We start from the raw sequence: 52,741 nt of genomic DNA, 5'->3' as shown, positions 1-52,741 counted from the left end.
GGGCGAATTCGGCCCCCCCGTAAGGGGCGCAGCCCCGAGTGCCTCGACTGCGGGCGCGTCGTGGCTGGTCGCGCAGTTCCCCGCGCCCCTTACGGGGCGCCGACGGCCTCCTCGTACGTCCTCACCAGCCCCGCCACCCGCTCCTTCGCCGCCCCCCGCAGCGGTGCCCGTACCGGGCCCGCCGGCAGGCCCAGCGTGTTCAGCAGGGCCTTCGCCGTCACCGTGCCCGGCAGGCCCGCCGCCATCATCGCCTCCACCAGCGGCAGTACCCGCTGGTGGCAGCGCAGTGCCTCCTCGTGCGCGCCGCGGTCGTACGCGTCGAGTGCCGCCGCCAGCAGCGGGCCCGCCACGTTCGCGACCGTGCTCACGTAGCCGGCGCCGCCCACCGAGCGCAGCGGGAGGTTCAGTTCCTCGCAGCCCGAGTAGTACGCGAGGCCGGTCTGCGCGATCACCTTCGAGCTGCCCAGCAGGTCGTACGCGCAGTCCTTCACGCCCGCGATCCGCGGGTGCTCCGCCAGCCGCAGCATCGTCGCGGGCTCGATCCGGGTGCCCGTGCGCCCCGGGATGTCGTACAGCATCACCGGCACACCGACCGCGTCGGCCACCGTCAGGAAGTGCTCCGCGATGTCCTCCTGCGGCGGGCGGCTGTAGTACGGGGTCACCACCAGCACCCCGTGCGCCCCTGCCGCTTCGGCCGCCCGCGCGAGCTCCACGGTGTGCCGGGTGTCGGGCGAGCCGACCCCGGCCGTGATGCGCGCCCGGTCGCCGACGGCCTCGGCGACGGCGCGGATCAGTGCGTTCTTCTCCGCGTCGCCGGTGGTCGGCGACTCACCGGTGGTGCCGCTGAGGACGAGCCCGTCGCAGCCGCCCTCTCCGACGAGGTGGTCGGCGAGGCGCTGTGCGCCGTCGAGGTCGAGGGCCCCGTCCGCGGTGAAGGGGGTGACCATGGCGCAGACGGTGCGGCCGAAGGGAAGGGCGGTCGGTGCGGTCATCGCAGCACACTCCTGACACGGGAGGAAACGAGGGCGGTGCGCTCGATTCTGGGTACCCCGGCCGTGCAGGTCCATTGAAATGTTCTCCACTGATTGCTTAGCGACGCTACAGCGGGCGGAGCAGGGCGAAACCCGTCTAGGCTGGGGCACCGTGCGTCCGGTCCACGACGGCCCGTGACGCTGTTCCGCACGAGCGAGGAGACAGTTCCCTGATGTCCGGAGACCGCCCGACCATGCCGCCGGTGCGGCTCCCCTCCGACGCGGAGCTCGCGCGGGACGCGCTGTCCGCGCCGCTGTTCTCCCGCGCCGTGCAGCTCGCACGCTGGGCCGGGGAGGGCACGCCGGTCGGTGCGGGCGGGGAGCTGCTGTCCGGTCAACTCGCCGAAGCCGCCGGGCTGCTGGGGATGGCGGACGAGGAGGACGGGCCCGCGTACGCCGCCGAGGCCTGGCAGCTGGCGCTGGACACGGGGCTGGTGGAGTTCACCGAGGGCGAGGAGACGGAGGAGCTCGGCTCCGACGAGCCCTCCGGCACCGCCGTCGCGGGCGAGGAGCTCGCCACGGTCACCTCCGGCAGCCCGCAGGACGTCCTCGACCTGTGGCTCGGCGGTCTGGAGACCGTCCTGGCCGACGCCGCCGCACCCGACCTGGCCGACCTCGTCGACCAGCTCTCCGAGGCCGGCGAGATCGACCTGGACGCGCTCGACTGGAACCCGGAGGAGGAGGCCGACTTCCTCGACGGCGTCCTCGGCAACCTCTACCTGCTGACCGCGCTCGGCGAGGGCGCGGCCGACCGGCCCGTGCCGCTGCCGGCGCTCGCCGCCTCCATGATCGTCCCGGACGACATGGACGAGCCCACGGACGACATCCTCGAAGAGGTCTCCGACGCGATGATGCGGCTCGACGACCAGTTCCGGATGCTCGCGCCGACCGGGCTCGTCGAGTACCAGCCCGTCGACGAGGCACTCATCGAGGAGGTCGACGGCGAGGGCCGCATCCGTGAGTCCGTCGACGGCCTCGCCTCCGAGCTGCCCGAGGAGGAGGACGTCACGCGCTACGGCATGGTCGCCCTCACCCCGCTCGGCCTCTTCGGCGTGCGGGCCCGGATGCTGGACGCGGGGGTCGACGCCCCGGCCGTCGGCGACCTCGCCGAGGAGGACGCGGCCACCCTGCTCGCCGCCCTTCCCGGTCACCCCGCGCACACCACCCGCACGGAGGCCGAACTCTGGCTCGCCCGCCGGGAACCGCTCGACGCGGCCCGCGAACTGCTCGCCGCCGCCCACGGGAACGACGAGGACGCACCGTCCCGCCGGCTGGCCTGCCAGCAGACCCTCGCCCTGCTGGGCACCGAGGCGGAGCCCGCGCTGCGCGAGGTCCTCGACGACCCGCAGCTGGGCGGCCTGGCCCGCGTCTGGCTCGCCGAGCACGGCGCGACGGACGTTCCCGAGCCGGGCGAGGAGATGGTCTTCTGGCTGACGATCGACACGATCGCGGCACAGCTGGCCGCCGACGGCGACTCCGAGGAGCTGCGCGCGCTCGTGGAGGGCCTGGTCGGCGGGCACAGCGGCTTCTTCGACGCGGCGTGGCGGGTGGAGCACCCGGCGACGGCGGAGGTCCTGGAGGCGATGGGCCGGCTGCACCCGGACAAGAAGGCGGCGAAGGAGGCCCGCAAGGCGGCCTTCAAGGCGCGCTCGCACCACTGAGGTTGCGTTCCCCGCGCCCCAAAGGGGCGCGGGGAACTGCGCGATCGGCCACAGCCGACCTGCAGCCGAAGAACCGGCTGATGCGCTACAGCGCAGCCGCCGCCGGCTTCACCATGTCCCGCACCGTCTTGGCCTTCACGTACTCGCCGATGGCCGTCATCTCCCACTCGCCCGAGTACTGCCGGACGAACTTGCACATCAGGACACCGGTCTTCGGCTCCGAGCCGGTCAGGTCGAAGCGGACCAGCTCCTCGCCGGTCTGCGCGTCGAGCAGCCGGCAGTACGCCTTCGCGACGTCGGTGAACTTCTGGCCGTTGTACGAACTCACCGTGAAGACAAGGCCGGTGACCTCCGGCGGCAGCCCGCCCAGGTGCACCGTGATGCTCTCGTCGTCGCCGGAGCCCTCGCCGGTGAGGTTGTCGCCGGAGTGCTGGACGGCGCCGTTCAGGATCATCAGGCGGCCGAAGTAGCAGGCGTCGACCATGCTGCGGTCGGGGCCGTAGGCGATGACCGAGGCGTCCAGGTCGATCGCCCGGCGGTGGAAGGCGGGCTCCCAGCCGAGGCCCATGACCACCGAATGCTGCAGCGGCTGCCCGCCCTTGACGAGGGACACCGACTGATTCTTCTGCAGGCTCACCCGGCCCTTGTCCAGGCTGACCTTGCCGGGCGCGGACACGGGCGCGGGCGGGGAGGGCGGCATCGCCGGTACGGGCGGTACGGGCGCCGGGGGCACCGGCTGCGGGGCCACGACGGGCACGGGCGGGGCCACGGGGGCCACGGGCGCCGGCGCCGCCGGCTGCGCGGGCTCCTCCACGCTCACCCCGAAGTCCGTGGCGATACCCGCCAGTCCGTCCGCGTACCCCTGGCCCACCGCCCGGACCTTCCAGGCGCCGTTGCGCCGGTAGACCTCCACGACGATCAGCGCCGTCTCCGCGCCCAGCTGCGGCGGCGTGAACACCGCCAGCACGGAGCCGTCGTCCGCGCCGCGCACCGTCGCGGTCGGCTCGGTGCCGGCGAAGGCGGCGCCCTGCGCGTCGAGGCTCGCGGTGACGACGACCTTGTCGATGTCCGCCGGGACGGCAGCGGTGTCGACCGTGATGGCATCGGGCGTGCCGGCGGCCGCGGCGCGGTGGGTGACGCCCGGTCCCGCGGGCTGGTTGTAGAAGACGAAGTCGGCGTCCGAGCGCACCTTGCCGTCGGCGGTGAGCAGCAGGCCCGAAACATCGAGCCGCACCGGTGCGGTGACGTCCACCGTCACGCGCGGGACGGAGAGCGGGATGTTCGAGCCGGGTGTCATAGCGGTCATGCACCATGAACGATCAGCCGGGCTTTACGGTTCCATGACCTGAATTCCGAAGGTGGCCGGGAATATTCGAACCGAGGGCTGTCAGTGTCAGCGCGGGCTGACGAAACCGCATTCGTAGGCGGCGATGACGGCCTGGGTGCGGTCCCGCACCCCCAGCTTGGCCAGAACCGCCGCCACGTGCGACTTGACCGTCGCCGCGCCCACGGTCAGCCGTTCCGCGATCTCGGCGTTCGACAGGCCGGCCGCCATCAGCCGCAGCACCTCGGCCTCCCGCTCGGACAGCCGCTCGCGCAGCCGGTCCGCGATGCCGCGCCCGGCCCGGCCGTCCGCGTGGGCCGCGGCCAGGGCGCGGACGGCGGCGGGGAAGAGCAGCGAGTCGCTGCGCGCCACCATCCGCACGGCCTGGACGAGTTCGTCGGCGCCGGAGCGCTTGAGGAGGAAGCCGGAGGCTCCGACACGGAGCGCGTCGTAGACGTAGCTGTCGTTCTCGAAGGTGGTGAGGACGACGATGCGGGGCGGCTCGTCCATGCCGGCCAGGATCTGCTCGGTGGCGCGGAGTCCGTCGATCTCGGGCATGCGGACGTCCATGAGGACGATGTCGGGACGCAACGCGCGCACCAGGGACACGGCCTCGGCCCCCGTGGCGGCCTCCCCGACGACCTCCATGCCGGGTTCCGCGCCGAGGACGGCACGGAGGGCGGTACGGACCAGGCGTTCGTCGTCGGCGAGGACGATGCGTATGGATGACATGGGGGTCAGGGTAGGGCGCCGCCCCCGGGGCCCTCACACCCCGCCCAGCGGCAGACGGACCGACAGCCGCCACACCCCGTCCTGTTCGCCCCACTCGGCATGCCCCCGCAGCAGCCGGGCCCGTTCGGCGATGCCCGGCAGGCCGCGGCCGCCGCCGGTGCGCCGTGCCGTGCCCCCCGGCACCGGGTTCTCCACCGTGATGCACAACGCCCCATCGCCCAGGGCGAGATGCAGCCGCACCGGTACACGCCCCGCGTGCCGCACCGCATTCGTCAGCCCCTCCTGCACCATGCGGTACGCCTCACGGGAGACCGTCGCAGGCACCGCCTCCAGCGCCGGCTCATCCGGTGCGGTGAGCGTGACCGTGCCGCCCGTCGCGCGGGTGCGTGCCACGAGTGCACCGAGGCCGGCGAGCGTGGGCGCCGGTGCCGTCGGTGTGGGGCCGTCCTCGCGCAGCAGGCCCAGGACGGCGTCCAGTTCGCCGACCGCGTCCCGTGCCGTCTCCTCGATCGCGACGAGCGCCTCCCGGGCGAACCCGGGGTCGGAGTCGAAGACCCTGCGGGCGGCGCCCGCCTGGAGGGTCACCGCGCTCAGCGCGTGGCCGACCGAGTCGTGCAGCTCGCGCGCGAGCCGGTTGCGCAGAGCGAGGCGCATCGCCCGCTCCTCGGCCGCCGCGATCCGCTCGGCCGCCGACGGGCCCAGCAACGCGGGCGCGCAGCGCGTCAGCAGGGCCCCCGCGCCCCACGAGGTGACGAGGATCAGCAGGAACAGCGCCGCTCCGGCCAGTGGCGCGAGCCACGTCCACGGCGTGCGGTGGAACGCGCCGAGCCAGGTCCACGGCGCGTGCACGCCGGTGAACGGCATGGACATCAGGAACAGGGCGAACGGCGGCGTGGCCAGCGACATGCCGCTGACGACGCCCCCGGCCGCGAGGTGCAGGCCGTAGTAGGCGGCCGTGCGCCCGCGCGAGCCCCAGGACCCGGCCGTACCGGTGGCCAGTTCGGCCTCCGGCACCCCGAGCAGCGTGCGCGCCGCTGCGCACTCCAGCGGGCGGAGCTGGGCGAACACCGCCGTCGAGACGGCGGCCAGGGGCAGTGCCACGGCGAAGGCCAGAAACGTGGCGCCGGTCGAGGCGAAGAACCCGTGCCCGGTGACGAAGAACGACACCAGGACGTTGGCCAGCAGGTAGTACGGCATCAGCAGGGCGCCGCCGAGCAGCAGGTGGGCCCAGCGCAGCCGCGCCCTCCTGCCGGTCAGTGGATTCATGATCACAGAGTAGAACCGCCGTGCTCGGTACGTCATTTGGTGCCGTGGTCGTCCTGAATCGAGTTCATACGTACAGAATTGCTCTGGCCCGAGCTTTGCGCGTCGGCCTGGACGGCGGAGCCTCTCGGCCGCAGGGCGGAGACGCCCGTGCCGTGCCCCGTCCTCAGGGCGGAGCGCCGAATCCGCCCTCCGGCGTGCAACCTTTCGGCGTCGGCGCTCCCACCTGCCGCGTCGGCGCGGGGCGGGGCGGGTAGGACTGAACGGTCCAGCGCTCAACGAACTTTCGCGTCCCGAGGACTGTCATGGCACCGCACCCCGAAGCCGGCCTCGCCCCGGCGCTCGACCGCATCGTCGAGATCAGCCTGGGCTTCCAGGCCTCGCAGGTCCTGTTCACCGCAGTCCGCTCCGGGCTCTTCACCACCCTCGCCGAACGCCCTCTGCCCGGCGAGGAACTGCGCACCCGGCTGGGGCTGCACCCGCGCTCCGCCCGGGACTTCTTCGACGCCCTCGTGGCCCTCGGCCTGCTGGAGCGCCACGACGGAAGCTACGCCAACACCCCGGCCACCGCCCGCCACCTGGTCCGGGGCGAGGACGGCTACCTCGGCGGATTCATCGAGATGCTAGACGCCAGGCTCTACGGCTACTGGGGCGCCCTCGGCGAAGGGCTGCGCACCGGAGAGCCGCAGAACGAGATCAAGGACGGCGGCGACTTCTTCGCCACCCTCTACGAGGACCCCGAACGCGTGGCCGTCTTCCAGCAGGCGATGACCGGCCTGTCCCTGCGCTCCGCCCACGCCCTCGCCGAGACCGTCGACTGGTCCGGCCACCGCACCGTGGCCGACATCGGCTGCGCGGAGGGCGGGCTGCTCCGGCACCTCCTGCAGCGCCACCCGCACCTGCGGGGCACCGGCTTCGACCTGCCCGCCTGCCGGGCCGCCTTCGAGGAACAGGCGAGGACGTCCGGCCTCGCCGGCCGACTCGCCTTCGCGGACGGCGACTTCTTCACCGACCCGCTGCCCCGGGCCGACGTGCTGGTCTTCGGGCACATCCTGCACGACTGGGACCTGCCCACGAAGCGGATGCTGCTGCGCAAGGCGCACGAGGCGCTGCCGGAGGGCGGCCGGGTGATCGTCTACGAGATGCTGATCGACGACGACCGCCGGGAGAACCTCGCCGGACTGCTGATGAGCCTCAACATGCTGATCGAGACCCGCGGCGGCTTCGACTACACCGGGGCGGACTGCCGCGGCTGGCTGGCGGAGGCGGGCTTCCGCGACAGCCGCGTCGAGCACCTGGCCGGGGCCGAGTCGATGGTGATCGCCGGCAAGTGACGCACGCCTCGTACAGTGCATGCATGGACGCGAGTGCGGTGCTGCACATCAAGGGACGGATACTGGTCGGCCCGGACCCCCTGAGCGGGGTGCGCGACGAGATGTGGGTGGTCGGCGGACGGATCACCTTCGACCGGCCGACGGGAACGGCGGACGTCACGACGATCACCGGGTGGGTGTTGCCCGGACTGGTGGACGCACACTGCCACGTGGGGCTCGACGCACACGGTGCGGTCGACGAATCGACCACCGAGAAGCAGGCGTTGACCGAACGGCACGCCGGGGCACTGCTGCTGCGCGACGCCGGCTCGCCCTCCGACACCCGCTGGATCGACGACCGCGAAGACCTCCCGCGCATCATCCGCGCCGGCCGCCACATCGCCCGCACCCGCCGCTACATCCGCAACTACGCCCACGAGATCGAGCCGGAGGACCTCGTGGCCTACGTGGCGCACGAGGCGCGGCGCGGGGACGGCTGGGTCAAGCTCGTCGGCGACTGGATCGACCGCGAGACCGGCGACCTGGGCGCCTGCTGGCCGCGCGGGGCGGTCGAGGCCGCGATCGCGGAGGCGCACCGGCTGGGTGCGCGCGTCACCGCGCACTGCTTCGCGGAGGAGACGCTCGCGCCGCTGGTCGAGGCCGGGATCGACTGCATCGAGCACGCCACCGGGCTGACCGAGGAGACGATCCCGCTCTTCGCGGAGAAGGGGGTGGCGATCGTCCCCACGCTGGTCAACATCGCGACGTTCCCGCGGCTGGCGGAGGGCGGCGAGAAGAAGTTCCCGCGCTGGGCGGAGCACATGCGGGCCCTGCACGCGCGCCGCTACGCGACGGTGGGTGCGGCGTACGACGCGGGGATCCCGGTGTACGTGGGCACGGACGCCGGCGGTTCGCTGCCGCACGGGCTGGTGGCGCAGGAGGTCGAGGAGCTGGTGAGGGCCGGGCTCCCGGCGTCGGCCGCGCTGGCGGCGGCGTCGTGGGGGGCGCGGGAGTGGCTGGGGCGGGCGGGGCTGGAGGAAGGGGCGCCCGCCGACTTCGTCGTGTACGAGGAGGATCCCCGTGCGGACGTAAGGGTGTTGGGCGCTCCGCGCCGGGTGGTGCTGCGGGGGCGGGTGGTGGGGTAGAGGGTGCGGGTTGTTCGTGGCTGGTCGCGCCCACGCGGCGGAGCCGCATGGGGGTACCTCCCAGCGGTAGCTGGGGGAGTAGCTGCCCCGCGCCCCTTACGGGGCTACTGCCGACGCGAGCGCCTCCGCGAAGCGGTCCGACGTCTCCCTGTCCCGGACCGCAACCCGCACATACTCCGGGCCCAGGCCCGGGAACGTGTCCCCGCGCCGCACCGCAAACCCCAGCCCGCGCAAGCGGATTCGTACGGCCGCAGCATCAGGCAGGCGCAGCAGCAGGAACGGACCCGCCGCCGGCCCGCACACCGTCACCGATGGGAACTCGGTCAACCGGGCCTCCAGATAGGCCCGGTCCGCGGCGACCCCGCATGCCGCCCGCCCCGATTCCGCCACAGCCGCCGGCAGGCAACACGCCTCCGCCGCCACCAACGCCGGCGACGACACCGGCCACAACGGCTGCGCCCGCTCCAGCGCGGCCACCGTGTCCGGCGCGGCCAGCACGTAGCCGATGCGCAGGCCCGCCAGCCCCCACGTCTTCGTGAGGCTGCGCAGCACGACCAGCCCGGGCAGATCCGTCCGCGCCGCCAGCGACTCGCGCTCGCCCGGCACCGCGTCCATGAACGCCTCGTCCACGACCAGGGTCCGGCCCGGCCGGGCCAGCCGGGCCAGGAGCGCGGCCGGGTGGAGCACGGAGGTGGGGTTGGTGGGGTTGCCCACGACCACCAGGTCCGCGTCCCCCGGCACCGCCCGCGGGTCCAGGCGGAAGCCGTCCGCCGCGTCGAGCACCACCCGCTCCACCGTGTGCCCGGCGTCCCGCAGCGCCGCCTCCGGCTCGGTGAACTGCGGGTGCACGACGACGGCCCGGCGCACGCCGAGCGCCCGGGCCAGCAGCACGAACGCCTCGGCGGCGCCCGCCGTGAGCAGCACCCGCTCCTCCGGCAGCCCGTGCCGCGCGGCCACGGCGCGCCGCGCGGCACGCCCGTCGGGGTAGGCGGCCAGGCCCGTGAGCGAGTCGGCTATGCGCTCGCGCAGCCACTGCGGGGGCGTGCCGGAGCGCACGTTGACCGCGAGATCGGTCAACTCGGCGCCCGCGCCGCGTACTTCCGCGTCGCCGTGGTGCCGCAGGTCGGGTTCGTGCATGGGGGCCTTCGGAGAGACGGTACGGGGGGCGGCGACGGCCACGGCGCAGGTCGCCCGCGCCGACTTCCGCTTGCCGACCAGCAGGACGCCGCCGGGCCCTGCGCCCAGCAGCGCGGCGGCCTCGGCCACGGACGGTGTCCCGGCCGCGGAGAGGACGGTCTGCGAGGGGTGCGGGGTCGCCTGCGCGGCGAGTTCGTCGGGGGAGTAGACGCGGAGCGGCACGCCGAGCCGCTCGGCGGCGACGAGCACGGCGGGCTCGTCCGCCCTGGCCTCGACGGTGGCCAGGGCCGCGACGGTGCCGGCACCGTCGCCGGCCTCGGCCAGGGTGCGCCCGGCGAGCGCGAGGATCTCGTCGGCCGTCGTGCCGCGGCGGGCGCCGACGCCGAGGTAGAGGGCGGCGGTCATGCGCGGGCCGCCGCCTGTGCGACGAGGCGGTGGGTCATGGCGGGGGCGCCTGCCCAGTGGGTGTGCAGGTAGGAGGCGTGGACGCCGGCGAAGGCGAAGCCTTCTGTGCGGCGGGCGGGGTGCGTGAAGCCCCATGCCGGGCTGTCGCCCGCGGCCGGTTCGACCACCGTGCGGTGGAACTCGTGTCCGCGGACGCGAGTGCCCGCGACGGCCAGGCAGTTGTCCGCGAGGGCCACGGCTTCCCGGTAGCCGAGGGTGAGGCGCTCGGACATCCGGGCGTCGGCGGGCAGGACGCCGCACATCTCCTTGCCGTCGAGGGTGCGGCAGAGGTAGAGGAGGCCTGCGCATTCGGCGACGACGGGTGCGCCGGTCGCCGCGAGGGCGGCAACCTCCTTGCGGAGGAGTGCGTTTGAGGACAGGTCCGCCACGTGCATTTCGGGGAAGCCGCCGCCGATCACCAGGCCTTGGGTGCCCGGGGGCAGGGACTCGTCCCGCAGCGGGTCGAAGGTGACGACTTCGGCACCGGCCGCGGTGAGCAGTTCTGCGTGCTCCGTGTACGAGAACGTGAACGCCGCACCGCCTGCGATCGCGATCACGGGGCGGGGGCCGTGCCCCGAAGGGGCGCGGGGAACTGCGCGATCAGCCACGGACGGCCCGCAGTCGGCGGACCACGCCTCCCCCGGCACCGCCGGCGCGCTCCGCGCCAAGGCCAGCAACCCCTCCAGGTCGCACCCCTCCCGTACCTGGGCCGCCTGGGCCGCCACCGCGGCCACCGCCTCCGCGCGCCGCTCCGCCACCGGGATCAGTCCCAGATGCCGGCTCGGGGTGTTCAACCCCGGGACGCGCCGCAGCGCACCCAGCACCGGCACCCCCGACTCCGCCAGCGCCTCGCGCAAAATGGCCTCGTGGCGGTCCGAGCCGACCTTGTTGAGGATCACCCCGGCCACCCGGACCTCCGGGTCCCAGGACGCGAAGCCGTGCACCAGCGCCGCCACCGACCGCGACTGCGACGACGCGTCCACCACCAGCACCACCGGTGCCTTCAGCAGCTTCGCCACATGCGCCGTCGACGCCAGCTCGCCCTGCCCGCTCGCCCCGTCGTACAGGCCCATCACGCCCTCGACGAGGGCGAGATCGCAGCCCGCGGCCCCGTGCAGGAACAGCGGAGCGATCCGCTCCGGGCCGCACATGTACGCGTCCAGGTTGCGGCCCGGCCGGCCCGTGGCCAGGGCGTGGTAGCCGGGGTCGATGTAGTCCGGCCCCACCTTGTGCGGGGACACCGCGAGCCCGGCGTCCGCGAAGGCCCGCATCAGGCCGGTGGCCACGGTCGTCTTGCCGCTGCCGGACGCCGGGGCGGCGATGACGAGCCGGGGGACGTTCACACTTACCACTCGATGCCCCTCTGGCCCTTCTGGCCCGTGTCCATCGGGTGCTTGACCTTGGACATGTCGGTGACCAGATCGGCGAAGTCCATCAGCTTCTCCGGGGCGTTGCGGCCCGTGATCACCACGTGCTGGGTGCCGGGGCGGTCGCGCAGCACCGAGACCACCTCGTCGGTGTCGACCCAGCCCCAGTGCATCGGGTAGGCGAACTCGTCGAGCACGTACAGCTTGTACGTCTCCGCCGCCAGGTCCCGCTTGACCTGCTCCCAGCCCTCGCGCGCCGCCTCCTCGCCGGCGGCGAGGTCGCGCTGCACCCAGGACCAGCCCTCGCCCATCTTGTGCCAGGCCACGGTGCCGCCCTCGCCCGTGTCGCCGAGCACGCGCAGCGCCCGCTCCTCGCCGACGCGCCACTTCGCGGACTTCACGAACTGGAACACCCCGATGGGCCACCCCTGGTTCCACGCGCGCAGCGCGAGCCCGAAGGCGGCGGTGGACTTGCCCTTGCCGACGCCGGTGTGGACGAACACCAGCGGCCGGTTGCGGCGCTGGCGCGTGGTGAGCCCGTCGTCGGGCACGACGGTCGGCTGTCCCTGGGGCATTACGCCGCCCTCCTGCTGTTGTCGGTACGTACGGTCTTCACGAGTGCGGAGACATTGTCCGCCCGGAGCTCGTCGAGGGTGACCACCGGGCCGCCCAGGGCCCGGCCCAACTCGCCCGCCAGGCCGAGCCGTACGGGCCCGGACTCGCAGTCCACGACCACCGAGGCCGTGCCCCCGGCCGCCAGCAGCCCGGCCGCGCGCCGCGCCCGCGGCAGCGGTTCCGGGCCGCCCGTCGCGCGGCCGTCGGTCACCACGACCAGCAGCGGGCGCCGCGACGGGTCGCGCATCCGCTCCACGCGCAGCACCTCGTGGGCCTGCAGCAGGCCCGCGGCCAGCGGGGTGCGGCCACCGGTGGGCAGCTTCTCCAGCCGGGCGGCGCCCGCCTCCACCGACGACGTCGGGGGCAGCGCCAGCGTCGCCTCCGTGCCGCGGAAGGTGATCATGCCGATCTTGTCGCGGCGCTGGTAGGCGTCCATCAGCAGCGACAGCACCGCGCCCTTGACCGCGCTCATCCGCTTCCGGGCCGCCATCGACCCGGAGGCGTCCACCACGAACAGCACCAGGTTGCCCTCGCGTCCCTCGCGCACCGCCTCCCGCAGGTCGTCGCGGCGGATCACCAGGCCCGGGCCGCTGCGCCCGCGCGCCCGCTGGTGCGGGGCGGCGGCCTGCACGGTGGCGGCCAGGTGCAGCCGGGACAGCGCACCGCGCGGGCGGCGCGCCCCCGTCGTCCGGCCGTGCGCGGTGAGCGCGCGCGAACGGCGCCCGTCGGCGCCCTCGCCGAGGCCGGGCACGTCGAACCGGCGGGTGCGGAACGGCTCCGCCGCGGCGACGGCGGGGGCCTCGGGGGCGTCGCCGCTGTCGCCGGATGCCGGCTCCGGTGCCGAACCCTCCTGCGAGGCGGGGGAGTTGTCCGGCTGCGGGGCGTCCGCCGCCGGGTCCTGCCGCTGGGGCGGCACGTCCTGCGGGGGCTGCCCGCCGTCGTCGGGGCCGTTGCCGGGGCCGTTGTCCGGACCGCTGCCGTCCGGATCGTCCTCCGGGCCCGACGGGTCCGGCTCCGGCTCGGGGTCGTCGTCCTCGTCGTTCTCGAACTGCCGCAGGATCTCGTCGAGTTTGTCCTCGTCCAGGCCCGGGGCGTCGAACGGGTTGCGCCGCCTGCGGTGCGGCAGCGACAGCAGCGCCGCCTGCCGCACGTCCTCGGTCGTCACGTCCGTGCGCCCCGCCCAGGCGGCCAGGGCCGTCGCGGTCCGCGCGGTGACGATGTCCGCGCGCATGCCGTCCACCTCGAACCCGGCGCACACGGCCGCGATCCGGCGCAGGGCGCCGTCCCCGAGCCGCACGTCCGGCAGCAGCGCCCGCGCGGCGGCGATGCGCTCGCGCAGGGCGTCCTCCTCCGCGGCCCACTTGGCGGCGAAGGCCGCCGGGTCCTCGTCGTAGGCGAGGCGGCGGCGCACGACCTCGACGCGCTCGTCCGTCTCCCGGGAGGCCGCGACCTCGACCGTCAGCCCGAAGCGGTCGAGCAACTGCGGGCGCAGTTCGCCCTCTTCGGGGTTCATGGTGCCGACGAGGAGGAAGCGGGATGCGTGGCGTACGGAGACGCCCTCGCGCTCGACGTAGGAGGCGCCCATGGCGGCGGCGTCGAGGAGGAGATCGACCAGGTGGTCGTGGAGGAGGTTGACCTCGTCCACGTACAGCACGCCGCGGTGCGCGTCGGCCAGCAGGCCGGGCTCGAAGGTCTTCACACCGTCGGACAGCGCGCGTTCGATGTCGAGCGCGCCGACGAGACGGTCCTCGGAGGCGCCGACGGGCAGCTCGACCACCCGGGCGGGGCGGGTGCCTGCGGGCCCGGTCCCGTGCGGGCCGTCCGGGCACTCGGTGTCGGGCGCCGCCGGGTCGCACGAGAAGCGGCAGCCGGTGACGACGTCGATCGCCGGCATCAGGGCCGCGACGCCGCGCACGGCCGTGGACTTGGCGGAGCCCTTCTCACCGCGGACGAGCACGCCGCCGATGGACGGCGAGATCGCGTTGAGCAGGAGGCCGAGTCGCATGTCGTCCATGCCGACGATGGCGGTGAACGGGTAGGTGGGCGAGGCCATCAGGTACCCCCTTCAAGGGCATGGACGTGGTGATTCGGCTGCGGGCCGTCCGGGGCCGGTCGCGCCCACGCGGTGCTCACGGCGCCCCCGGCGGTATGAACGGGGCACCCGCCGGCGCCCCGTCCTCGATGAGGCGCAGCAGCGCATCCGTGTCGGCGTGCTGTTCGATCAAGTCGCCCAGGCGGTCCAGCTGTTCCTCGCGCAGCGCAGCGAAACTCGTGTCCGGTGCCGGGACGAAGTCCCGCCCGGCCGCGCGGGCGACCTCGCGGAGGAACGCCCGGCGGAAGCCGTCGCTCTCCAGCGAGCCGTGCCAGTGCGTGCCCCATACGGAACCCACGCGGCAGCCGTCCAAGAAGGCTTCCCCGCCCAGCACTTCGGCGACGCCGTGGTGGATCTCGTAGCCCTCCACCCGTTCGCCCAGCGCCTCGCCCACCGGGCGGGCCAGCGTCTTCTCGACGGCGAACCGCACCCGCACCGGCAGCAGGCCCAGGCCCTCGACCGCACCGGCCTTCGACTCGACCTCGTCCTCGATGCGTTCGCCCAGCGCCTGGAAGCCGCCGCAGACGCCCAGCACCGGGCGGCCCTCCGCCGCCCGCCGCGCGAGGGCGTCGGCCAGGCCGCGCTCGCGCAGCCAGGCCAGCGCGCGCACCGTGCCGCGCGTGCCGGGCACCACGGCCAGGTCGGCGTCGGCGAGTTCCTCCGGGCGGTCGACGAAGCGCACGATCACGCCCGGCTCGGCCGCCAGCGCGTCCACGTCCGTGAAGTTGGACATCAGCGGGACCGCACACACGGCGACCCGCAGCACGTCGCGCCCGTGCGGCGGAGCCACCACCGACTCCCGCACGGTCCCCCGCAGGGAGACCCGCAGGCCGTCCTCCTCGTCGATGCCCAGGCCGTGCGCGAACGGCAGCACGCCCACCGTGGCCCGGCCCGTCAGGCCGCGCAGCATCTCCAGCCCGGGCTCCAGCAGCGACACGTCGCCGCGGAACTTGTTGACCAGGTAGCCCGCCACGAGCTCCTGGTCCTCCGGGGACAGCAGGGCCGTCGTGCCGAAGAACGAGGCGAACACCCCGCCCCGGTCGATGTCTCCGACGATCACCACGGGCAGCCGGGCGGCCCGCGCGATGCCCATGTTGACGATGTCCGTGCGGCGCAGGTTGATCTCGGCGGGGCTGCCGGCGCCCTCGCAGATCACCGCGTCGTGCGTGCGGCGCAGCTGCTCCAGGCAGTCCGTCACGGTGCCGAACAGCTGCTCCTGGCGGCCCTGGTGGTAGCCGCGGGCGCTCAGCTCGCCCACCGGCTTCCCCATCAGCACCACTTGGCTGCTGCGGTCGCCACCGGGCTTGAGCAGCACCGGATTCATCAGCGCGCTCGGCTCGACGCGCGCCGCGGCCGCCTGCATGGCCTGCGCCCGGCCTATCTCGGCGCCCTCGCGCGTCACATACGAATTGAGCGACATGTTCTGCGCCTTGAACGGCGCGACCTTGACGCCCTTGCGGACCAGCCAGCGGCAGATCCCGGCCGTCACCACGCTCTTGCCCGCGTCGGAGGTCGTCCCCGCGACCAGCAGGCCCCCACCCCGCTTACCCACCCGTGCTGCTCCTCTTGACGGTCCTGTTCACGAACACACTGCCCACTCGGCGCCCGGCGACAGCCACCGCGAGGGCCAGCAGCGACACCCGGCGCGAGAGCCGGACGGCCCGTTCGATGTCGGCGGTCTCCACCGGGCGGTTCTCCGCGCCCAGCACCGGCCGGTGCTCGACGCGCCCCGCATAGGCGAGGGTGCCGCCGAGGCGCACCCCGAGGGCCCCGGCGAACGAGGCCTCCACCGGGCCCGCGTTGGGGCTCGGGTGCCGGGACGCGTCGCGCCGGGCCACCCGCCAGGCGCCGCGCGGGTCGGGCCCGGCGAGGACGGCGAGCGCGGCGGTCAGCCGGGCGCCCGGCCAGCCGGCGACGTCGTCGAGCCGGGCCGAGGCCCAGCCGAAGCGGCGGTAACGCGGGGACTTGTGGCCGACCATGGCGTCCAGGGTGTTCACGGCACGGAAGCCCACCAGCCCGGGCACCCCGGCGAGGGCACCCCACACCAGGGCGCCGACGACCGCGTCGGAGGTGTTCTCGGCGACGGACTCCACGACCGCCCGCGCGATCTGCTGCTCGTCCAGGGCCTGCGGGTCGCGCCCGCACAGGTGCGGCAACCGCTCCCGGGCGGCGGCCAGATCGCCCGCCCCGAGCGCGGCGCCGACGGCCCGCGCCTCGCGGCCGAGCGACGTGCCGCCCAGAACGGCCCAGGTGGCGGCCGCGGTCAGGGCGACGCCGGCGGCGCGGTGGTGGCGGGAGCGGCGGGCGGTACGGGCGAGCAGCCCGGCACCGGCTGCGGCGCCGCCCGCGCAGAGCAGGGTGTGCAGGGCTCCGCGGCCGCGGTGGTCGCGCCACAGGCGCTGTTCGACGGCGTGCGCGGCACGGCCGAACGCGGCCACGGGATGGCCGCGTTGCGGGTCGCCGAGCAGGAGGTCACCGAGGCAGCCGAGCGCGAGTCCGAGGCTTTCGACGGGCACCGGTCAGACCGCCGTGGCGAGGTACCTGAGTCCGGGACGACGAGGTGGGCGGCAGCCGGGCATGGCGATGTGTCCTCACTCAGGGTCCGCGCCCTGGCTCGACGTGACCGGCGACCAGAGTTCCTGGCTCCCGGGCGCGCGCTGCGCGGCGCGCTCTCCGGTGACAGTGGCGGGACCGCGCCGGATTCGCACCGGCTTCCTCTGTGGCTGTCGCCGTTTGGCGTTGGGCAGTCCACCACGCCCGGGGAAGGGGCGTCAATTCGAACAAAAGGCGGGTGGACTGGTGTTACCGGTCCACCCGCCGTCTGCGGAGTCGGGGTGCTACTTCCCCACGATGAGGAAGATGCCGTATCCCACGGCCGCCGCGCACAGCGCGTAGCAGGCGTACGCGCCGGTGCGCGCGGCCGCCGTCGCGCGGGACGTCGTGCCGACGATGCCCAGGGTGAAGAAGCCCACCAGAGCCACCGTCACCACGAGGCTGACGCCGAAGACCTGGCCGAGAGCTGCCCAGTCGATGTGCATGGTGTGTCGTCCTTCAGCTCGCGGCAGCGGCCGGGGCGGCGGCGGGCCGCCCGGCGTCGGTGGTCGGGGAGATCGGCCCGGCCGGCGGCGGGGCGACGGCCTGGAGGGCGGCGGTGACCACACCGGCCGGCTCGGAGGCGGCGGGTGCCGCGGGGCCGACGTGCGGCACGGCGGCGGTCCCGTTCACGGTGTCGTGGGTGACCGGCTTGCGGCGCGAGGCCAGCCAGATGGCACCGCAGGCGGCCAGCGCCAGGACCGCGACCGCGGTGATGCCCCAGTCGCCCTGGTCCGCGAGGAACGCGGCACCGCCGGCGACGATGCCCGCCGCGGGCAGCGTCAGGCACCAGGCGGCGACCATGCGCCCGGCGGTCGACCAGCGCACCACACCGCCCTTGCGGCCGAGGCCCGCGCCCATGATCGAGCCGGAGCAGACCTGGGTGGTGGAGAGGGCGAAGCCGATGTGCGAGGAGGCGAGGATCACCGTCGCGGCGCCGGTCTGGGCGGCGAAGCCCTGGGCCGGCTTGATGTCGGTGAGGCCCTTGCCGAGCGTCTGGATGATGCGCCAGCCGCCCAGGTACGTACCGAGCGCGATGGCCACGCCCGCCGAGACGATGACCCACAGCGGCGGGTCGGAGTGCGGGGCGATGACGCCGCCGGTGACCAGCGCGAGGGTGATGACACCCATCGTCTTCTGGGCGTCGTTGGTGCCGTGGGCGAGGGAGACCAGCGCGGCCGAGGCGATCTGCCCGGCGCGGTAGCCCTTGGCGGTCTCCTGCTCGTCGCGGCCGCGCGCCAGGCGGTAGGTGAGCCGGGTCGCGGCCGTCGCCGCGACGCCCGCCACGATCGGTGCGGCGACCGCGGGGATGACGACCTTCATGACGACGGCGTCCGCGTGGACGCCGTGGGAGCCGACCGAGACCAGCGTGGCGCCGATCAGGCCGCCGAAGAGGGCGTGCGAGGAGCTGGAGGGCAGACCTGCCAGCCAGGTCAGGAGGTTCCAGACGATCGCGCCGACGAGGCCGGCGAATATGATCTCGGGCCTGACTCCGGCCTTCTCGTCGATGATGCCGCCGGAGATGGTCTTGGCGACCTCCACGGACAGGAATGCGCCGACGAGGTTCAGCACTGCCGACATCGCCACCGCCACCTTGGGCTTGAGCGCCCCGGTGGAGATGGTGGTGGCCATGGCGTTGGCCGTGTCGTGGAAACCGTTCGTAAAGTCGAACACCAAGGCCGTGACGATCACGATCCCGATGAGAAGCGTGATGTGTTCCATTCACCCAGGCAATCAGCTCGATGGTCAGTACGCGGCGACCGTAGGGATCCTGGGTGAACGGAAGGTGAACTGGACAGGGACGCGTGTCGGCCACAACCGGAGGGTGATGTCGATGACGAATCGCGAGAAGCACGCCCGCTCCACCCGGATACCCGCAGGAATCCCCGAGGCCTGGGCCGCCGTGGTGGCCGCGGCCCGCCGCACCGTTGCTGACGGACTGGTTGTGGGCACGTCCGGAAACGTCTCTGCACGGGCGGGAAATGTGGTGCTCGTCACGCCGACAGGCGTCCCTTACGACCGGCTTCGCCCCGAAGATGCCGTGGGCGTGGACCTCGACGGGCGACAGATCCTCGGCGAGCTGAGACCCACCAGCGAACTCCCCATGCACCTCGCCGTCTACCGCGCCACCGACGCCGCAGCGATAGTGCACACCCACGCCGTCCACGCCACGGCCGTCTCCACGCTCGTCGACGAACTGCCCCCGGTCCACTACATGGCGGGGGTCCTCGGCGGACCGCCGCGGGTTGCGCCCTACGCCCTCTACGGCAGCGAGGAACTCGCCCGCGGCGTACTGCAGGCGCTCGACGGCCGCACCGGCTGCCTGCTGCGCAACCACGGCACGCTCACCCACGGCGCCACGCTCGACCAGGCCTACGACCGCACCGCCCAGCTGGAGTGGATGTGCAGGGTCTGGCTCGCCGCCGCCTCCGTCCCCGGCCGCACCCCCGCGCTGCTGGACCCGGAACAGCTCGCCACCGCCGGTGTCCGGCTCGCCGGGTACGGACAGCCCGGCTGAGCGCGGCGCCCCGTAAGGGGCGCGGATCCGGCCCACTGGCCGCTTCGGTCGCCCCGGCCGACACTGGAAGGGATGCTCCTGCGCAGAGCGACGGCCGCGGCCGTCACGACCCTGATCGGTGCCGGAGCGGCCGCGGTGGCGGCCGGGCGGTACGCGGGTGACGCTGCCCTCAAGGTCTCCGCGGGCCCCCTGCCCGGCGAGCAGCACGTGGCCGTCCACACCGCCGACGCGGTGACGGTCACCCTCACCCGCACCCCCGCCACGCTCCGCCCCGGCACCTACGGGCTCGCCGGGCCGGGGCTGCACGCCGTCGTCGGCCCCGTCGTCGCCGACGTCTCGCACCCGCACGACTGCGTCGTACGGCACCTGGAGAGCGTCGCGGACGGCGCCCTGGAGCCCGGCGCCCGGGTCTGGCTCACCCCGCAGCTCTACACGGGCGGCCCGCAGGAGGCGCTCGGCATGCACCACACCGACCTGGACGTGGCGGGCGAGCTCGGGCCGCTGCCCGCCTGGTTCGTCCCCGGCGTCCGCGACACCTGGGTGATCGCCGCGCACGGCCTGGGCACGACCCGCGCGCACCCCCTGAACGTGCTGCCGTTCCTGCAGCGCCTGCGGTTCCCCGTGCTCTCCGTCTCCTACCGCGGCGACCCCGGAGCCCCGCGGCCACCGCACGGAATCGGCCACTTCGGCGCCGTCGAATGGCGGGATCTCGATGCCGCCGTCCGGCACGCCGTGCGCAGCGGCGCCCGGCGCACGGTGCTCTACGGCTGGTCGACCGGCGCCACCATGGCCCTGCTCACCGCCCTCGACTCCGCCGTGGGCGACCGCGTCAGCGGCCTCGTCCTCGACTCCCCGGTCCTGGACTGGCAGGCCGCCCTGCGCTCCCTGGCCCGGCACCGCGCCCGCGGCGCCCTGCTCGGCCTCGCCGTGCGCGCCGCCGAGGGCAGGACGGGCCTGACCGCCGACGGGCTCTTCGCCGCCGCCGACACCACCCGGCTCGCCGTTCCGGCGCTCGTCCTGCACGGCACCGACGACACCGTCGCACCCCTGCAGCACTCCCGCGAACTCGTCGCGCGCCGACCCGATCTGATGCACTTGCACACCGCCCGCGGGGCCGGGCACGCCGGGGCGTGGAACGCCGACCCGCAGGGCTGCGAGGAGGCCCTGCGGCGCTTCCTGACGCCCCTGATGTAGCTTCCGCGCGTGCGCCCGGAGCCTCCCGTCAGCAGGCGTGCGCGGCCGGATAGTTGATTCCGATTGGGTTTTCGGAGCGTGAACGGCAAGACTGCTCCTGTGACGTCCCGTACTCCGCGCGACTCCCGGCTCAGACTCGTTCCGCGACAGCCGATCGCCGCCGCCCGCCGGGCAGTGGCGAACCGAGGCTCCCGACCGGCGCCCCGCCCGCCCGCGGGCACACCGGCCCGGGCGGAACTCGCCCAGCAGGCCAGAGCCGGACTCACCGGCGCGGTCCGGCTGGCCCGCTGGGCCGCCGACGCGTGCCTGCGCGGCGCCTCGGTGGCGGGCCCCGGCGGACTCGCCGACGCCGCCGGACGGGCCGCGGACGCCCTGGGACTGACGGCCGGGCAGGTGCGCTCCGACTGGGACCGGGCCCGGCTCGCCGGGCTCCTGGAGCTGCACGGCGGCACCGCCCGCCCCGGCTGGCGGCTGACCGCCTGGGACCGCGACGACAGCGCCGTGCTGCGCGGCTGGGTCGCGCTCTTCGACGCCTGGTCCCTGGCCCACCCCGAGCCCGCCGGCACCGACCTCGCCGTGGCCGCCGAGGTCGTCGAGGCGGTGCCGCAGCTGCTGTCCGTCATGCACCTGTCGGCCGGCCCGGTCGCCGAGGCGATGCTGCTCGACCTGCTCCAGCAGCGCGTCGCCGAGATCCGCGCCGAGCGCTGCGAGATCCCCTACGACGGCGGCCGGCCCGTCCCCGCGGCCCCCGCCCCCGGCGGGCCCGACCCGCTGCCCGGCCTGCTCGGCTGGGCCCTGGAGGCCCTCGCCTCGGTCGGCGCGCTCGTCGTGCGCGACGGCGCCGCCGTGCTCACCCCGCTCGGCAACTGGGCGGTGTGGGTCAAGCTCGAACAGATCTGCGTGGCCGCCCAGAGCCCCGCGGGCAACATCGAGCTGGGCGCCGAGGCCATGCTGCGCGGCTGCGCCGACCTCACCCCCGGCCCGGCCCGCGCCGAGTACCGGGCCTGGCTCGCCGCCCGGCCGGTGCGCAGCGCGGTCGCCGAGCTCCTCGACGCGGCCCGCGGCGACGACGCCATGGTCCGGGGCCTGGCCTTCGAGGCCCTGCGCGCCGTCGGCGCCCCCGCGGAGAGCGCGGTGCGCACGGTGGCGGAGGAGCCGTGCCTGCGCCCGTACGCGCTGCTGTGGATCGCCGAGCACGAGGGCAGCGACCCCGAGGAGGCGGCCGGGGTGCTCACCCGCGAGGAGGCCACCTGGCTGTGGGTGGACACGGCGGCGGCCGTCGCCGACCACGGCGAGAGCCGCCTGCTGGTCCGGCACCTGGACTCGGCGGTGCAGGGGACCGTGCCGGGGCTTCTGGAGGAGGTCCGCGCCGTCGGGCATCCCCGCACCGTCCAGGTGCTGGTGGCCTTGGCTGCTGCGCACCCGGATCCTGCCTTGGCGAAGGCGGTGCGCCGGGCGGCGTTCCAGGTGCACCGGGGAGGGGCCTGAGGTTTTGCGCCCCCTCAGGGGCGCGGGGCTGCGCCCCTGACCTCCGGGGTGGTGCGTCGGCTGCGGGCCGGTGGGGGCTGATCGCGCAGTTCCCCGCGCCCCTTACGGGGCGCCTGGTCGCGTCCACGCGGCGAAGCCGCATATGTGAACAGCCCCGCGCCCCTTACGGGGCGCCCCGTCACCGGAACGTGTCGCACCGTCCCATGTCGCCCGTCGAGTACCCCGTCGTGAACCACTGCTGCCGCTGCGCAGCAGACCCGTGCGTCCAGCTCTCCGGAGTGACCCGCCCTTGGAACTTCTCCTGGATGCGGTCGTCCCCGACCGCCGCGGCCGCCGAAAGTCCGTCCTTGATGTCACTCTGCGTCAGCTGAGTGACAAGCGGCTTGCCGGTGGACTTCTCCGGTGTCGTCGTCGCGTGCTTCGCCCACACCCCGGCGTAGCAGTCGGCCTGCAGCTCGACCTTCACGGACGCGCTGTTGGCGCCCTTCTCGCCGCCCTGGGTGCGGGCCAGGGTGCCCTGCAGGTTCTGGATGTGGTGCCCGTACTCGTGCGCCACGACATAGGCCTGGGCGAAGGGGCCGCCGCTCGCCCCGAACTTGGTCTTGAGCTCGTCGAAGAAGCCCAGGTCCAGGTAGACCTTCCGGTCGCCGGGGCAGTAGAACGGGCCGACCGCCGAGGTCGCGGCCCCGCAGGCGGTCTGCACCTGGCCGGTGAAGAAGACCGTCGACGCCGGGGTGTAGGTCTTCCCCCGCCGCGCCAGCTCCTGGCTCCAGAAGGACTGGGCGCTGTTGACGACCGCGACGATCCGGCAGTCCTGCCGGGTGTTGGCGTCCTTGCCCGTGCGGCAGTGCTGCGCGACCTGCGCGTCCGTACTGGACGTCGCCGTCGGGGACTGGCCCCCCGAGGACAGCCCCAGCTCCTGCGGGCCGATGCCGAAGAACAGCCCCAGCACCAGGGCCAGCAGGCCCACGATCCCGCCGCCGATGGTGACCCCGCCGCCGGGGATACCGCCGCCCCGCCGGTCCTGCACCTGGGAGGTGTCCAGCTCCGCGTCGTCGTCGAACTGCATGCCCCGCCGCCTTCCGTACCCGGTCCGTCACCCCGAGTATCCGCGAAGCGGCGGTCGGCGGCCCGGAAATCGACTTGCCCGTCCCCGCTAGACTTCTCCCTATGGCATATCTCCCTGTGCATTAGACGGCGTCGCTCGACCGCAGTCCGTCCCGTCCGCCGTCCGACCTGCCCAGGAGCAGTCCTTCCGTGATCACCGCCTCCGGTATCGAGCTGCGCGCCGGCGCGCGCATCCTCATCGAGTCCGCCTCGTTCCGCATCGCCAAGGGCGACCGCATCGGCCTCGTCGGCCGCAACGGCGCCGGCAAGACCACCCTCACCAAGTGCCTCGCGGGTGAGGGCATCCCGGCGTCCGGCACCATCACCCGCTCCGGAGAGGTCGGCTACCTCCCGCAGGACCCCCGCACCGGCGACCTCGAGGTGCTGGCCCGCGACCGCATCCTCTCCGCCCGCGGCCTCGACGCCGTGCTGCGCAAGATGCGGGAGAACGAGGACCGGATGGCGAACGGCAAGGGCGCCACCCGCGAGAAGGCGATGAAGAAGTACGAGCGCCTGGAGACGGAGTTCCTCACCAAGGGCGGGTACGCCGCCGAGTCCGAGGCCTCCACCATCGCCGCCGCGCTCAGCCTGCCCGACCGGGTGCTCGGCCAGCCGCTGCACACCCTCTCCGGCGGTCAGCGCCGCCGCGTCGAGCTGGCCCGGATCCTGTTCTCCGACGCCGACACCCTGCTGCTCGACGAGCCCACGAACCACCTCGACGCCGACTCGATCGCCTGGCTGCGGGACTACCTCAAGACCTACCGCGGCGGCTTCGTCGTCATCTCCCACGACGTCGACCTCGTCGAGACCGTCGTCAACAAGGTCTTCTACCTCGACGCCAACCGCTCGGTCATCGACGTCTACAACATGGGCTGGAAGCTCTACCAGCAGCAGCGCGAGGCCGACGAGAAGCGCCGCAAGCGCGAGCGGCAGAACGCGGAGAAGAAGGCTGCCGCCCTCAACTCCCAGGCCGACAAGATGCGGGCCAAGGCCACCAAGACCGTCGCCGCGCAGAACATGGCCCGCCGTGCCGAGAAGCTGCTCTCGGGTCTGGAGGCGGTGCGCGTCTCCGACAAGGTCGCCAAGCTGCGCTTCCCCGACCCCGCGCCCTGCGGCAAGACGCCGCTGACGGCGGAGGGCCTGTCGAAGTCGTACGGCTCGCTGGAGATCTTCACCGACGTCGACCTGGCCATCGACAAGGGCTCCCGCGTCGTCATCCTCGGCCTCAACGGCGCCGGCAAGACGACCCTGCTGCGCCTGCTCGGGGGCGTCGAGAAGGCCGACACCGGCGCGGTCGTCGAGGGCCACGGCCTCAAGCTGGGCTACTACGCCCAGGAGCACGAGACGCTCGACCCGGACCGCACGGTCCTGGAGAACATGCGGTCCTCCGCGCCCGATCTCGACCTGGTCGAGGTGCGCAAGGTGCTGGGCTCGTTCCTGTTCTCCGGCGACGACGTGGACAAGCCCGCGGGCGTCCTCTCCGGCGGCGAGAAGACCCGTCTCGCCCTGGCCACCCTGGTGGTCTCCTCGGCGAACGTGCTGCTGCTCGACGAGCCCACCAACAACCTCGACCCCGCCAGCCGCGAGGAGATCCTCGGCGCCCTGCGTACCTACAAGGGCGCGGTCGTGCTGGTCACCCACGACGAGGGCGCCGTCGACGCCCTCCAGCCGGAGCGCATCATTCTCCTGCCGGACGGCGTCGAGGACCTCTGGGGCCCCGACTACGCCGACCTGGTCGCCCTGGCCTGACGCGGGGCCCCGCCGGCCGTGATCGGGGCCGTCCCGATCATTCGGCCGATGCGTGATCCATCATCTGAGTGATGACGACTCGTACAGGGGTGTCGCGGTGCGCTCCGGCGCACGCGCCGCCCCGGCTGCCGGACCCCCGCCCCGGGAGTGCTTCCAGTGCCCCCTCTGACCTGCCTCTTCACTCCGCCACCCGGACGGCCGTACGAGCGGATCCGGACGGAATCGCCTGCTCCGGGCCCTGGTGCGGCCGGAAAACACGGGATCCGTTTCCCACGGAGTTCCCATGGACCTTGCCGAATGGGTGGCCAGGACGCCGCCTAGGGGTGATCATGAGAGACAAGAGGCGCATCTCCCCCTGAGGAGGCACGGGTGGCCGAGACTTTGAAGAAGGGCAGCCGGGTGACCGGCGCCGCGCGCGAAAAGCTCGCGGCAGACCTGAAGAAGAAGTACGACGCTGGTGCGAGCATCAGGGCGCTGGCCGAAGAGACCGGTCGCTCCTACGGCTTCGTGCACCGGATGCTCAGCGAGTCCGGCGTGGTCCTGCGCGGCCGCGGCGGAGCGACGCGCGGCAAGAAGGCCGCCTCGGTCTGACGTCGCGCGACAAGTCAGTTGTGGGCAGCCCACCCGGTCGGCCGACCCGTCGACCGGGTGGTTACTGTGCAGTACGTCTTCCATGCGACTGCGGCCACTCGGAGGCCCCCATGACTGCCCGCAAGACTCTGCTCGACCAGGACGGCGTCCGGCTCACCGTCGACGACACCGGTGCCGTTGCCACGGTCACGCTCGACCGTCCCGCCAAGCGCAATGCCCAGTCGCCCGCCCTGTGGCGGGCCCTGACCGCGGCGGGCCGGCAGCTGCCCGGCAGCGTGCGCGTCGTGCTGCTCCGCGGCGAGGGCAAGTCCTTCTCCGCGGGGCTCGACCGGCAGGCGTTCACGCCCGAGGGCTTCGACGGCGAGCCGTCCTTCCTGGACCTCGCGCGCGGCACCGACGAGGCGCTCGACACCGAAATCGCCTCCTACCAGGAGGCGTTCACCTGGTGGCGGCGCACCGACCTCGTCTCCATAGCCGCCGTGCAGGGCCATGCGATCGGTGCGGGCTTCCAGCTCGCCCTCGCCTGCGACCTGCGAGTCTGCGCGGACGACGTGCAGTTCGCCATGCGCGAGACCAGCCTGGGGCTGGTCCCCGACCTGGGCGGCACGCAGCCGCTCGTCGAACTGGTCGGCTACGCCCGGGCGCTGGAGATCTGCGCCACGGGCCGCTTCGTCCACGCGGAGGAGGCGGAGCGGACCGGCCTGGCCAATCTCGTCGTGCCGGGCACGGAACTCGACGCCGCCGCGGCCGACTTGGCGGCCGCGCTGCTGGCCGCGCCGCGGGATGCGGTCATCGAGACCAAGGCCCTGCTGCGCGGGGCGGCTGGTCGTACGTACGACCAGCAGCGTGCAGCCGAACGAGCCGCTCAGGCGCGGCGCCTGAGGGATCTGGCGGGGTTGGGGGAGTAGCCGCGCGCCATGGCGCCCCGTAAGGGGCGCGGGGAACTGCGCGAGCAACCACGGCGCGCCCGCAGATGACACCCGTCCCCGGGGCAGTGCGTCGGCCGCAGGCCATCGGTGGCTGGTCGCGCAGTTCCCTGCGCCCCCTACGGGGCGCAGATCCGCCGGACACGTCCTAGGGTGGCAGCTGGACGTCCCCCGGACGAGAGGCGGTCGACGATGGCCGACACCCCGAACAAGCCGCAGCCGCCGCCCGCCGAACGCGGCCGGACCACCATTGCGGACGGCGTCGTCGAGAAGATCGCCGGGCTCGCCGCCCGGGACGTGCTCGGGGTGCACGCCATGGGCAGCGGGCTGTCCCGCACCTTCGGTGCGGTGCGGGACCGGGTGCCCGGGAGCAGCCGGTCCCTCACCCGGGGGGTGAAGGCGGAGGTCGGCGAGGTCCAGACCGCGCTGGATCTGGAGATCGTCGTCGATTACGGGGTCGCCATCGCGGATGTGGCCCGCGCCGTGCGGGAAAACGTCATTGCGGCGGTGGAGCGGATGACGGGCCTGGAGGTCGTCGAGGTCAACATCGCCGTGACGGACGTCAAGCTGCCGGACGAGGGCCCGGACGAGGAAGAGCCGGAGCCCAGGATCCAGTAGGGAGCGCACGATGAGCATGGCCGTGGCAGGCCTGATCGCCGGCATGGCGCTCGGATTCGCCGGATACTTCGGCGGTTTCGGGGCCTTTCTGCTGGTGGCGGCCCTGGGCGCCGTCGGCTTCGTGGCGGGCCGGCTCCTGGACGGCGACCTGGAGCCGGGCGACCTCTTCCGTACCCGGAACCGCGGCGGGCGGCGGCGGTAGGGATGCGGGACGGGCAGCCGGTGGCACCCGGCGAGCGCGGTGCGACGCGCATCGCCGACGGTGTCGTCGCGAAGATCGCCGCACAGGCGGCCCGCGAGGCCGTCGACGGCACGCTCCCGCACGCCACGGTGACGGTGCACGGGCGGACGGCCCGCGTCCGGGTGGCCGTCGAGCTGGAGTACCCGACGGACATCGGCGCCCGCTGCCGTGCCGTCCGGTCCCGGATCGCCGAGCGGGTCGCGGAGCTGGCCGGTCTGGAGGTCCCGGAGGTGGCGGTCACCGTGGAGCGGCTGCGCTCGCCGCACCTGGACGAGGGCCGGGAGCGGGTGCGATGACTCCCCCAGCTACCTCCCCCAGCTACCGCTGGGGGTGCCCCCAGAGGTACCCCCACCGCGCCCGGCGCTTCCGGTCCGTCCGCCGGGTGCCCGCCGCCCTCGTCGCGGCCGTCGTGCTGGGCGCCTCGGGAATCCTGCTCCACGACGTCGTCGCCGTCCGCACGTCCCGCCCCGCGATGCCCTGGCGCCGCCGGCTCGCGCACGAGCTGGCCACTCGCCCCCTCGACGGCGCCTGGGCGACCTGGTGCGCGGCCGCCGCCGTTCTGGCGGGCTGCTGGCTGATCGCCCTGGCCGTCACGCCCGGGCTGCGCGGGCTGCTGCCCCTGCGCCGCGACACCCCGGACGTGCGGGCCGGGCTGGACCGCACGGCCGCCGAACTGGTGCTGCGTGACCGGGTGATGGCGGTCTCCGGGGTGCAGTGGGCACGGGTCGACGTCGGCCGCCGCAGGGTCCGGGCCCGTGCCCGCGCGCACTTCCGGGACCTGGACGAGGTCCGCGTGGACGTGGACGCCGTACTGGCCGACGGCGTGCGGGAGTTGGGCCTGGCCCGGCAGCCCGCACTGACGGTGCGGGTGGTGAGGGCCCGGTGCTGAGCGCCGTCAACCGGGCGCTGGTCGGGCTGGCCGGCCTCGTGCTGCTGGCACTCGGCACCGCAGTCCTGGCCGGCCGCCCCCACGGTGTGCTGCTGAGCACCGCCGACCGCCACAAGTGGCGTGCCCACGGCTGGTGGTGGCCGACGGTCATCGCCGTGCTGTCCGTGCTCGTCCTGCTCGCGCTGTGGTGGCTGCTCGCACAGCTGCACCGGCGCCGGCTGCGCGAGGTGGTCGTGGACTGCGGCGACGGCGGGACGGCAGTGGTGCGGGGACGGGCGCTGGAGGCGGTGCTGGAGGCCGAGGCGGGGGCCCTGGACGGAGTGGACCGGGCCCGGGTGACCCTCACCGGCCACCGCACCGCCCCCGAGGCCAGGATCACCCTGATCCTCGCCCCGCACGCCACACCCGTCACGGCCCTGCAGCGGCTGCACCAGGAGGTGCTGGCCCCGGCCCGCACATCCACCGGCCTGCCCCGCTTCCCGGCGGAGATCAGACTCCGCGCGGTACGCCACCGCGCGGAGCGGGTGGAGTAGCGCACCCCTGTCTCAAATGCCGTGCCGCGCCCCGCCATCAACAGGCAGCATCACACCGGTGATGTACGACGCCGCAGGCGACAGCAGAAAAGCCGCCGTCCTGCCGAACTCCTCCGGCGTGCCGTACCGCCCCAGCGGAATCCGCGCCGTGTGCCGGGCCCGGGCGGCCTCCGAGTCCCCGGACAGCGCGTCGAGTTCGCGCACCCGGTCCGTCTCGATCCGCGCCGGCAGCAGCCCGACCACGCGGATGCCGCGCGGCCCCAGCTCCGCGGAGAGGGACTTGGCGAAGCCGGCGAGGCCGGGCCGCAGCCCGTTGGAGATCGTCAGCCCGGGGATCGGCTCGTACACCGACGAGGACAGCACGAAGCCGATCACCCCGCCCTCGGTCAGCGCCTCCGCCGCCGTCCGCGCCAGCCGCACCGCGCCGAGGAAGACCGATTCGAAGGCCGCCCGCCACTGGTCGTCGTCGTTGCCGTCCGCCGAACCGGGCGGTGGGCCGCCCACGCTGATGAGGACGCCGTCGAGGCGGCCGAAGCGTTCGCGGGCGGTGGCGACGAGCCGCTCCGCCGCCGCGGGGTCGGCGTTGTCGGCGGCGACGCCGACCGCGTCCGTGCCCAGCGAGGCGGCCGCCCGCGCCGCGGCGTCGCCGTCCCGGCCGGAGACGACCAGCCGGGCACCGTCGGCGGCGAGCTCACGGGCGGCGGCGAACCCCAGCCCGCGGCTTGCGCCGCTCAGCACGTACACCTTGTCCTTGAGTCCGAGATCCATGGACGTCAGTCTGCCGTGCGCTGCCGGGTCGGCAGCAGAGCCGTGCCTACGAGGCGCTCGCCGCGGCAGCCGTCTCCGGGACGGCTGCCGCCGCCAGGCGGTCGCGGCGTTCCCTGCGGACCAGGATGAACCAGCCGACGGGGACGCCTCCGGCGAACAGCCACCACTGGATGGCGTACGCCAGGTGCGGGCCGATGTCGCTGTGGTCGGGGGCGGCCACGGGCTTGGGCCCGTCCTTGGGGGCCGGGTCGACGAGCTCGATATAGCCGGCCAGCACCGGGCGGTTCATGGCCTTGGACCGCTGCTCGCTGTTGATCAGCATCACCTGGCGGGGCGGCAGGCCCGCGGTGTCCTTGATGCCGCTGGCGGCCGTCGTCTCGTCCTGCTTGAGCCGGCCGGTGACGGTGATCTTGCCGGAGGCGGCGGCGGGGACGTCCGGGAAGCGCATCGGATCGTCGCCGGCCGGGACCCAGCCGCGGTTGACGAGGACGGCCCGGCCGTCCTCCAGCAGCAGCGGGGTGAGGACGAAGTAGCCCTGGTGGCCGTTGTCGTCGGTCCGGCGCCGGACCACGACCTCGTCCTTGGCGTCGTACGTACCGCTCGCGGTGACCTGGCGCCACACGTCGGAGCCGGCCACCTCACGGCCGGGGGCCGTGAGCCCGGTCACGGGCACGGGGTCGGCGGCCAGGCTGCGGGCGATCTGGTTGTTCTGCGCGACCTTGTGCTCGTGACGGTGGAGCTGCCAGAAACCCAGCCGCACCATCACCGGGACGAGGACGATCCCCACGAGGGTGAGGATCACCCACTGCCGGGACAACAGGAAGCGGTACACGCCTTCGACGGTACCCGGTGGCTAGGCCCTGCTCTGCGCCGGGGTCACGTGCAGCAGCAGCTGCATGAAGGCGGCCTCGTCGACGACCGGGGTGCCGAAGGAGCTGGCCTTGGCCGTCTTGGAGGTGGGGGAGCCGGGATCGTTGGTGACCAGCAGGCTGGTGAGCCGGGAGACGCTGGTGGCCACGTGCAGCCCGGCCTCCACGGCCCGGTCCTCCAGCAGCTCGCGGTCGACGGAGGTGTCGCCGGAGAACGCCACCCGCATGCCCTGAATGAGCTGTTCACCCGGTTTGTAACGCCCCGGGTTCGGATACGGGCAGGCCGGGCGCTTACGGCTGGGCCGCCAGGTCTGCGGCCGGTACCCGTAGGAGGAGGACGGCTGATATCCGATGGTCGCCGACCGCGTGCCCGCCGCCGGGCCGTCCGACCACTCCGTCAGCGGCTGGCAGGCCAGCAGCGGCAGCCGCACCCCCGCCTCGGCCGCCAGGTGCAGGCTGGGCCGGAACGCCTCGGCGAGCACCCGGGCGTCGTCGAGCGCATGGTGGGCGCGCTGCTGCACGACGCCGTAGTGCGCGGCGAGCGACTCCAGCTTGTGGTTGGGCAGCGGCAGTCGCAGCTCCTTGGAGAGCGCGATCGTGCACAACCGCTGCCGCACGGGGACCTCCGCCTGGGCACGGGCGTACTCGCGGGAGATCATCGACCAGTCGAAGGCGGCGTTGTGCGCGACGAGGACCCGCCCGGCCAGCCGCTCGGCGAAGGGCTCCGCGATGTCCTTGAACAGCGGTGCGTCCGCGAGGACTTCGGAAGTGAGCCCGTGGATCCACACCGGGCCGGGATCGCGCTGCGGGTTGACCAGCGTGTACCACTGGTCCTCGACCTCGCCCCGGGCGTCCAGCTGGTAGACGGCAGCCGACACTATCCGGTCGTCGCGGGCGAGCCCCGTGGTCTCCACGTCGACGACCGCGTATCCCTGCGGATAGGCGGCCGGCCACGGGCTGGGCGGTGCGGCGGCGGATCGGTCTTCGAGCATGGTCACAGAGGATACGGGCCCGCACTGACAACGAGGGATCCGGTCGTCAGGGGAGACATGATCCGGCCACCCGTAAGTGGGACGTGCCCCGACAGGGGCGCGGGGAACTGCGCGACCAGCCACACATGACCCGCAGTCGAAGAGCTCACCCCTTACGGGGCCCGCAACAGCCCGTCCACCAGCGCCCGCACCGCCACCTCGAACACCCGCTCCGCATCCGGCTGCCGGGCCAGGGCCCGCTCAAGGGCCCGGTCGAGGGGCTGCTCCAGGACCCGTTCCTCGCCCGAGCCGGGAACGGGCTCCGGCGCCCGGGCCCGGCTCCGCTCCACCAGTACGTGCCCCACCACCTGGAACTGCACGGCCTGCACCGCCTCCGCCGCCCGCGCCCCGCGCAACCCGGCTGCGTGCACCTCGTGCACCAGCGCCCGCCGGGCGGGCAGGAACATCCGCTCCGACAGTCCGCGTTCGTGCACCATCGCGATCAGGTGCGGCCGGGCGAGCAGCTCCCGGCGCAGCGCCCGTGCGATGGAGACGATGCGTGTCCGCGGGGTCCGCCCGGCCGGCCGGATCGCGGCGAACTCGTGCAGTGTCCGCTCGACGAGGGCGTCCACGAGCGCCTCGCGCCCGCCGACGTGCCAGTAGATCGACGTGACGGCCGTGCCCAGCTCGGCGGCCAGGGCGCGCATCGTCAGCGCCCGCGGGCCGCGCTCCCGCACCAGCCGCGCCGCGGTCCCCAGCACCTGCTCGCGGGTGAGCCTCTCCGCCATGCGCCCCCCCAACTCCCCTGTGTGCACGGGTCTTTACCCGGCGCCGCCCGCGCTGTAACCCTGTTACAGAGCTGCTTACAGAGCTGCTTGCAGAACCGCTTGCAGACCTGCTGCTCCGACCGAGAGGTGGTACGGCATGGCACGCATCCGCTACGGCCCCCGCGGCGCCGCGGAGATCACGGCGGCCCGCGAGGCGGCGGCCCGGCTGCCCGACATCTGGTCCACGGGGGTCACCGCCCTGTGGGAGACCGACCCGGACGCCGTCGCGGCCGTCCTGCCGCCCCCGCTCGAACCGCCGGCCCGCCCGCTCGTCCGGGCCTCCGTCAGCACCGTCGCCCTGCGCGGCTACCCCCTGGGCGCCGGCTCGGTGGCGATCGCCGCACGGCACGACGGGCGCGACGGCTGGTACCCGCTGGTGATGCCGATGACGCACGAGCGCGCCCTGACCGGCGGACGCGAGGTGTTCGGCGAGCCGAAGAAGCTGGGCGAGGTCGTGATCGAGCGCGAGGGCGCGGCGCTCCGCGCCCGTCTCTCCCGGCACGGCATCGACTTCCTCGACGTGCGCGGCACGGTCTCCGGCGCCCTGCCGCTCCCGCCGGAGAGCGAGCGGCTGGACTTCTACTTCAAGTTCCTGCCGGGCGTGGACGGCACCGGCTTCGACGCCGCCCCCGTCCTGGTGCACTGCACCCGCACGGAGCGGGTGCGCAGGCTGGAGGCGGTCACCGGCGAGGTGGTGCTGCGCGAGTCGGCGTACGACCCGGTCGCCGACCTGCCCGTGCTGCGCCCGGCGGAGATCACGTTCGGGGAGCGGGCCACCACCCAGCACGGCCGCGTCGTCGCCCGGGTCCCCGCGGAGGCCCTGCTGCCGTACATCCACCAGCGTTACGACGACGCGCACCAGATCCTCGACGGCCCCCCGGAAGGCAGCGTGTGATGGACCGCGACGGCGACCGCGACCCGTACCTGATCGTCTCCTCCGACTGCCACGCCGGACTCCCCACCGAGGAGTACCGCCCGTACCTGGAACGGCGCTTCCACCGCGCCTTCGACGACTTCCTCGCCCAGCGCACCGCGCGCCGGGAGGAGATGACGCGCCTGGGCGTGCGCAACGAGACCTTCGCCGCCCGGTGGTTCGAGGAGCACGAGGAGGGGCTGCGCGGCGGCTGGGACGCGGCGCAGCGGATCAAGGAGCTCGACGGCGACGGGGTCGCGGCCGAGGTCGTCTTCCCCGACGCGGACGCCGTGGACAGCCGCACCGCCGCGCCCTTCGGCGTCGGCCTCGGCCTGTCCGGCGACCACGACCCCGAGCTGGGCACGGCGGGCGCCCGCGCCCACAACCGCTGGCTCGCCGAGTTCTGCTCCGCGCACCCCGAACGGCACTGCGGCGTCGCCCTGCTGCCGGTCACCGCCCCCGTGGAACGCGTCGTCGAGGAGATCGGCCGGGCCAAGGAGTCCGGGCTGGGCGCGCTGATGATCCCGGCGATGTGGGGGGAGGGGAGGCCGTACCACGACCGCGGCTACGACCCCGTCTGGGCGGCGGCCGCCGCGGCCGGGATGCCCGTGCTCACCCACTCCGGGGCCACCCCCCGCCACGAGTACGGCGACCACCTCGGCATCTACGTCACCGAGGTGACCTGGTGGCCCGCGCGCCCGCTGTGGTTCCTGCTGTGGTCCGGCGTCTTCGAGCGCCACCCGCACCTGCGCTTCGGCATCGCCGAGTCCGGCTGCTGGTGGCTGCCCAACCTGCTGTGGTTCATGGACCGCCTCTACCTCGGCGCCCACGGCGGCAAGAAGCTCTCGCCCTTCGCCGGGCTGACCCGCCCGCCCCACGAGTACCTCGACCGCAACGTCTTCGTCTGCGCCACCAACACCAAGCGCCGCGAACTCGCCCAGCGCTACGAGATCGGCGTCGGTAACATCCTGTGGGGCTCCGACTTCCCCCACCCCGAGGGCACCTGGCCCGACACCCGCGCCTGGCTGCGCACCACCTTCCACGACATCCCCGTCGCCGAGACCCGCAGGATGCTCGGCCTGTCCGCCGCCGGGGCGTTCGGCTTCGACGTCCGCGCCCTCGCCCCGCTCGCCGCCCGCATCGGCCCCACCCCGGACGACCTGGGCCAGCCCGCCGACCAGCGGGCCGTCGAGGCCTCCTGGGCCCGGTCCCGGGAGACCGGCCGGCACTGGCTGACCGGCGAGGACTTCCCGCGCACCGGGGTGAACGATGCCTGACCGCCACACCGTCGTATCCGCCGACTGCCACGCCGGCGCCGATCTCCTCGACTACCGGCCCTACTTGGAGCGCCGGTACCACGAGGCCTTCGACGCCTGGGCGGCCACATACGTCAACCCGCACGAGGACCTGCTCGCCGAGGCCGCCGAACGCAACTGGAACTCCGACCTCCGGCTCGCCGAGCTGGAGGCCGACGGCATCGTCGCCGAAGTCGTCTTCCCCAACACCATCCCGCCCTTCTTCCCCAGCGCCTCCCTCGTCGCCCCCGCTCCCACCCGCGAGGACTACGAGCTCCGCTGGGCCGGCCTGCGCGCCCACAACCGCTGGCTCGCCGACTTCTGCGCCGCGGCCCCCGGCCGCCGCGCGGGCGTCGCACAGATCCTCCTGAACGACGTGGACGAGGCCGTGCGCGAAGTGCGCCGCACCAAGGAGGCCGGACTCACCGGCGGCGTCCTGCTGCCCGGCACCCCGCCCGGCTCGGGCCTGCCCGAACTCCACTCCGCCTGCTACGACCCGCTCTGGGCCGTCTGCGCCGGACTCGGCGTCCCCGTCAACCACCACGCCGGCTCCGCCTCGCCGCCGCTCGGCGACGACCCGGCGGCCCGCGCGGTGTTCATGGTGGAGACCACCTGGTTCTCCCACCGCGCCCTGTGGCACCTGATCCTCGGCGGCGCCTTCGACCGCCACCCCGACCTGCGGCTCGTCCTCACCGAACAGGGCACGGCCTGGATCCCCGGCGTCCTGGACACCCTCGACTACTACTACGCCCGCCTGGTCCCCGGAGGCCGTCGCACGAACACCGCCGAGTCCAAGTTCGGCGCCGGGCTGGCCACTTCGGTGCGCCGCCGCCCGAGCGCGTACTGGCACGCCAACTGCGCGGCGGGCGCCAGCTTCATGCGCCCGCACGAGGTGCCGCTGCGCCACCGCATCGGCATCGACAAGATCATGTGGGGCAGCGACTACCCGCACGACGAGGGCACCCACCCCTACTCCCGCGAGGCCCTGCGCCTGGCCTACGCGGGCCTGCCCGCCGAGGAGACCGCCGCCATGCTCGGCGGCAACGCCGCCCGTGTGTACGGCTTCGACCTCGCCTTCCTCGCCACGATCGCCGCCCGCGTGGGCCCCGAGGCGGCGGAGACCGCCGAGCCCCTGGAGGCCGTACCGCCGGGCGCCACCAGCCCCGTCTTCGTCCGCGACGCACCGGTGCGGGCGTGGTGACTCTCCGGTGACCTTGGAACCCCAGGTAACCTCGTTCGGTACCCGACGGTAACAACCCCTAGCCGCGGCCCGGTTGCCGCGTTTATGGTGCCGCCATGCCGCACCTTCCGGATGTCGTGTTGTGGTCCGTACCGGCCTTCGCCGTGCTCACCGTGCTGGAGCTGGTGAGCCACCGGCTGCACCCCGACGAGGAATCCGAGGGGTACGAGACCCGGGACGCGGCGACCAGCATCGGCATGGGGCTGGGCAGCCTGGTCTTCGACGCACTGTGGAAGATTCCGATCGTGGCGATCTACGCCGCGCTCTACGAACTCACGCCCCTGCGCGTGCCCGTGCTGTGGTGGACGCTGCCGCTGATGCTGCTCGCCCAGGACTTCTTCTACTACTGGTCCCACCGCGGCCACCACGTCGTCAGGATCCTGTGGGCCTGCCACGTGGTGCACCACTCCAGCCGCAAGTTCAACTTCACCACCGCGCTGCGCCAGCCGTGGACCACATGGACCGTCTGGCCGTTCTACGTCCCGATGATCCTGGCCGGCGTACACCCGGCGGCGGTGGCCTTCTGCTCGGGGACGAACCTCGTCTACCAGTTCTGGGTGCACACCGAACGCGTCCACCGGCTGCCCCGGCCGCTGGAGTACGTCCTCAACACCCCCTCCCACCACCGGGTGCACCACGCCTCGCAAGGCGGTTACCTGGACCGCAACTTCGGCGGCATCCTGATCGTCTGGGACCGGATGTTCGGCTCGTTCGTCCCGGAGGGCGAACGCCCGGTCTACGGGCTGACGAAGAACATCGACACCTTCAACCCGCTGCGCGTGGCCACCCACGAGTACGCGGCCATCGCCCGCGACATCCGTGCCGCGCACAACTGGCGGGAACGGGCCGGGCGGGTCTTCCGCGGGCCGGGGTGGCAGCCGGGCCCCGCGGCCGCGAAACCGGCACGCCGGCGCAGGGCCCCGGAGCGGGTCGCATGAGAGCCCTCCACAGCCTGCGGCCGGCGTTCGCCGCAGCCGCCGGCGTCCACCTCGGTGCACTGCTGACCGGCCGGACACGCATCGAACGGGCCACCAAACCGGTGCTGATGCCGCTGCTCGCCGAGTACGTGCTGCTGCGCGGCGGCCCCCGTCCGCTCGCGCTGGCGCTGCTCTTCGGGTGCGCGGGGGACACGCTGCTGCAGACCGGCGGGGACGTGCCGTTCCTGCTGGGCATGGGCTCGTTCGCGGCCGGACACCTGTGCTACCTGGCCCTGTTCGCGAAGCACGGCAGGCCGGGCCGCCGCCTGACCGCCGCCTACGGCACGGCCTGGGCGGGCACGCTGGCCCTGCTGTGGCCGGGCCTGGATGCCGAACTGCGCGTCCCGGTGGCGCTGTACAGCCTGCTGCTGACGACGATGGCACTGGGCGCGACACGCGCCGGGACGCGGCCGGCAGTGGGCGGCGCGCTGTTCCTCCTGTCGGACACGTTCATTGCGAGCCGCCCGCAACAGCAGTTCTGGATCATGCTCACATATCTGGCGGCCCAATACCTGCTGACGGAGGGCTTGTTGCAGGCTGCGGAAACCCGCGCCCCGTAACCCGCGCCCCGTAAGGGGCGCGGGGAACTGCGCGACAAGCCACAACGAACCCGCAGCCGAAGAAACCGCTCAGTCGTCGTCGGAGTCCTGCACAGCAGCCAACGCATCGACGATGCCGTACCCGTAGAAGCTGTTGACGTGCTGCGTACCAGTACAAGCGGCGTCCGCCGGTGCAACCGGGCACCCCGGATTGCTCGCCTGCGCCCGCAAGAGCCACCGCAGCTCCTGCGGACTGGCGTCGGGGTGCGCACTCTTCAACAGCGCCGCCACACCGGCCACATGCGGACTCGCCATCGACGTGCCCTGCAGATAGCCGTAGTCGCCGCCGGGCAGCGTGGAGAGGATGCGGCCGTCCTTGGCGGGCAGGTCGGGGACCTGACGGTTGTCGCCGCCGGGGGCGGCCACGTCGATGCGGCCGAGGCCGTAGTTGGAGTAGAACGACTTCAGCGACTTCACGCCGGTCGCGGAGACGGACACCACACCGGGCAGTTCCGCAGGGATGTCCAGGCACTTGGCCGGGTCGATCGTGCGGTTCTTCGGCGTGGTGTCGTTGGGGCTGGAGGTGTCGGAAAGCTGCTTGGCCGCCAGGTCCGTGCTCGCGTTGCCGGCCGCGGCGATGTTGAGCGTGCCCCTGCGCTGGGCGTACGAGGCCGCCCGGCCGACCGCGTCGGCTATCGCCTTCTGGTCGGGGTCGTCGGAGCAGTTGAACAGCCAGGGGTCGACGTAGTAGCTGTTGTTCGTCACGGCTATGTGGTGGTCGGCGGCGAAGACGAACGCGCAGACGACGCTCTCGGCGTAGAAGAAGGCGCCCTTCGCGGTCGAGACCTTGATGGCCGAGACCTTCGCCTCGGGGGCCACCCCGGCGATGCCGGTGCCGTTGCGGGCGGCCGCGATCGTGCCGGCCACGTGCGTGCCGTGGTAGTCCTGCGCGGGGTCGAAGGGGCGCCAGGCGCCGGGGCTGGTGTCGGCCTTGCCGGTGACGCAGCTCGCGGACTGGCTGCGGGAGAAGTTCGGGGCGAGGTCCGGGTGGGTGTCGTCCACACCGGTGTCGATGACACCGACCGTGACGTCCCTGCTGCCCGGGTTCACCTTCGCGGCCTGGTCGGCCTTGATGGCGCGGAGGTCCCACTGCAGGCCCTCCAGCGGCTCCTGGCCGGGCTCGGCCGAGCGGGCGGCGGCCAGTGCGGCGGGACCGGACAGCTTGAGCTTCTCGGGCTTGCCGACGTCCGTGGTGGCCGCGGGCGTGATCGGGGCGGTGCGGGTGGCGCCCGCCGACTGCACCCCGGGCACCGCGCGCAGGGCTGCACCGAAGCCCGGGTTCGCGGAGTGGGCGACCACGACGCCTATCTGCTCGTAGGCGACCACGACGGTGCCGCGCTCCTGGGTGATCGCCTTCTTCACCCGGGCGAGCGTGCCCCGCTCGCGGTCGGTGTTGACCACGTACGACAGCAGCGGGCCGTCCTCCGCGGCTGCTGCCTTCGCCGCGCCGGGGCCCTGCGGTGCGGCCGAGGCGGCGGCGGGCAGCAGGCCGAGGGAGGCGGTGAGCGCAAGTCCGACGGGCACGGCCAGCAGGGCGTGCCGACGTCTGGAACGCAGACGATCCATGGGGTCTCCACATCATCCGGAAAACGCACGGGCGAGTGAAACTAGCGCCGTTCACCGGAATCGGGCAATGAATTCCCCAAGAAAGCTCCTCAGGAGGGCACTTCGGGCCGCCGCAGGGTGTCGATGCTCAGCGGCTGCAGCGGGATCCTGGGCCCGTACCAGCGGCCCGCCGCGAGCAGGGCCGCCGGGCGTCCCGGATGCTCGGCGATGACGGGCGCCGTCAACCTGACGACCCCGAACGGCCGTCGGGCGGGGGACGGCGGTGAAAGCGGTGGCTCGGTGCTCACACCAGGTCAACGAGGCCGCGGGCGGCCGGTATTGCATCTCGGGCCCGAGCTGCGTCATTCGGAGAACCGCTTTCTGTCGCATACTGCGGTGTCCCTCTACGCGCGTGACCTGCGTCACAGACGCGGTTCGCGCCACCGCACGCACCCGCCAGGAGAGGCAGTGGACTCAGAAGAGGCCGTCGACGCGGCATCGACCACCCCCAAGGGGCCGACCGAGGCCGAGCCCGAGAACAAGGCCGAGCCCGAGAAGGCCGAGCCCAAGGACAGGCCCAAGGCCAAGGGCAAGGTACAGGGCGAGGCCGCCCGCCCCGCCATCCCCGCCCAGGCCGAACGCTTCACCCAGGTGCAGGAGAGCCCCGAGTTCGGCGAACTGCGCCGGGCCCACCGCTCCTTCGCCTTCCCGCTCACCCTGGCCTTCGTCGCCTGGTACCTGCTGTACGTCCTGCTGTCCAACTATGCGGGCGGCTTCATGGGCACCCGTGTCGCGGGCAACGTCAACGTCGCCCTCGTCCTCGGCCTGGCCCAGTTCCTGACCACGTTCCTCATCGCCTGGTGGTACTCGCGGCACGCCGCCGCGCAGCTCGACCCCCGGGCGGAGGCCCTCAAGGCCCAGCTGGAGGCCGGGGAATGAACATCGCAGCACACACCTTCCTGGCCGCCGGCGGCGCGGGTGAACACCGCACCCTGATCATCACCTTGTTCTCGGTCTTCGTCGCCATCACCCTCGGCATCACCGTCTGGGCCGGGCGGCAGACCAAGGACGCGACCGACTTCTACGCCGGGGGCCGCTCCTTCTCCGGCTTCCAGAACGGCCTGGCCATCTCCGGCGACTACATGTCCGCCGCGTCCTTCCTGGGCATCGCGGGCGCCATCGCGCTCTTCGGCTACGACGGCTTCCTCTACTCCATCGGCTTCCTCGTCGCCTGGCTGGTCGCCCTGCTGCTCGTCGCCGAACCCCTGCGCAACTCCGGCCGCTTCACCATGGCGGACGTCCTCGCCCACCGCCTGCAGCAGCGGCCGGTGCGGACCGCGGCCGGCACGTCCACCATCGTCGTCTCGATCTTCTACCTGCTGGCGCAGATGGTCGGCGCGGGCGCGCTCGTCGCCCTGCTGCTCGGCGCGAGCGGCGAGGGCTCCCGGCGCTGGATCATCGTCCTGGTCGGCCTGGTGATGGTGCTGTACGTGACCATCGGCGGGATGAAGGGCACCACCTGGGTGCAGATCGTCAAGGCCGTGCTGCTCATCGCCGGCACCCTGCTGATCACCGTCCTGGTGCTGAACAAGTTCGGATGGAGCCTCTCCAGCCTGCTCGGCCACGCCGCCGACAAGAGCGGCAAGGGCAGAGCCTTCCTGGAACCCGGGCTGCAGTACGGCAAGGACAGCACCTCCAAGCTCAACTTCGTCTCGCTCGGCCTGGCGCTCGTCCTCGGCACGGCCGGCCTGCCGCACATCCTCATCCGCTTCTACACCGTGCCGACCGCCAAGGCCGCCCGGACGTCCGTGAACTGGGCCATCGGCATCATCGGCGCCTTCTACCTGATGACCATCGCGCTGGGCTTCGGCGCCGCGGCCCTGGTCGGCCCCAAGGCGATCATCGCGTCCAACGAGTCCGGCAACACCGCGGCCCCGCTGCTCGCCCAGGAGGTCGGCGGCGGAGCGGGCTCCACGGGCGGGGCCGTGCTCCTCGCGGTGATCTCGGCCGTGGCCTTCGCGACGATCCTCGCCGTGGTCGCGGGCCTCACCCTCGCCTCCTCCGCGTCCTTCGCCCACGACCTGTGGGCCAACGTGATCAAGAAGGGCAGCACGACCGAGAAGGAGGAGGTCCTCACCGCCAAGATCGCGGCAGTCGTCATCGGCGCGGTCTCCATCGCGCTGGGCATCTTCGCCCACCGCCTCAACGCGGCCGCCCTGGTGGCCCTCGCCTTCGCCGTGGCAGCCTCGGCCAACCTCCCGACGATCCTCTACAGCCTCTTCTGGAAGCGCTTCACCACCCGTGGCGCGCTGTGGTCGATCTACGGCGGCCTGGTCTCGTCCGTCACCCTGGTGATCCTCTCGCCGGTGGTCTCCGGCAACCCCAAGGCGCTCTTCCCCGGGATGAGCTTCGACTGGTTCCCGCTGGGCAACCCCGGCCTGGTGTCCATCCCGCTGGGCTTCGTCCTCGGCTGGCTCGGCTCGGTGCTGTCCGCCGAGGAGCCGGTGGCCAGGAAGTACGCGGAGCTCGAGGTCCGCGCCCTCACCGGATACGGGGCCCACTGAGGCCCTCCCCGCAGCCCGGGGGCTTCTTCCACGCATTCCACGAAGTGTTGAAGCCTCCGGGCATCGCGTACGCTGCGGAACCAGTGAACGAACGAGCGTTCCAGTTCCGCGAGGGGGCCCCACCGTGCTCATCGACACCTACGGCCGGGCCGCCACGGACCTCCGCGTCTCCCTCACCGACCGCTGCAACCTCCGCTGCACCTACTGCATGCCCGAAGAGGGCCTGCAGTGGCTCGCCAAGCCGGAGTTGCTGACGGACGACGAGATCGTCCGCCTCGTCCGGGTCGCGGTCACCCTCCTCGGCGTCACCGAGGTCCGCTTCACGGGCGGCGAGCCGCTGCTGCGCCCCGGCCTCGTCTCCGTCGTCGAGCGCTGCGCGGCCCTGGAGCCGCGCCCGCGCCTCTCGCTGACCACCAACGGCATCGGCCTGGCCCGCACGGCACAGGCGCTGCAGGACGCCGGCCTGGACCGCGTCAACGTCTCCCTGGACACCCTGCGCCCCGAGGTCTTCGCGGCCCTCACCCGGCGCCGCCGCCACCAGGACGTCCTCGACGGCCTGGCCGCGGCCCGGGCCGCCGGACTCGCGCCCGTCAAGGTCAACTCCGTGCTGATGCCCGGGCACAACGCGGACGAGGCGCCCGACCTGCTGGCCTGGGCCGTGGCGAACGACTACGAGCTGCGCTTCATCGAACAGATGCCGCTCGACGCGCAGCACGGCTGGCGCCGGGACGGAATGATCACCGCCGAGCAGATCCTGGAAAGCCTGCGCACGCGCTTCACGCTCACCCCGGAGGGGGCGGCGGAGCGGGGCTCGGCCCCCGCCGAACGCTGGCTCGTCGACGGCGGCCCGGCCCGGGTGGGCGTCATCGCCTCCGTCACCCGCCCCTTCTGCAGGGCCTGCGACCGCACCCGCCTGACGGCGGACGGCCAGGTGCGCACGTGCCTGTTCGCGACGGAGGAGACGGACCTGCGGGGCGCGCTGCGGGACGGGGCGTCCGACGAGGAACTGGCGGAGCTGTGGCGCCGCGCGATGCGGGGCAAGAAGGCGGGGTCGGGGCTGGACGCCCCGGAGTTCCTTCAGCCGGCCCGCCCGATGTCGGCGATCGGGGGCTAGCCCCTTACGGGGCGCCGCGGCCCTCCCACTCCTCCAGCGTCACCACTTCCTTCAGAAACCCCCGCAACGCAAGGAAGTTGGACAGGTGGTCCCGATGCTCGCCGCACGCGAGCCACGTCTTGCGGCGATCCGGGGTGTGCAACTTCGGGTTGTTCCAGGCGAGTACCCACACGGCCGCCGCACGGCAGCCCTTCGCGGAACAGATCACGGCATTTTCGGGGGAGTTCACACCCGAACCCTACGGGAGGTGCCCGCAGACACGGCGACGCCGGGCAGCCACGGGGGGAGCCGCCCGGCGTCGGTCTGTCGCTCCGACGGGGGATGCGGAGCGCCTACGAAGTATGTCACGGGGGGCCCGGCGCGCGGCACCGAACCACATGATTGATCTGAGGTTTTCTTGAGCTTGTCGGATTGCCGACGCCCCCGTTGGCCGGATGCAGAGCATCAGCCGTGGTCACGGCGCTGATCGCCGGATTCGGGCTGCCCGGCTTCCGGGACGGATTCCGCCATCCCCGGACCCTGCTCGTGGTGACCCTCCGTCAGCATCGGCCGCATCGGCCGCGGAATGAAGGTCCCCGGCAGCGAAGGGGCGTTCTCCCGGCCCGCGTTGGCGATCACGACGGCCACGTACGGCAGCAGCGCACCCAGGATCAGCGTGCCGATCGCCACGTAGCGCTCGACGTTCCACAGCACCACGGTCAGCACCACGGAGATCGTGCGGATGCCCATCGAGATGACGTACCGGCGCTGCCGCCCCCGCACGTCCTCGGTCAGCCCGTGCCGGGCCCCCGTGATCCGGAAGGTCTCCGTACCGCCGTGCTTCCGCATCACATTCCACCACCCGACAGCCGAGCCGAAACCCCGTACCCCGGGACGTATTCCACGTTACGCCGCAACCCGGAACGGCACGAGACCGGGGGACCCTCAGGGTGGCCCGCCGATGGGCGCCCGACGTGCACAGACGGCGTACGGAGGACTGCGACGCACGCGGTAGGCCGCGCCCCGTCAGGGGCGCGGGGCTGTTGACATATGCGGCTCCGCCGCGTGGGCGCGACCAGCCACCGACGACCCGCACTTGCCGGACCGCCCACCGAAGCGGAGCGCTAGCGCAACTCGGCGAGCTTGCGCCCGGCCTTCAGGTACACCCGCGCGGCCCCGTCCACCTTGGCCACCGCCTCCGCGACAACCTCGCCCAGCGGGCGAATGGCCTCCGCCTCCGGCAGGACCACGGCCTCCTGGCCCCCGTCGGACTCGATGACGAGCCGCAGCCCGTTCTGCTTGGCGACCCGGCGCGCCGCCGAGGCGCTCGGCTGGAAGCCCAGCACCTTGCTCAGCACGGCCGTGGCCGGCTCCGCACCGTGCTCGGACAGCTCCACCACCGGCGTCTCGACGTCGGTGAAGCTCTTCTTGGAGAACTGGGCGATGAACCCGGCCCGCGCCGCCATCGCGGCCTCGACGCCGTACAGCGCGGCCACGACCTCGCCCGCCAGCACCTTCTTCAGGTCCATCGGGTGCAGCGACCGGTCCTCGACGCGGGAGGCGACGAGCGCGATCTCCGCGTCCGTCCACTCCGTCCACGCCTTGAGGTACGGCTCCATCAGCCGGTCCGGGACCGACATGATCTTGCCGAAGACGTCGTCGGCCGGGGCCGACAGACCGACGTAGTTGCCCTTGGACTTGGACATCTTCGCGCCCGTGCCGTCCGTGCCCTCGATCAGCGGCATGGTGACCACGAGCTGCGGCTTCTGCCGGTGGACCTCCATCAGCTTGCGGCCCATCTGCAGGTTGAGCAGCTGGTCCGCGCCGCCGAGCTCCACGTCGCACTCCAGGGCCACGGAGTCCAGGCCCTGCGCGATCGGGTAGAGCAGCTCCGTCATGGTCAGACCGGAGCCGGCGGCGAGGCGGTTGCGGAAGTCGTCGCGCTGCAGCAGCTGCGAGACCGGCACCTGGGACAGCAGCCCCAGCAGCTCGGGGAAGGTGTACGGCGCCAGCCACTCGCTGTTCTGCCGGAAGCTGACCTTCTCGAAGTCGAAGAACGGGCGCACCTGCTCGCGGTAGGTGGCCAGGTTCTGCGCGATGTCCTCGTCGGTCAGCGGCGGGCGCTCGGCCGTACGGCCCGACGGGTCGCCGATCTTGGCCGTGAAGTCGCCGATGATCAGCGTGACGTCGTGGCCCAGCCGCTGGAACCGGCTGAGGATGATCAGCGGCACGGCGTGCCCGAGGTGCACGTCCGTGGCCGTCGGGTCGATGCCCAGCTTGATGTGCAGACCCTTGCCCTCGGCGGCCCGCGCCTCGATCCGCTCGGCCAGCTTGGCGACGCCCGGCAGCACCTCGACCGTGCGCGAGGCGATCAGCTCCGCCTGCTCCTTCGCCGCCAGGTCCGACAGGTCCAGATAGCGACGCGCCTTGGTCTCGGTGAGCAACTGCTGCACGGTCGAGTCGGAGGAGAGATCCTGCGCGAGGAGCTCGCTGGCGCGGGCGACGGATTCGCCGAGGCGTGTCATGGCGTTCCTGACGGAAGAGAGAGCGGACAACATGGACGCGACCAGTCTATTCGGCCTGCTCCGCGCCCATGCCGTCCCCGGCTCCGCCCGCCCGGCCGGACCCTGTCGGCCCCGGTCAGACCCCCTGGCTCACGGAGCTCATGTTGAAGTCCGGGATGCGCAGGGCCGGCATCGCGGTCCGGGTGAAGTACTCGTTCCACTCCCGCGGCAGGGTGCGCTCGGTGCGCCCCGCCTCGGTGGCCCGGGAGAGCAGGTCCACCGGGGACTCGTTGAAGCGGAAGTTGTTGACCTCGCCGACGACCTCGCCCTTCTCCACCAGGTAGACGCCGTCCCGGGTCAGCCCGGTCAGCAGCAGCGACGCCGGGTCCACCTCGCGGATGTACCACAGGCACGTCAGCAGCAGGACGGGCCCGTCGTGCCCGCTCGCGGCCACCATCTCCGCGAGCGACCGGGTGCCGCCGCCCTCCAGGATCAGGTTGTCCGTGAACGGGGCGAGCGGCAGGCCCGTCAGCCCCGCGGTGTGCCGCGTGGTGAGCAGGTGCTCCAGCACGCCCTCGCGGATCCAGTCCGTGGCCGCCAGCGGCAGACCGTTGTCGAAGACCGACGCGTCGTCGCCGGAGCTGCCCGCCAGCACGAACGGCGCGCACTCCAGACCCGGCGCGTGCGGGTCGCTGCGCAGTGTCAGCGGCAGCTGCGAGAGCTTCTCGCCCAGCCGCGTGCCGCCGCCCGTCCGGGAGAAGACCGTACGGCCCTCCGCCGCGTCCCGCGCCGTGGCCGACCACTGCTGGTAGATGAGCAGGTCCGCCACCGCGGTCGGCGGCAGCAGCGTCTCGTACCGCCCCGCCGGCAGCTCGATCCTGCGCTCCGCCCAGCCGAGCCGCTCGGCCAGCTCCGCGTCCAGCGCACCCGGGTCCACGTCGGTGAAGTCCCGGGTGGCCCGCCCCGCCCAGGCGGACCGCGTGCGGTCCGGGGACTTGGCGTTCATCTCCAGCGTGCCGGTGGGCTGGTCGTGCCGCAGCCGCAGCCCGGCGGAGGTCCCCAGATAGCTCGACAGCACCTCGTGCTGCGCGAACCCGTACAGCTCCCGGCCCGCGGCACGGGCCCGCGCGAAGGCCTCGCCCAGCGCGGGGGCGAACGCGTCGAAGACCGCGGGCGAGGTCTCGGCTGGGGCGCCCTCGAACCCGGGGGAGTGCGGCACCCCCGTCACCAGCGGCTGCGCGTCCTCGGCGGGCCCCGCCTCCCGGGCCGCGGCCTCGGCGGCCCGCACCAGCGGCTCCAGCTCGTCGGCCGTCACGGCCGACCGCGACACGACCCCGGACGCCGTCCCCTCGGCCCCGTCCACCGTCGCGACGACGGTGACGCTGCGCCCCCGGGTGACACCGTTGGTGGTGAGCGCGTTGCCGGCCCAGCGCAGATTGGCGGTCGACCGCTCACCCGCGATCACCACGCACCCGTCGGCCCGGGACAGCTCCAGGGCGCGCTCGACGATCTCGTGGGGCTTCGTGGTACGAGAGCTCATCGTCCCGCCTCCTGCGTGGTGTTGAGAATGTTGACCCCTTCGAAGAGCGCCGACGGGCACCCGTGCGAAACGGCCGCGATCTGCCCCGGCTGCGCCTTGCCGCAGTTGAACGCCCCGCCCAGGACGTACGTCTGCGGGCCGCCCACGGCACGCATCGAGCCCCAGAAGTCCGTCGTGGTCGCCTGGTACGCGACATCGCGCAACTGCCCGGCCAGCCGGCCGTTCTCGATGCGGTAGAAGCGTTGGCCTGTGAATTGAAAGTTATAGCGCTGCATATCAATTGACCACGAACGGTCACCGACCACGTAAATCCCGCGCTCCACGCCCGAGATGAGCTCCTCGGTCGACGGGCCGTCCGTGGCCGGCTGCAGCGAGACGTTCGCCATCCGCTGCACCGGCACGTGGTCGGGGGAGTCCGCGAAGGCGCAGCCGTTGGAGCGGTCCCGGCCCGTCAACCGGGCCATGCGCCGGTCCAGTTGGTAGCCGACGAGCACGCCGTCCCGGACCAGGTCCCAGGACTGGGCGGCCACGCCCTCGTCGTCGTAGCCCACGGTCGCCAGGCCGTGCTCGGCCGTGCGGTCGCCGGTCACGTTCATGATCTCCGAGCCGTACTTCAGGGTGCCCAGCAGATCGGGGGTGGCGAAGGACGTGCCCGCGTACGCGGCCTCGTAGCCCAGCGCGCGGTCCAGTTCGGTGGCGTGACCGATCGACTCGTGGATCGTCAGCCAGAGGTTGGAGGGGTCGACCACCAGGTCGTACGCGCCCGCCTGCACGCTCGGCGCGCGCATCTTCTCCGCCAGCAGGGCGGGGATCTCCGCCAGTTCGGCGTCCCAGTCCCAGCCGGTGCCCGTCAGGTACTCCCAGCCGCGGCCGGCGGGGGGCGCGAGCGTGCGCATCGAGTCGAAGGTGCCGGTGCCCTCGTCCACGGCGACGGCCGTCAGCTGCGGGTACACGCGCACCCGCTGCTGGGTGGTCGCGGTGCCCGCCGAGTCCGCGTAGAACTTGTTCTCCTGCACGGTCATCAGCGAGGCGTCGACGTGTGCCACGCCCTCGGCCCGCAGCAGCCGTGCGCTCCAGTCCGTGAGGAGAGCGGTCTTGTCGGCGTCGGGCACGTCGAAGGGGTTGACGTCGTAGGCGGAGACCCAGGTGCGCTCCGCGTGCACGGGCTCGTCCGCCAGCTCCACCTTCTCGTCGGAACCGGCGGCCGCGATCACCTTCGCCGAGAGCTTCGCCATCGCGACGGCCTGCGAGGCCACCCGAGCAGCGGCGTCCATGGTCAGGTCGACGCCCGAGGCGAAGCCCCATGTCCCGCCGTGCACCACCCGGACCGCGTAGCCCAGCTCGGTGGTGTCCGCCGAGCCCGCGGGCCGGGCGTCGCGCAGCCGCCACGAGGCGCTGCGCACCCGTTCGAGGCGGAAATCCGCGTGTTCGGCGCCCAGCGCCCGGGCGCGGGCGAGGGCGGCATCGGCCAGTGGTCGCAGGGGCAGCGCCAGGAACGAGGCGTCGATGGCGTGGGGCACAGGTCCTCCCGGTGGTCGTCGCTGTGCATCATGCCGTCCGGCGGCCGCGCTGTGCAGGGCGTTTCCCGCGGACCCGGGAGTTTCCGGGGTGACTTCTGTAGAGATCCAACAGCATCCCCCGTGCGCCCCTGTCGCTGCTCGATTGTCTCTCCGGCGATCTCACCCGATACGTTTCGTTGTATTCGTTGTATCCAGCACTACCGATCGAACGAAACGGAAGGGTGATCCCTTGAGCCGCTCGGTTCTCGTCACAGGAGGAAACCGGGGCATCGGCCTCGCCATCGCCCGCGCCTTCGCCGAGGCGGGCGACAAGGTCGCCTTCACGTACCGCTCGGGAGAGCCCCCGGCCGCCCTGACGGAGCTGGGCTGCCTCGCCGTGAAGTGCGACATCACCGACCCCGAGCAGGTCGAGCAGGCCTACAAGGAGATCGAGGAGAAGCAGGGCGCGGTCGAGGTGCTGGTGGCCAACGCCGGCGTCACCCGCGACCAGCTGCTGCTCCGGATGTCCGAGGAGGACTTCACCTCGGTGCTGGACACCAACCTGACCGGCACCTTCCGGGTCGTCAAGCGTGCGTCGAAGGGCATGCTGCGGGCCCGCAAGGGACGCGTGGTGCTGATCTCGTCCGTCGTGGGCCTGATGGGCTCCGCGGGCCAGGCCAACTACGCCGCCTCCAAGGCCGGCCTGGTCGGCTTCGCCCGTTCGCTCGCGCGTGAGCTGGGCTCCCGCAACATCACCGTCAACGTGGTCGCCCCCGGTTTCGTCGACACGGACATGACCCGTGTGCTGACCGACGAGCAGCGGGAGGACATCACGAGCAAGGTGCCGCTCGCGCGCTACGCGCAGCCCGAGGAGATCGCCACCTCGGTCCGCTTCCTCGCCTCCGAGGACGCCGCATACATCACCGGAGCCGTCATTCCTGTCGACGGCGGATTGGGCATGGGTCACTGATCGACATGAGTGGAATCCTCGCAGGCAAGCGCATTCTCGTCACGGGTGTCCTCACCGAGGCCTCGATCGCCTTCCAGGCCGCCAAGGTGGCCCAGAACGAGGGCGCCGAGGTCATCCTCACCGGCTTCGGCCGGCTCTCCCTGGTCGAGCGCATCGCCAAGCGCCTCCCCAAGGAGGCCCCGGTGATCGAGCTGGACGTGACCAACCAGGAGCACCTCGACGGGCTGGCGGACAAGGTCCGCGAGCACCTGGGCGAGGACGCCCGCCTCGACGGCATCGTGCACTCGATCGCCTTCGGCCCGCAGGGCGCCTTCAACTTCCTGGAAGGCACCTGGGAGGACGTCTCCACGGCCGTCCAGGTCTCGGCGTACTCCTACAAGTCGCTGGCCATGGCCCTGCTGCCGCTGATGGGCGAGGGCGCCTCCATCGTGGGCCTGACCTTCGACGCGCAGATCGCCTGGCCGAAGTACGACTGGATGGGCGTGGCCAAGGCGGCCCTGGAGTCCACCAACCGCTACCTGGCCCGCGACCTCGGCCCCAAGGGCATCCGCTGCAACCTGGTCTCGGCCGGCCCGATCAAGTCGATGGCCGCCAAGTCCATCCCGGGCTTCGAGGATCTCGCGGACGTGTGGAACCACCGCGCCCCGATCGGCTGGGACCTGGCCGACCCGGAGCCGGCGGGCCGCGGCGTGGTCGGCATGCTGTCCGACTTCTTCCCGCGCACGACGGGCGAGATCGTGCACGTCGACGGCGGCGTGCACATGATGGGCGCCTGACCCCCTCCGGGGAGGTCTGCACGGCCGCGGGGCCGTCCACCGAGCGGTGGACGGCCCCGCGGCCGTTGCCGTCCGTGCTGCCGCTGCGTGTGTTCGATTCGAGAGCCGTTCGAGTCGAGAACTGCGCCCGCGGCCCGCACACTGGGGGGACCGGGAGGTTCCGACGGGCATCCGTGGCGAGGAGGTGCGACATGGCATCCCGCTTCGCATCCCCTTTCGTATTCCCTTTCGCATCCCGCTTCCGCCGGACGGCGGCGGTTCTGCTGGCGGCCTGGGCCGTGGCCGGCTCCGGCGCCGCGGCCGCCGTGCCCGTCGCACCGCACCGCTCCGTACGGGCCGGGCAGCCGCTTGAGGCGGAGTGCAGCGCACGCATCGACGGCTCCCGCGCCGTCGCGGACTGCTTCAACGCCAACGCCAACCCCGACCGGGTCCAGCTGCATGTCCAGTGCACCCGGTGGTGGGACCCCGGCATGGACACCGCCACCGTCACCGTGGAGCCCGCCCGGCACGTCTCCCTCGCACAGCGGTGCTGGCTGGAGATACGCCAGGCCTGGGTGAGTCACCTGCCCGGGTGAGGATCCCGCGCGGGGGGATGGGACACTGTGCGCATGCCCGTGCTCGAGCCCAATCCCCAGAACGGCCAGAAGGCCCTGCTGACCATCCTCGGCGTGATGCTCGGCATCACGGTGGTCATCGCCATCGTCGCGACGCTCGCCTCTCCCTGACCCCGGCACCGGCCCCGACCCCGATCCCTCGACCCCGACGCGCTCGCCCTGATCCCCTAGGGGATGGTGGGGGCAGCCCCAGGGTCGAGTGGGTGGGTTACCGGATGGGAGACGGAGGCGGCGCTCCGTAGGTTCGTAGTACACCGCGACACGGCGGTGGACCGAACACGCGGAGGCGATCCCATGGCTGCCGGACGGCAGGCGCACATCCCCGGCACGACGCAGGCCAGACTGCCGTGGTGGGCCCTGATGCTGCCCGCGGTCGCCTTCCTGGCGCTGTTCTCCCTGCTTGCCCCGAGCGCCTCGGCGAACTCCGGGGAGGGGACGGGCCGGCCGGGCAGCAGCTCTCTCATACGCGTTGTCCAGCTCGTACAGCACGCAGTCGAACACCGCGCGCCGTGAGCTCCGGCGCGGAACGGCGCTTCGCCACCCTGTGGGGGCAAGCCTCCCAACACCCCGCGCCTCGCCGCCCGTTTCGTGCGAAGCTGGACGCCATGAGCGCCGAACCGACCCGCAGGATCGTCCTTCTCCGGCATGCCAAGGCCGACTGGCCCGATGTCGACGACCACGACCGCCCCCTCGCGGAGCGCGGCCGCAAGGACGCCCCGGCCGCCGGACGCTGGCTCGCCGGTTCCGGTATCCCCCTCGATCTGGCCCTCTGTTCGACCGCCGCCCGCACCCGCGAGACCTGGAAGCTCGCCGCCCACGAGCTGGAGCGCCGCCCCCGCACGGTCTACGAGGACCGCATCTACGAGGCCTCGGCGGGCGAGCTCATCGCCCTCATCAACGAGACGTCCGACGAGGTCGGCGACGTCCTGCTCATCGGCCACAACCCCGGCATGCACGCGCTGGCCGACGCCCTGGCCGGCAGCGCGGAGGGCGACGCCCTGGCCCGGATGAACCGTTCGGGCTTCCCCACCTCCGCCATCGCGGTGCTCGCGGTCACCGGCTCCTGGAAGTCCGTGGAGCACAGCAGCGCCCGCCTGGTCTCCTTCTGGACGCCGCACCCCAAGTAGGACGTCGCCCCGGAGCAGGACGCCGCCCCGGCTGCGCGTGCGGCCTCACTCGTGGGTGTTGGCCGCCTCGACCTCTTCGCGGGTGACGCCGAGCAGATAGAGCACCGTGTCCAGGAAGGGCACGTTCACCGCGGTGTGCGCCGCCTCCCGCACCACGGGCTTGGCGTTGAACGCCACTCCCAGGCCTGCCGCGTTGAGCATGTCCAGGTCGTTCGCACCGTCGCCGACTGCCACGGTCTGGGCCAGCGGCACCCCGGCCTCCGCCGCGAACCGGCGCAGCAGCCGGGCCTTGCCGGCCCGGTCCACGATCTCCCCGGTGACCCGGCCGGTCAGCTTCCCGTCCACTATCTCCAGGGTGTTGGCGGACGCGAAGTCCAGCCCCAGCCGCTCCCGCAGGTCGTCGGTGACCTGGGTGAAGCCGCCCGAGACCACGCCCACCTGGAAGCCCAGCTTCTTCAGCGTGCGGATCAGCGTCCGGGCGCCGGGAGTGAGCCGCACCTCGGCGCGCACCTTGTCCACGACCGACTCGTCCAGCCCGGCCAGCAGCGCCACCCGGGCGTGCAGCGACTCCTCGAAGTCCAGCTCGCCGCGCATCGCCCGCGCGGTGACCTCCGCGACCTCGGCCTCGCAGCCCGCGTGCGCCGCGAACAGCTCGATGACCTCGTCCTGGATGAGCGTCGAGTCGACGTCCATCACCACCAGCCGCTGCGCGCGCCGCTGCAGCCCGGCCGCGACGACCGCCACGTCCACGCCCAGCTTGGCGGCCTCCAGGGCCAGGACGGTGCGCAGGGCCTCGGTCTCGGTGCCGGACACCGCGAACTCCACGGCCGTCACGGGGTACTTGGCCAGCCGGAAGATACGGTCGATGTTGCCGCCGGTGCCGGTGATGCAGGCCGCGATGGCGGCCGTCGACTCGGCGGTGAGCGGGTGCCCGAGCACGGTGACGTGGGAACGGCCCACACCGCGCGGCCGGTTGTCGCCCCGGCCCGAGATGATCTCGGTCTGCAGCCGCATCGAGTCCGCCCAACTGTGCACGGTGGAACGGAGTTCGCCCTCCGTCGCCCCCTCTGCCGTCGGCGCGGTGACCAGGGCGCACAGGGTGATCCGGCCCCGGGTCACGACCTGCTCGATGTCGACGACGTCCACCGCGAAGGCGGCGAGGGTGTCGAAGAGGCCGGCGGTGATGCCCGGCCGGTCCTTGCCGAAGATCTTGACGAGCAGAGTGGGGGCGTCGTCACCGGGGACGGCGTTGGCAGGCGGTGTCTGCGATGCGCTCATGGTGCCCTCTACGGTATCCGGCCCCCATCGGGCCCCGCGCAGCGGGAGCGCCTGTACTGCGTCTGGGGGTCGACTGTGGCTGGTCGCGCCCACGCGGCGGAGCCGCATCATCCGACAGCCCCGCGCCCCTTACGGGGCCGGAGCCCAGCCGGGGATACAGGACGGTCAGGCCGTCCTGGTCACCTGGCGTCAGCGGGCGGCC

At 73.2% G+C, this 52,741-nt stretch carries 53 protein-coding genes and 1 riboswitch; of the genes, 28 read left to right on the top strand and 25 right to left on the bottom strand.

Going from position 1 to position 52,741, the window contains the following annotated elements; all coding sequences use genetic code 11:
* Window positions 1-89: 89 nt before the first annotated feature.
* Window positions 90-992, bottom strand: coding sequence for a 4-hydroxy-tetrahydrodipicolinate synthase (gene dapA, locus ACWD4B_RS20350; RefSeq protein WP_451422046.1), 903 nt, complete (start codon window positions 990-992; stop codon window positions 90-92).
* A gap of 212 nt (window positions 993-1,204) precedes the next feature.
* Between dapA and ACWD4B_RS20345 the strand changes: the two genes are divergently transcribed.
* On the top strand, window positions 1,205-2,692 hold the full coding sequence (locus ACWD4B_RS20345; protein ID WP_451422045.1) for a hypothetical protein: 1,488 nt from the start codon (window positions 1,205-1,207) through the stop codon (window positions 2,690-2,692).
* Between the two features lie 85 nt (window positions 2,693-2,777).
* Here ACWD4B_RS20345 and ACWD4B_RS20340 read toward each other — a convergent pair whose 3' ends face one another.
* The 3 genes from ACWD4B_RS20340 to ACWD4B_RS20330 form a co-directional block, all read right to left on the bottom strand.
* Window positions 2,778-3,989: a TerD family protein gene (locus tag ACWD4B_RS20340; protein WP_451422047.1), complete on the bottom strand. Its 1,212-nt coding sequence runs from the start codon at window positions 3,987-3,989 to the stop codon at window positions 2,778-2,780.
* Window positions 3,990-4,085: 96 nt separating this feature from the next.
* Window positions 4,086-4,748, bottom strand: coding sequence for a response regulator (locus ACWD4B_RS20335; protein ID WP_451422044.1), 663 nt, complete (start codon window positions 4,746-4,748; stop codon window positions 4,086-4,088).
* 33 nt (window positions 4,749-4,781) lie between these two features.
* Entirely contained in the window at window positions 4,782-6,014 is a 1,233-nt protein-coding gene (locus tag ACWD4B_RS20330; protein WP_451422043.1) for a sensor histidine kinase, read from the bottom strand.
* 302 nt (window positions 6,015-6,316) lie between these two features.
* Here ACWD4B_RS20330 and ACWD4B_RS20325 point away from each other — a divergent pair, with 302 nt between their 5' ends.
* Together ACWD4B_RS20325 and ACWD4B_RS20320 are read left to right on the top strand one after the other, a co-directional pair.
* The gene (locus tag ACWD4B_RS20325) at window positions 6,317-7,345 is read left to right on the top strand and encodes a methyltransferase (protein WP_451422042.1); all 1,029 of its coding nucleotides are present in this window, start codon (window positions 6,317-6,319) and stop codon (window positions 7,343-7,345) included.
* 23 nt (window positions 7,346-7,368) lie between these two features.
* Window positions 7,369-8,469, top strand: coding sequence for an amidohydrolase family protein (locus ACWD4B_RS20320; protein WP_451422041.1), 1,101 nt, complete (start codon window positions 7,369-7,371; stop codon window positions 8,467-8,469).
* A 96-nt stretch (window positions 8,470-8,565) separates the two neighbouring features.
* Here ACWD4B_RS20320 and cobC read toward each other — a convergent pair whose 3' ends face one another.
* The 8 genes from cobC to ACWD4B_RS20280 form a co-directional block, all read right to left on the bottom strand.
* On the bottom strand, window positions 8,566-10,011 hold the full coding sequence (gene cobC / locus ACWD4B_RS20315) for an Rv2231c family pyridoxal phosphate-dependent protein CobC (RefSeq protein WP_451422040.1): 1,446 nt from the start codon (window positions 10,009-10,011) through the stop codon (window positions 8,566-8,568).
* Window positions 10,008-11,393: a cobyrinate a,c-diamide synthase gene (locus ACWD4B_RS20310; RefSeq protein ID WP_451422039.1), complete on the bottom strand. Its 1,386-nt coding sequence runs from the start codon at window positions 11,391-11,393 to the stop codon at window positions 10,008-10,010. The genes cobC and ACWD4B_RS20310 overlap by 4 nt, the downstream gene beginning before the upstream one ends.
* 2 nt (window positions 11,394-11,395) lie before the next feature.
* Window positions 11,396-11,992 carry a cob(I)yrinic acid a,c-diamide adenosyltransferase gene (gene cobO / locus ACWD4B_RS20305; RefSeq protein ID WP_451422038.1) on the bottom strand — a complete coding sequence of 199 codons (597 nt, stop codon included), beginning with the start codon at window positions 11,990-11,992 and terminating at the stop codon, window positions 11,396-11,398.
* Window positions 11,992-14,085: a putative cobaltochelatase gene (locus tag ACWD4B_RS20300; RefSeq protein WP_451422037.1), complete on the bottom strand. Its 2,094-nt coding sequence runs from the start codon at window positions 14,083-14,085 to the stop codon at window positions 11,992-11,994. The genes cobO and ACWD4B_RS20300 overlap by 1 nt, the downstream gene beginning before the upstream one ends.
* Window positions 14,086-14,161: 76 nt before the next feature.
* Window positions 14,162-15,676 carry a cobyric acid synthase gene (locus ACWD4B_RS20295; RefSeq protein WP_451422036.1) on the bottom strand — a complete coding sequence of 505 codons (1,515 nt, stop codon included), beginning with the start codon at window positions 15,674-15,676 and terminating at the stop codon, window positions 14,162-14,164.
* Entirely contained in the window at window positions 15,669-16,640 is a 972-nt protein-coding gene (locus ACWD4B_RS20290) for a cobalamin biosynthesis protein (protein WP_451422035.1), read from the bottom strand. The genes ACWD4B_RS20295 and ACWD4B_RS20290 overlap by 8 nt, the downstream gene beginning before the upstream one ends.
* A gap of 118 nt (window positions 16,641-16,758) precedes the next feature.
* Window positions 16,759-16,841, bottom strand: a riboswitch (cobalamin riboswitch).
* Between the two features lie 120 nt (window positions 16,842-16,961).
* On the bottom strand, window positions 16,962-17,162 hold the full coding sequence (locus tag ACWD4B_RS20285) for a hypothetical protein (protein ID WP_451422034.1): 201 nt from the start codon (window positions 17,160-17,162) through the stop codon (window positions 16,962-16,964).
* Window positions 17,163-17,175: 13 nt separating this feature from the next.
* A complete protein-coding gene (locus ACWD4B_RS20280; protein ID WP_451422033.1) occupies window positions 17,176-18,438 on the bottom strand; it encodes an anion permease in 1,263 nt (420 codons plus the stop codon).
* Window positions 18,439-18,550: 112 nt separating this feature from the next.
* Between ACWD4B_RS20280 and ACWD4B_RS20275 the strand changes: the two genes are divergently transcribed.
* From ACWD4B_RS20275 to ACWD4B_RS20265, 3 genes are all read left to right on the top strand, one after another.
* Window positions 18,551-19,234, top strand: coding sequence for a class II aldolase/adducin family protein (locus tag ACWD4B_RS20275; protein ID WP_451422032.1), 684 nt, complete (start codon window positions 18,551-18,553; stop codon window positions 19,232-19,234).
* Window positions 19,235-19,306: 72 nt separating this feature from the next.
* The gene (locus ACWD4B_RS20270) at window positions 19,307-20,428 is read left to right on the top strand and encodes an alpha/beta hydrolase (RefSeq protein ID WP_451422031.1); all 1,122 of its coding nucleotides are present in this window, start codon (window positions 19,307-19,309) and stop codon (window positions 20,426-20,428) included.
* A 99-nt stretch (window positions 20,429-20,527) separates the two neighbouring features.
* Entirely contained in the window at window positions 20,528-21,916 is a 1,389-nt protein-coding gene (locus tag ACWD4B_RS20265; protein WP_336412402.1) for a hypothetical protein, read from the top strand.
* Between the two features lie 178 nt (window positions 21,917-22,094).
* On the opposite strand, the gene ypfJ is transcribed toward ACWD4B_RS20265, so the two are convergent.
* Window positions 22,095-22,985: a KPN_02809 family neutral zinc metallopeptidase gene (ypfJ, locus tag ACWD4B_RS20260; protein ID WP_451422030.1), complete on the bottom strand. Its 891-nt coding sequence runs from the start codon at window positions 22,983-22,985 to the stop codon at window positions 22,095-22,097.
* A gap of 188 nt (window positions 22,986-23,173) precedes the next feature.
* Here ypfJ and ACWD4B_RS20255 point away from each other — a divergent pair, with 188 nt between their 5' ends.
* From ACWD4B_RS20255 to amaP, 8 genes are all read left to right on the top strand, one after another.
* Window positions 23,174-24,772: an ABC-F family ATP-binding cassette domain-containing protein gene (locus ACWD4B_RS20255; protein WP_451422029.1), complete on the top strand. Its 1,599-nt coding sequence runs from the start codon at window positions 23,174-23,176 to the stop codon at window positions 24,770-24,772.
* A 369-nt stretch (window positions 24,773-25,141) separates the two neighbouring features.
* On the top strand, window positions 25,142-25,363 hold the full coding sequence (locus ACWD4B_RS20250) for a helix-turn-helix domain-containing protein (protein WP_043263790.1): 222 nt from the start codon (window positions 25,142-25,144) through the stop codon (window positions 25,361-25,363).
* Between the two features lie 110 nt (window positions 25,364-25,473).
* Complete coding sequence (locus ACWD4B_RS20245; protein ID WP_451422028.1) at window positions 25,474-26,271, top strand: enoyl-CoA hydratase/isomerase family protein; 798 nt, start codon at window positions 25,474-25,476, stop codon at window positions 26,269-26,271.
* 210 nt (window positions 26,272-26,481) lie between these two features.
* A complete protein-coding gene (locus tag ACWD4B_RS20240; RefSeq protein WP_451422027.1) occupies window positions 26,482-26,907 on the top strand; it encodes an Asp23/Gls24 family envelope stress response protein in 426 nt (141 codons plus the stop codon).
* A gap of 10 nt (window positions 26,908-26,917) precedes the next feature.
* Entirely contained in the window at window positions 26,918-27,109 is a 192-nt protein-coding gene (locus ACWD4B_RS20235) for a hypothetical protein (protein WP_336412397.1), read from the top strand.
* Window positions 27,110-27,111: 2 nt separating this feature from the next.
* Window positions 27,112-27,444, top strand: a complete 333-nt coding sequence (locus tag ACWD4B_RS20230) for an Asp23/Gls24 family envelope stress response protein (RefSeq protein WP_451422026.1) — start codon at window positions 27,112-27,114, stop codon at window positions 27,442-27,444.
* Complete coding sequence (locus ACWD4B_RS20225) at window positions 27,441-28,037, top strand: DUF6286 domain-containing protein (RefSeq protein ID WP_451422025.1); 597 nt, start codon at window positions 27,441-27,443, stop codon at window positions 28,035-28,037. Before ACWD4B_RS20230 ends, ACWD4B_RS20225 begins: the two co-directional genes overlap by 4 nt.
* Window positions 28,031-28,570, top strand: coding sequence for an alkaline shock response membrane anchor protein AmaP (gene amaP, locus ACWD4B_RS20220; protein ID WP_451422024.1), 540 nt, complete (start codon window positions 28,031-28,033; stop codon window positions 28,568-28,570). The genes ACWD4B_RS20225 and amaP overlap by 7 nt, the downstream gene beginning before the upstream one ends.
* Window positions 28,571-28,582: 12 nt before the next feature.
* On the opposite strand, the gene ACWD4B_RS20215 is transcribed toward amaP, so the two are convergent.
* From ACWD4B_RS20215 to ACWD4B_RS20200, 4 genes are all read right to left on the bottom strand, one after another.
* The gene (locus tag ACWD4B_RS20215) at window positions 28,583-29,338 is read right to left on the bottom strand and encodes an SDR family oxidoreductase (RefSeq protein WP_451422023.1); all 756 of its coding nucleotides are present in this window, start codon (window positions 29,336-29,338) and stop codon (window positions 28,583-28,585) included.
* Window positions 29,339-29,384: 46 nt separating this feature from the next.
* A complete protein-coding gene (locus ACWD4B_RS20210; RefSeq protein WP_451422022.1) occupies window positions 29,385-30,170 on the bottom strand; it encodes an SURF1 family cytochrome oxidase biogenesis protein in 786 nt (261 codons plus the stop codon).
* 21 nt (window positions 30,171-30,191) lie between these two features.
* Window positions 30,192-31,199: a DEDDh family exonuclease gene (locus tag ACWD4B_RS20205; protein WP_451422021.1), complete on the bottom strand. Its 1,008-nt coding sequence runs from the start codon at window positions 31,197-31,199 to the stop codon at window positions 30,192-30,194.
* Window positions 31,200-31,351: 152 nt separating this feature from the next.
* Entirely contained in the window at window positions 31,352-31,966 is a 615-nt protein-coding gene (locus ACWD4B_RS20200; RefSeq protein WP_451422020.1) for a TetR/AcrR family transcriptional regulator, read from the bottom strand.
* A 136-nt stretch (window positions 31,967-32,102) separates the two neighbouring features.
* On the opposite strand from ACWD4B_RS20200, the gene ACWD4B_RS20195 reads away from it, so the two are divergent.
* The 5 genes from ACWD4B_RS20195 (at window position 32,103) to ACWD4B_RS20175 (ending at window position 36,990) form a co-directional block, all read left to right on the top strand.
* Window positions 32,103-32,900, top strand: a complete 798-nt coding sequence (locus tag ACWD4B_RS20195) for an acetoacetate decarboxylase family protein (protein WP_451422019.1) — start codon at window positions 32,103-32,105, stop codon at window positions 32,898-32,900.
* On the top strand, window positions 32,900-34,195 hold the full coding sequence (locus ACWD4B_RS20190; RefSeq protein WP_451422018.1) for an amidohydrolase family protein: 1,296 nt from the start codon (window positions 32,900-32,902) through the stop codon (window positions 34,193-34,195). The genes ACWD4B_RS20195 and ACWD4B_RS20190 overlap by 1 nt, the downstream gene beginning before the upstream one ends.
* Window positions 34,188-35,414: an amidohydrolase family protein gene (locus tag ACWD4B_RS20185; RefSeq protein WP_451422017.1), complete on the top strand. Its 1,227-nt coding sequence runs from the start codon at window positions 34,188-34,190 to the stop codon at window positions 35,412-35,414. Before ACWD4B_RS20190 ends, ACWD4B_RS20185 begins: the two co-directional genes overlap by 8 nt.
* 95 nt (window positions 35,415-35,509) lie before the next feature.
* A complete protein-coding gene (locus tag ACWD4B_RS20180) occupies window positions 35,510-36,391 on the top strand; it encodes a sterol desaturase family protein (RefSeq protein ID WP_451422016.1) in 882 nt (293 codons plus the stop codon).
* On the top strand, window positions 36,388-36,990 hold the full coding sequence (locus tag ACWD4B_RS20175; protein ID WP_451422015.1) for a lysoplasmalogenase: 603 nt from the start codon (window positions 36,388-36,390) through the stop codon (window positions 36,988-36,990). The genes ACWD4B_RS20180 and ACWD4B_RS20175 overlap by 4 nt, the downstream gene beginning before the upstream one ends.
* A 69-nt stretch (window positions 36,991-37,059) precedes the next feature.
* On the opposite strand, the gene ACWD4B_RS20170 is transcribed toward ACWD4B_RS20175, so the two are convergent.
* Window positions 37,060-38,595, bottom strand: a complete 1,536-nt coding sequence (locus ACWD4B_RS20170) for a S8 family serine peptidase (protein WP_451422014.1) — start codon at window positions 38,593-38,595, stop codon at window positions 37,060-37,062.
* Between the two features lie 89 nt (window positions 38,596-38,684).
* Window positions 38,685-38,819 carry a hypothetical protein gene (locus ACWD4B_RS20165; RefSeq protein WP_451422013.1) on the bottom strand — a complete coding sequence of 45 codons (135 nt, stop codon included), beginning with the start codon at window positions 38,817-38,819 and terminating at the stop codon, window positions 38,685-38,687.
* 376 nt (window positions 38,820-39,195) lie between these two features.
* Here ACWD4B_RS20165 and ACWD4B_RS20160 point away from each other — a divergent pair, with 376 nt between their 5' ends.
* The 3 genes from ACWD4B_RS20160 (at window position 39,196) to moaA (ending at window position 42,252) form a co-directional block, all read left to right on the top strand.
* Entirely contained in the window at window positions 39,196-39,513 is a 318-nt protein-coding gene (locus tag ACWD4B_RS20160; protein ID WP_390777945.1) for a DUF485 domain-containing protein, read from the top strand.
* Complete coding sequence (locus tag ACWD4B_RS20155) at window positions 39,510-41,138, top strand: solute symporter family protein (protein WP_451422012.1); 1,629 nt, start codon at window positions 39,510-39,512, stop codon at window positions 41,136-41,138. Before ACWD4B_RS20160 ends, ACWD4B_RS20155 begins: the two co-directional genes overlap by 4 nt.
* Window positions 41,139-41,262: 124 nt before the next feature.
* Window positions 41,263-42,252 (top strand): GTP 3',8-cyclase MoaA, encoded by a 990-nt coding sequence (moaA, locus tag ACWD4B_RS20150; RefSeq protein WP_451422011.1) that lies wholly within the window; start codon window positions 41,263-41,265, stop codon window positions 42,250-42,252.
* Between the two features lie 4 nt (window positions 42,253-42,256).
* On the opposite strand, the gene ACWD4B_RS20145 is transcribed toward moaA, so the two are convergent.
* The 5 genes from ACWD4B_RS20145 to ACWD4B_RS20125 form a co-directional block, all read right to left on the bottom strand.
* On the bottom strand, window positions 42,257-42,481 hold the full coding sequence (locus ACWD4B_RS20145; RefSeq protein ID WP_336412380.1) for a hypothetical protein: 225 nt from the start codon (window positions 42,479-42,481) through the stop codon (window positions 42,257-42,259).
* Window positions 42,482-42,696: 215 nt separating this feature from the next.
* Window positions 42,697-43,080, bottom strand: coding sequence for a DUF3099 domain-containing protein (locus ACWD4B_RS20140; protein ID WP_451422010.1), 384 nt, complete (start codon window positions 43,078-43,080; stop codon window positions 42,697-42,699).
* Between the two features lie 275 nt (window positions 43,081-43,355).
* Complete coding sequence (gene tyrS / locus ACWD4B_RS20135; RefSeq protein WP_451422009.1) at window positions 43,356-44,756, bottom strand: tyrosine--tRNA ligase; 1,401 nt, start codon at window positions 44,754-44,756, stop codon at window positions 43,356-43,358.
* A 115-nt stretch (window positions 44,757-44,871) separates the two neighbouring features.
* Window positions 44,872-46,275, bottom strand: a complete 1,404-nt coding sequence (locus ACWD4B_RS20130; RefSeq protein WP_451422008.1) for a metallopeptidase TldD-related protein — start codon at window positions 46,273-46,275, stop codon at window positions 44,872-44,874.
* Window positions 46,272-47,795, bottom strand: a complete 1,524-nt coding sequence (locus ACWD4B_RS20125) for a TldD/PmbA family protein (protein WP_451422007.1) — start codon at window positions 47,793-47,795, stop codon at window positions 46,272-46,274. The genes ACWD4B_RS20130 and ACWD4B_RS20125 overlap by 4 nt, the downstream gene beginning before the upstream one ends.
* Before the next feature lie 229 nt (window positions 47,796-48,024).
* Here ACWD4B_RS20125 and fabG point away from each other — a divergent pair, with 229 nt between their 5' ends.
* The 6 genes from fabG (at window position 48,025) to ACWD4B_RS20095 (ending at window position 51,261) form a co-directional block, all read left to right on the top strand.
* Window positions 48,025-48,744: a 3-oxoacyl-[acyl-carrier-protein] reductase gene (fabG, locus tag ACWD4B_RS20120; protein ID WP_451422006.1), complete on the top strand. Its 720-nt coding sequence runs from the start codon at window positions 48,025-48,027 to the stop codon at window positions 48,742-48,744.
* 5 nt (window positions 48,745-48,749) lie between these two features.
* Window positions 48,750-49,520 (top strand): enoyl-ACP reductase FabI, encoded by a 771-nt coding sequence (gene fabI, locus ACWD4B_RS20115; RefSeq protein WP_451422005.1) that lies wholly within the window; start codon window positions 48,750-48,752, stop codon window positions 49,518-49,520.
* Between the two features lie 191 nt (window positions 49,521-49,711).
* On the top strand, window positions 49,712-50,095 hold the full coding sequence (locus ACWD4B_RS20110) for a hypothetical protein (protein ID WP_451422004.1): 384 nt from the start codon (window positions 49,712-49,714) through the stop codon (window positions 50,093-50,095).
* A gap of 33 nt (window positions 50,096-50,128) precedes the next feature.
* Window positions 50,129-50,245: an SGM_5486 family transporter-associated protein gene (locus ACWD4B_RS20105; protein ID WP_336412363.1), complete on the top strand. Its 117-nt coding sequence runs from the start codon at window positions 50,129-50,131 to the stop codon at window positions 50,243-50,245.
* A gap of 183 nt (window positions 50,246-50,428) precedes the next feature.
* Window positions 50,429-50,647 carry a hypothetical protein gene (locus ACWD4B_RS20100; RefSeq protein ID WP_451422003.1) on the top strand — a complete coding sequence of 73 codons (219 nt, stop codon included), beginning with the start codon at window positions 50,429-50,431 and terminating at the stop codon, window positions 50,645-50,647.
* 92 nt (window positions 50,648-50,739) lie between these two features.
* Window positions 50,740-51,261 carry a SixA phosphatase family protein gene (locus ACWD4B_RS20095; protein WP_451422002.1) on the top strand — a complete coding sequence of 174 codons (522 nt, stop codon included), beginning with the start codon at window positions 50,740-50,742 and terminating at the stop codon, window positions 51,259-51,261.
* 45 nt (window positions 51,262-51,306) lie between these two features.
* On the opposite strand, the gene serB is transcribed toward ACWD4B_RS20095, so the two are convergent.
* On the bottom strand, window positions 51,307-52,539 hold the full coding sequence (serB, locus tag ACWD4B_RS20090; RefSeq protein WP_451422001.1) for a phosphoserine phosphatase SerB: 1,233 nt from the start codon (window positions 52,537-52,539) through the stop codon (window positions 51,307-51,309).
* Window positions 52,540-52,741 lie beyond the last annotated feature (202 nt).

Source organism: Streptomyces sp. NPDC002536 (genome assembly GCF_053594995.1).
Note: the sequence above shows the minus strand (reverse complement) of the source record. Positions and strands in the feature narration are given on the sequence as shown.

Coding starts and splice junctions, on each gene's coding strand:
- dapA (WP_451422046.1), bottom strand. CDS start 992: ATGACCGCACCGACCGCCCTTCCCTTCGGCCGCACCGTCTGCGCCATG.
- ACWD4B_RS20345 (WP_451422045.1), top strand. CDS start 1,205: ATGTCCGGAGACCGCCCGACCATGCCGCCGGTGCGGCTCCCCTCCGAC.
- ACWD4B_RS20340 (WP_451422047.1), bottom strand. CDS start 3,989: ATGACACCCGGCTCGAACATCCCGCTCTCCGTCCCGCGCGTGACGGTG.
- ACWD4B_RS20335 (WP_451422044.1), bottom strand. CDS start 4,748: ATGTCATCCATACGCATCGTCCTCGCCGACGACGAACGCCTGGTCCGT.
- ACWD4B_RS20330 (WP_451422043.1), bottom strand. CDS start 6,014: ATGAATCCACTGACCGGCAGGAGGGCGCGGCTGCGCTGGGCCCACCTG.
- ACWD4B_RS20325 (WP_451422042.1), top strand. CDS start 6,317: ATGGCACCGCACCCCGAAGCCGGCCTCGCCCCGGCGCTCGACCGCATC.
- ACWD4B_RS20320 (WP_451422041.1), top strand. CDS start 7,369: ATGGACGCGAGTGCGGTGCTGCACATCAAGGGACGGATACTGGTCGGC.
- cobC (WP_451422040.1), bottom strand. CDS start 10,011: ATGACCGCCGCCCTCTACCTCGGCGTCGGCGCCCGCCGCGGCACGACG.
- cobO (WP_451422038.1), bottom strand. CDS start 11,992: ATGCCCCAGGGACAGCCGACCGTCGTGCCCGACGACGGGCTCACCACG.
- ACWD4B_RS20300 (WP_451422037.1), bottom strand. CDS start 14,085: ATGGCCTCGCCCACCTACCCGTTCACCGCCATCGTCGGCATGGACGAC.
- ACWD4B_RS20285 (WP_451422034.1), bottom strand. CDS start 17,162: ATGCACATCGACTGGGCAGCTCTCGGCCAGGTCTTCGGCGTCAGCCTC.
- ACWD4B_RS20280 (WP_451422033.1), bottom strand. CDS start 18,438: ATGGAACACATCACGCTTCTCATCGGGATCGTGATCGTCACGGCCTTG.
- ACWD4B_RS20275 (WP_451422032.1), top strand. CDS start 18,551: ATGACGAATCGCGAGAAGCACGCCCGCTCCACCCGGATACCCGCAGGA.
- ACWD4B_RS20270 (WP_451422031.1), top strand. CDS start 19,307: ATGCTCCTGCGCAGAGCGACGGCCGCGGCCGTCACGACCCTGATCGGT.
- ypfJ (WP_451422030.1), bottom strand. CDS start 22,985: ATGCAGTTCGACGACGACGCGGAGCTGGACACCTCCCAGGTGCAGGAC.
- ACWD4B_RS20245 (WP_451422028.1), top strand. CDS start 25,474: ATGACTGCCCGCAAGACTCTGCTCGACCAGGACGGCGTCCGGCTCACC.
- ACWD4B_RS20240 (WP_451422027.1), top strand. CDS start 26,482: ATGGCCGACACCCCGAACAAGCCGCAGCCGCCGCCCGCCGAACGCGGC.
- ACWD4B_RS20235 (WP_336412397.1), top strand. CDS start 26,918: ATGAGCATGGCCGTGGCAGGCCTGATCGCCGGCATGGCGCTCGGATTC.
- ACWD4B_RS20230 (WP_451422026.1), top strand. CDS start 27,112: ATGCGGGACGGGCAGCCGGTGGCACCCGGCGAGCGCGGTGCGACGCGC.
- ACWD4B_RS20225 (WP_451422025.1), top strand. CDS start 27,441: ATGACTCCCCCAGCTACCTCCCCCAGCTACCGCTGGGGGTGCCCCCAG.
- ACWD4B_RS20215 (WP_451422023.1), bottom strand. CDS start 29,338: ATGGATCTCGGACTCAAGGACAAGGTGTACGTGCTGAGCGGCGCAAGC.
- ACWD4B_RS20205 (WP_451422021.1), bottom strand. CDS start 31,199: ATGCTCGAAGACCGATCCGCCGCCGCACCGCCCAGCCCGTGGCCGGCC.
- ACWD4B_RS20200 (WP_451422020.1), bottom strand. CDS start 31,966: ATGGCGGAGAGGCTCACCCGCGAGCAGGTGCTGGGGACCGCGGCGCGG.
- ACWD4B_RS20195 (WP_451422019.1), top strand. CDS start 32,103: ATGGCACGCATCCGCTACGGCCCCCGCGGCGCCGCGGAGATCACGGCG.
- ACWD4B_RS20190 (WP_451422018.1), top strand. CDS start 32,900: ATGGACCGCGACGGCGACCGCGACCCGTACCTGATCGTCTCCTCCGAC.
- ACWD4B_RS20185 (WP_451422017.1), top strand. CDS start 34,188: ATGCCTGACCGCCACACCGTCGTATCCGCCGACTGCCACGCCGGCGCC.
- ACWD4B_RS20180 (WP_451422016.1), top strand. CDS start 35,510: ATGCCGCACCTTCCGGATGTCGTGTTGTGGTCCGTACCGGCCTTCGCC.
- ACWD4B_RS20175 (WP_451422015.1), top strand. CDS start 36,388: ATGAGAGCCCTCCACAGCCTGCGGCCGGCGTTCGCCGCAGCCGCCGGC.
- ACWD4B_RS20170 (WP_451422014.1), bottom strand. CDS start 38,595: ATGGATCGTCTGCGTTCCAGACGTCGGCACGCCCTGCTGGCCGTGCCC.
- ACWD4B_RS20155 (WP_451422012.1), top strand. CDS start 39,510: ATGAACATCGCAGCACACACCTTCCTGGCCGCCGGCGGCGCGGGTGAA.
- ACWD4B_RS20140 (WP_451422010.1), bottom strand. CDS start 43,080: ATGCGGAAGCACGGCGGTACGGAGACCTTCCGGATCACGGGGGCCCGG.
- tyrS (WP_451422009.1), bottom strand. CDS start 44,756: ATGACACGCCTCGGCGAATCCGTCGCCCGCGCCAGCGAGCTCCTCGCG.
- ACWD4B_RS20130 (WP_451422008.1), bottom strand. CDS start 46,275: ATGAGCTCTCGTACCACGAAGCCCCACGAGATCGTCGAGCGCGCCCTG.
- fabI (WP_451422005.1), top strand. CDS start 48,750: ATGAGTGGAATCCTCGCAGGCAAGCGCATTCTCGTCACGGGTGTCCTC.
- ACWD4B_RS20110 (WP_451422004.1), top strand. CDS start 49,712: ATGGCATCCCGCTTCGCATCCCCTTTCGTATTCCCTTTCGCATCCCGC.
- ACWD4B_RS20105 (WP_336412363.1), top strand. CDS start 50,129: ATGCCCGTGCTCGAGCCCAATCCCCAGAACGGCCAGAAGGCCCTGCTG.
- ACWD4B_RS20100 (WP_451422003.1), top strand. CDS start 50,429: ATGGCTGCCGGACGGCAGGCGCACATCCCCGGCACGACGCAGGCCAGA.
- ACWD4B_RS20095 (WP_451422002.1), top strand. CDS start 50,740: ATGAGCGCCGAACCGACCCGCAGGATCGTCCTTCTCCGGCATGCCAAG.
- serB (WP_451422001.1), bottom strand. CDS start 52,539: ATGAGCGCATCGCAGACACCGCCTGCCAACGCCGTCCCCGGTGACGAC.